General features: G+C 57.4%; 62 protein-coding genes and 4 tRNA genes (1 of these 66 cut by a window edge). 57 read left to right on the forward strand and 9 right to left on the reverse strand.

Features of this window, described 5'->3' with window-relative positions:
- Positions 1-235: 235 nt before the first annotated feature.
- The 49 genes from birA to bfr all read left to right on the forward strand — a co-directional run bounded on the left by birA (position 236) and on the right by bfr (position 35,656).
- Complete coding sequence (birA, locus tag AC07OV_RS19025) at positions 236-1,195, forward strand: bifunctional biotin--[acetyl-CoA-carboxylase] ligase/biotin operon repressor BirA (protein WP_494998088.1); 960 nt, start codon at positions 236-238, stop codon at positions 1,193-1,195.
- Positions 1,185-1,934 (forward strand): pantothenate kinase, encoded by a 750-nt coding sequence (locus AC07OV_RS19030; RefSeq protein ID WP_494998089.1) that lies wholly within the window; start codon positions 1,185-1,187, stop codon positions 1,932-1,934. The genes birA and AC07OV_RS19030 overlap by 11 nt, the downstream gene beginning before the upstream one ends.
- A 7-nt stretch (positions 1,935-1,941) precedes the next feature.
- Positions 1,942-2,385 (forward strand): hypothetical protein, encoded by a 444-nt coding sequence (locus tag AC07OV_RS19035; RefSeq protein WP_176999249.1) that lies wholly within the window; start codon positions 1,942-1,944, stop codon positions 2,383-2,385.
- Positions 2,386-2,528: 143 nt separating this feature from the next.
- A tRNA-Tyr gene (locus tag AC07OV_RS19040) sits at positions 2,529-2,613 on the forward strand.
- Between the two features lie 24 nt (positions 2,614-2,637).
- Positions 2,638-2,711, forward strand: a tRNA-Gly gene (locus AC07OV_RS19045).
- A gap of 26 nt (positions 2,712-2,737) precedes the next feature.
- Positions 2,738-2,813 (forward strand) — tRNA-Thr (locus AC07OV_RS19050).
- Between the two features lie 161 nt (positions 2,814-2,974).
- Positions 2,975-3,050 (forward strand) — tRNA-Trp (locus AC07OV_RS19055).
- Between the two features lie 45 nt (positions 3,051-3,095).
- Positions 3,096-3,464 carry a preprotein translocase subunit SecE gene (gene secE, locus AC07OV_RS19060; RefSeq protein WP_003194658.1) on the forward strand — a complete coding sequence of 123 codons (369 nt, stop codon included), beginning with the start codon at positions 3,096-3,098 and terminating at the stop codon, positions 3,462-3,464.
- A 9-nt stretch (positions 3,465-3,473) separates the two neighbouring features.
- A complete protein-coding gene (gene nusG / locus AC07OV_RS19065; RefSeq protein WP_003176436.1) occupies positions 3,474-4,007 on the forward strand; it encodes a transcription termination/antitermination protein NusG in 534 nt (177 codons plus the stop codon).
- 117 nt (positions 4,008-4,124) lie between these two features.
- Positions 4,125-4,556 carry a 50S ribosomal protein L11 gene (gene rplK / locus AC07OV_RS19070; RefSeq protein ID WP_003176435.1) on the forward strand — a complete coding sequence of 144 codons (432 nt, stop codon included), beginning with the start codon at positions 4,125-4,127 and terminating at the stop codon, positions 4,554-4,556.
- Positions 4,556-5,251, forward strand: coding sequence for a 50S ribosomal protein L1 (gene rplA, locus AC07OV_RS19075; protein WP_003176434.1), 696 nt, complete (start codon positions 4,556-4,558; stop codon positions 5,249-5,251). Before rplK ends, rplA begins: the two co-directional genes overlap by 1 nt.
- A gap of 199 nt (positions 5,252-5,450) precedes the next feature.
- Complete coding sequence (gene rplJ, locus AC07OV_RS19080; RefSeq protein WP_016969477.1) at positions 5,451-5,951, forward strand: 50S ribosomal protein L10; 501 nt, start codon at positions 5,451-5,453, stop codon at positions 5,949-5,951.
- Positions 5,952-6,029: 78 nt separating this feature from the next.
- Positions 6,030-6,395, forward strand: coding sequence for a 50S ribosomal protein L7/L12 (gene rplL / locus AC07OV_RS19085; RefSeq protein ID WP_176999250.1), 366 nt, complete (start codon positions 6,030-6,032; stop codon positions 6,393-6,395).
- Positions 6,396-6,614: 219 nt separating this feature from the next.
- Positions 6,615-10,688, forward strand: coding sequence for a DNA-directed RNA polymerase subunit beta (gene rpoB / locus AC07OV_RS19090; RefSeq protein ID WP_016969475.1), 4,074 nt, complete (start codon positions 6,615-6,617; stop codon positions 10,686-10,688).
- A gap of 64 nt (positions 10,689-10,752) precedes the next feature.
- Positions 10,753-14,952 (forward strand): DNA-directed RNA polymerase subunit beta', encoded by a 4,200-nt coding sequence (rpoC, locus tag AC07OV_RS19095; RefSeq protein WP_016969474.1) that lies wholly within the window; start codon positions 10,753-10,755, stop codon positions 14,950-14,952.
- A 216-nt stretch (positions 14,953-15,168) separates the two neighbouring features.
- Positions 15,169-15,540, forward strand: coding sequence for a 30S ribosomal protein S12 (gene rpsL / locus AC07OV_RS19100; RefSeq protein ID WP_002555494.1), 372 nt, complete (start codon positions 15,169-15,171; stop codon positions 15,538-15,540).
- A gap of 118 nt (positions 15,541-15,658) precedes the next feature.
- Positions 15,659-16,129, forward strand: a complete 471-nt coding sequence (gene rpsG / locus AC07OV_RS19105; protein ID WP_002555493.1) for a 30S ribosomal protein S7 — start codon at positions 15,659-15,661, stop codon at positions 16,127-16,129.
- Positions 16,130-16,159: 30 nt separating this feature from the next.
- Positions 16,160-18,265 carry an elongation factor G gene (gene fusA, locus AC07OV_RS19110; RefSeq protein WP_176999251.1) on the forward strand — a complete coding sequence of 702 codons (2,106 nt, stop codon included), beginning with the start codon at positions 16,160-16,162 and terminating at the stop codon, positions 18,263-18,265.
- Between the two features lie 30 nt (positions 18,266-18,295).
- Positions 18,296-19,489 (forward strand): elongation factor Tu, encoded by a 1,194-nt coding sequence (gene tuf, locus AC07OV_RS19115; RefSeq protein ID WP_005791980.1) that lies wholly within the window; start codon positions 18,296-18,298, stop codon positions 19,487-19,489.
- A gap of 158 nt (positions 19,490-19,647) precedes the next feature.
- On the forward strand, positions 19,648-19,959 hold the full coding sequence (rpsJ, locus tag AC07OV_RS19120) for a 30S ribosomal protein S10 (protein WP_003186070.1): 312 nt from the start codon (positions 19,648-19,650) through the stop codon (positions 19,957-19,959).
- 81 nt (positions 19,960-20,040) lie between these two features.
- On the forward strand, positions 20,041-20,676 hold the full coding sequence (rplC, locus tag AC07OV_RS19125; protein WP_003194649.1) for a 50S ribosomal protein L3: 636 nt from the start codon (positions 20,041-20,043) through the stop codon (positions 20,674-20,676).
- Positions 20,677-20,688: 12 nt separating this feature from the next.
- On the forward strand, positions 20,689-21,291 hold the full coding sequence (gene rplD, locus AC07OV_RS19130; RefSeq protein WP_003176424.1) for a 50S ribosomal protein L4: 603 nt from the start codon (positions 20,689-20,691) through the stop codon (positions 21,289-21,291).
- On the forward strand, positions 21,288-21,587 hold the full coding sequence (gene rplW / locus AC07OV_RS19135; protein WP_002555488.1) for a 50S ribosomal protein L23: 300 nt from the start codon (positions 21,288-21,290) through the stop codon (positions 21,585-21,587). Before rplD ends, rplW begins: the two co-directional genes overlap by 4 nt.
- 14 nt (positions 21,588-21,601) lie before the next feature.
- Positions 21,602-22,426, forward strand: coding sequence for a 50S ribosomal protein L2 (gene rplB, locus AC07OV_RS19140; RefSeq protein ID WP_003186055.1), 825 nt, complete (start codon positions 21,602-21,604; stop codon positions 22,424-22,426).
- A 16-nt stretch (positions 22,427-22,442) separates the two neighbouring features.
- Complete coding sequence (rpsS, locus tag AC07OV_RS19145) at positions 22,443-22,718, forward strand: 30S ribosomal protein S19 (protein WP_002555486.1); 276 nt, start codon at positions 22,443-22,445, stop codon at positions 22,716-22,718.
- A gap of 11 nt (positions 22,719-22,729) precedes the next feature.
- The gene (gene rplV / locus AC07OV_RS19150) at positions 22,730-23,062 is read left to right on the forward strand and encodes a 50S ribosomal protein L22 (RefSeq protein ID WP_003103908.1); all 333 of its coding nucleotides are present in this window, start codon (positions 22,730-22,732) and stop codon (positions 23,060-23,062) included.
- A 13-nt stretch (positions 23,063-23,075) separates the two neighbouring features.
- Complete coding sequence (gene rpsC, locus AC07OV_RS19155) at positions 23,076-23,762, forward strand: 30S ribosomal protein S3 (protein ID WP_003176422.1); 687 nt, start codon at positions 23,076-23,078, stop codon at positions 23,760-23,762.
- Between the two features lie 12 nt (positions 23,763-23,774).
- On the forward strand, positions 23,775-24,188 hold the full coding sequence (rplP, locus tag AC07OV_RS19160; RefSeq protein WP_003176421.1) for a 50S ribosomal protein L16: 414 nt from the start codon (positions 23,775-23,777) through the stop codon (positions 24,186-24,188).
- Entirely contained in the window at positions 24,188-24,379 is a 192-nt protein-coding gene (rpmC, locus tag AC07OV_RS19165) for a 50S ribosomal protein L29 (RefSeq protein ID WP_002555481.1), read from the forward strand. Before rplP ends, rpmC begins: the two co-directional genes overlap by 1 nt.
- 2 nt (positions 24,380-24,381) lie before the next feature.
- Positions 24,382-24,648, forward strand: a complete 267-nt coding sequence (rpsQ, locus tag AC07OV_RS19170; protein ID WP_003176419.1) for a 30S ribosomal protein S17 — start codon at positions 24,382-24,384, stop codon at positions 24,646-24,648.
- Positions 24,649-24,671: 23 nt separating this feature from the next.
- Positions 24,672-25,040, forward strand: coding sequence for a 50S ribosomal protein L14 (gene rplN, locus AC07OV_RS19175; RefSeq protein ID WP_002555479.1), 369 nt, complete (start codon positions 24,672-24,674; stop codon positions 25,038-25,040).
- A gap of 11 nt (positions 25,041-25,051) precedes the next feature.
- Positions 25,052-25,366 (forward strand): 50S ribosomal protein L24, encoded by a 315-nt coding sequence (gene rplX, locus AC07OV_RS19180; RefSeq protein WP_007896770.1) that lies wholly within the window; start codon positions 25,052-25,054, stop codon positions 25,364-25,366.
- A 22-nt stretch (positions 25,367-25,388) separates the two neighbouring features.
- Positions 25,389-25,928, forward strand: coding sequence for a 50S ribosomal protein L5 (gene rplE, locus AC07OV_RS19185; RefSeq protein WP_003194642.1), 540 nt, complete (start codon positions 25,389-25,391; stop codon positions 25,926-25,928).
- Positions 25,929-25,941: 13 nt separating this feature from the next.
- Positions 25,942-26,247, forward strand: a complete 306-nt coding sequence (gene rpsN, locus AC07OV_RS19190; RefSeq protein WP_003176414.1) for a 30S ribosomal protein S14 — start codon at positions 25,942-25,944, stop codon at positions 26,245-26,247.
- Positions 26,248-26,455: 208 nt separating this feature from the next.
- The gene (gene rpsH / locus AC07OV_RS19195) at positions 26,456-26,848 is read left to right on the forward strand and encodes a 30S ribosomal protein S8 (protein WP_010206883.1); all 393 of its coding nucleotides are present in this window, start codon (positions 26,456-26,458) and stop codon (positions 26,846-26,848) included.
- A 12-nt stretch (positions 26,849-26,860) separates the two neighbouring features.
- A complete protein-coding gene (rplF, locus tag AC07OV_RS19200) occupies positions 26,861-27,394 on the forward strand; it encodes a 50S ribosomal protein L6 (RefSeq protein WP_003176412.1) in 534 nt (177 codons plus the stop codon).
- Positions 27,395-27,404: 10 nt separating this feature from the next.
- Positions 27,405-27,755, forward strand: a complete 351-nt coding sequence (gene rplR / locus AC07OV_RS19205) for a 50S ribosomal protein L18 (RefSeq protein ID WP_003186037.1) — start codon at positions 27,405-27,407, stop codon at positions 27,753-27,755.
- Positions 27,756-27,758: 3 nt separating this feature from the next.
- On the forward strand, positions 27,759-28,259 hold the full coding sequence (gene rpsE, locus AC07OV_RS19210) for a 30S ribosomal protein S5 (protein ID WP_003176409.1): 501 nt from the start codon (positions 27,759-27,761) through the stop codon (positions 28,257-28,259).
- A gap of 2 nt (positions 28,260-28,261) precedes the next feature.
- Positions 28,262-28,438 (forward strand): 50S ribosomal protein L30, encoded by a 177-nt coding sequence (gene rpmD / locus AC07OV_RS19215; protein ID WP_003176408.1) that lies wholly within the window; start codon positions 28,262-28,264, stop codon positions 28,436-28,438.
- A 3-nt stretch (positions 28,439-28,441) separates the two neighbouring features.
- The gene (gene rplO / locus AC07OV_RS19220) at positions 28,442-28,879 is read left to right on the forward strand and encodes a 50S ribosomal protein L15 (RefSeq protein ID WP_176999252.1); all 438 of its coding nucleotides are present in this window, start codon (positions 28,442-28,444) and stop codon (positions 28,877-28,879) included.
- On the forward strand, positions 28,880-30,208 hold the full coding sequence (gene secY / locus AC07OV_RS19225) for a preprotein translocase subunit SecY (protein ID WP_495092770.1): 1,329 nt from the start codon (positions 28,880-28,882) through the stop codon (positions 30,206-30,208). It abuts the gene before it with no gap.
- Between the two features lie 27 nt (positions 30,209-30,235).
- A complete protein-coding gene (gene rpmJ / locus AC07OV_RS19230; protein ID WP_002555468.1) occupies positions 30,236-30,352 on the forward strand; it encodes a 50S ribosomal protein L36 in 117 nt (38 codons plus the stop codon).
- Between the two features lie 129 nt (positions 30,353-30,481).
- A complete protein-coding gene (gene rpsM / locus AC07OV_RS19235; RefSeq protein ID WP_003194635.1) occupies positions 30,482-30,838 on the forward strand; it encodes a 30S ribosomal protein S13 in 357 nt (118 codons plus the stop codon).
- 30 nt (positions 30,839-30,868) lie between these two features.
- Positions 30,869-31,258, forward strand: a complete 390-nt coding sequence (gene rpsK, locus AC07OV_RS19240; protein ID WP_002555466.1) for a 30S ribosomal protein S11 — start codon at positions 30,869-30,871, stop codon at positions 31,256-31,258.
- 18 nt (positions 31,259-31,276) lie between these two features.
- A complete protein-coding gene (rpsD, locus tag AC07OV_RS19245) occupies positions 31,277-31,897 on the forward strand; it encodes a 30S ribosomal protein S4 (protein WP_003176404.1) in 621 nt (206 codons plus the stop codon).
- 22 nt (positions 31,898-31,919) lie between these two features.
- The gene (locus AC07OV_RS19250; RefSeq protein WP_003176403.1) at positions 31,920-32,921 is read left to right on the forward strand and encodes a DNA-directed RNA polymerase subunit alpha; all 1,002 of its coding nucleotides are present in this window, start codon (positions 31,920-31,922) and stop codon (positions 32,919-32,921) included.
- Positions 32,922-32,962: 41 nt separating this feature from the next.
- Entirely contained in the window at positions 32,963-33,349 is a 387-nt protein-coding gene (rplQ, locus tag AC07OV_RS19255; RefSeq protein ID WP_003176402.1) for a 50S ribosomal protein L17, read from the forward strand.
- Between the two features lie 238 nt (positions 33,350-33,587).
- Entirely contained in the window at positions 33,588-35,036 is a 1,449-nt protein-coding gene (locus tag AC07OV_RS19260; protein WP_494998090.1) for a catalase, read from the forward strand.
- Positions 35,037-35,191: 155 nt separating this feature from the next.
- Positions 35,192-35,656 carry a bacterioferritin gene (gene bfr / locus AC07OV_RS19265; RefSeq protein WP_176999254.1) on the forward strand — a complete coding sequence of 155 codons (465 nt, stop codon included), beginning with the start codon at positions 35,192-35,194 and terminating at the stop codon, positions 35,654-35,656.
- A 64-nt stretch (positions 35,657-35,720) separates the two neighbouring features.
- Here bfr and uvrA read toward each other — a convergent pair whose 3' ends face one another.
- Positions 35,721-38,555 (reverse strand): excinuclease ABC subunit UvrA, encoded by a 2,835-nt coding sequence (gene uvrA / locus AC07OV_RS19270; RefSeq protein WP_176999255.1) that lies wholly within the window; start codon positions 38,553-38,555, stop codon positions 35,721-35,723.
- Positions 38,556-38,733: 178 nt separating this feature from the next.
- Here uvrA and AC07OV_RS19275 point away from each other — a divergent pair, with 178 nt between their 5' ends.
- Complete coding sequence (locus AC07OV_RS19275) at positions 38,734-40,128, forward strand: MFS transporter (RefSeq protein ID WP_176999256.1); 1,395 nt, start codon at positions 38,734-38,736, stop codon at positions 40,126-40,128.
- Positions 40,129-40,137: 9 nt separating this feature from the next.
- Complete coding sequence (locus AC07OV_RS19280; RefSeq protein ID WP_003232445.1) at positions 40,138-40,653, forward strand: single-stranded DNA-binding protein; 516 nt, start codon at positions 40,138-40,140, stop codon at positions 40,651-40,653.
- Between the two features lie 66 nt (positions 40,654-40,719).
- Here AC07OV_RS19280 and AC07OV_RS19285 read toward each other — a convergent pair whose 3' ends face one another.
- Positions 40,720-41,628 carry a LysR family transcriptional regulator gene (locus tag AC07OV_RS19285; RefSeq protein ID WP_495092771.1) on the reverse strand — a complete coding sequence of 303 codons (909 nt, stop codon included), beginning with the start codon at positions 41,626-41,628 and terminating at the stop codon, positions 40,720-40,722.
- Between the two features lie 101 nt (positions 41,629-41,729).
- On the opposite strand from AC07OV_RS19285, the gene tam reads away from it, so the two are divergent.
- Entirely contained in the window at positions 41,730-42,491 is a 762-nt protein-coding gene (gene tam, locus AC07OV_RS19290) for a trans-aconitate 2-methyltransferase (RefSeq protein WP_176999258.1), read from the forward strand.
- Between the two features lie 21 nt (positions 42,492-42,512).
- Here the strand turns inward: tam and AC07OV_RS19295 are convergent, their stop codons facing one another.
- Positions 42,513-43,076: a cysteine hydrolase family protein gene (locus AC07OV_RS19295; protein WP_495092772.1), complete on the reverse strand. Its 564-nt coding sequence runs from the start codon at positions 43,074-43,076 to the stop codon at positions 42,513-42,515.
- Positions 43,077-43,173: 97 nt separating this feature from the next.
- Here AC07OV_RS19295 and AC07OV_RS19300 point away from each other — a divergent pair, with 97 nt between their 5' ends.
- From AC07OV_RS19300 to AC07OV_RS19310, 3 genes are all read left to right on the forward strand, one after another.
- The gene (locus AC07OV_RS19300) at positions 43,174-44,133 is read left to right on the forward strand and encodes a GlxA family transcriptional regulator (RefSeq protein WP_495092773.1); all 960 of its coding nucleotides are present in this window, start codon (positions 43,174-43,176) and stop codon (positions 44,131-44,133) included.
- 171 nt (positions 44,134-44,304) lie between these two features.
- On the forward strand, positions 44,305-45,414 hold the full coding sequence (locus tag AC07OV_RS19305; RefSeq protein WP_495092774.1) for a DUF3182 family protein: 1,110 nt from the start codon (positions 44,305-44,307) through the stop codon (positions 45,412-45,414).
- The gene (locus AC07OV_RS19310; RefSeq protein WP_495092775.1) at positions 45,404-46,159 is read left to right on the forward strand and encodes an alpha/beta hydrolase family protein; all 756 of its coding nucleotides are present in this window, start codon (positions 45,404-45,406) and stop codon (positions 46,157-46,159) included. The genes AC07OV_RS19305 and AC07OV_RS19310 overlap by 11 nt, the downstream gene beginning before the upstream one ends.
- 135 nt (positions 46,160-46,294) lie before the next feature.
- On the opposite strand, the gene AC07OV_RS19315 is transcribed toward AC07OV_RS19310, so the two are convergent.
- The 3 genes from AC07OV_RS19315 to AC07OV_RS19325 are packed head-to-tail and all read right to left on the reverse strand — an operon-like array spanning position 46,295 to position 49,270.
- Complete coding sequence (locus AC07OV_RS19315; protein ID WP_495092776.1) at positions 46,295-47,242, reverse strand: lysylphosphatidylglycerol synthase domain-containing protein; 948 nt, start codon at positions 47,240-47,242, stop codon at positions 46,295-46,297.
- Entirely contained in the window at positions 47,232-48,494 is a 1,263-nt protein-coding gene (gene clsB, locus AC07OV_RS19320; protein WP_495092777.1) for a cardiolipin synthase ClsB, read from the reverse strand. The genes AC07OV_RS19315 and clsB overlap by 11 nt, the downstream gene beginning before the upstream one ends.
- Positions 48,491-49,270 carry an endonuclease/exonuclease/phosphatase family protein gene (locus AC07OV_RS19325; RefSeq protein ID WP_176999265.1) on the reverse strand — a complete coding sequence of 260 codons (780 nt, stop codon included), beginning with the start codon at positions 49,268-49,270 and terminating at the stop codon, positions 48,491-48,493. Before AC07OV_RS19325 ends, clsB begins: the two co-directional genes overlap by 4 nt.
- A gap of 312 nt (positions 49,271-49,582) precedes the next feature.
- Between AC07OV_RS19325 and AC07OV_RS19330 the strand changes: the two genes are divergently transcribed.
- Together AC07OV_RS19330 and AC07OV_RS19335 are read left to right on the forward strand one after the other, a co-directional pair.
- Entirely contained in the window at positions 49,583-51,688 is a 2,106-nt protein-coding gene (locus AC07OV_RS19330) for a mechanosensitive ion channel family protein (RefSeq protein ID WP_495092778.1), read from the forward strand.
- 270 nt (positions 51,689-51,958) lie between these two features.
- Positions 51,959-52,843: a sugar nucleotide-binding protein gene (locus AC07OV_RS19335; RefSeq protein ID WP_494998099.1), complete on the forward strand. Its 885-nt coding sequence runs from the start codon at positions 51,959-51,961 to the stop codon at positions 52,841-52,843.
- 114 nt (positions 52,844-52,957) lie between these two features.
- Here the strand turns inward: AC07OV_RS19335 and AC07OV_RS19340 are convergent, their stop codons facing one another.
- The 3 genes from AC07OV_RS19340 to AC07OV_RS19350 all read right to left on the reverse strand — a co-directional run.
- A complete protein-coding gene (locus tag AC07OV_RS19340; protein WP_176999268.1) occupies positions 52,958-53,656 on the reverse strand; it encodes an OmpW/AlkL family protein in 699 nt (232 codons plus the stop codon).
- A gap of 94 nt (positions 53,657-53,750) precedes the next feature.
- Positions 53,751-54,272 carry a DUF3299 domain-containing protein gene (locus AC07OV_RS19345; protein WP_178924265.1) on the reverse strand — a complete coding sequence of 174 codons (522 nt, stop codon included), beginning with the start codon at positions 54,270-54,272 and terminating at the stop codon, positions 53,751-53,753.
- Positions 54,273-54,283: 11 nt separating this feature from the next.
- Positions 54,284-54,631: the 3' end of an ABC transporter permease gene (locus AC07OV_RS19350; protein ID WP_495092779.1), read on the reverse strand. 918 nt of this gene lie beyond the right edge of the window; the window shows 348 of its 1,266 coding nt (coding positions 919-1,266); the start codon falls outside the window, past its right edge — the gene reads right to left on this strand; it ends in the stop codon at positions 54,284-54,286.

A 54,631-nucleotide genomic window follows, 5' to 3' on the forward strand; every position in this document is an offset into this window, starting at 1 on the left:
GCAGTGAAACGATGCATCGCCGATGGTAGTGTGGGGTTTCCCCATGTGAGAGTAGGTCATCGTCAAGATTAAATTCCGAAACCCCATTTGCGAGAGCAGATGGGGTTTTGTTTTGCGCGGTCGAAAAGTATTTGACGCTTTTGTTGCGCGCGCTTTTCGCGCCAAGCCCCTGCCTTTCTATGCAATGGCTCTACGCATGGCTATCATGCGTGCCTCATTGTGAGGCGATACTTGCATGCTGACGTTGTTGAAACTCTTGAAAGATGGCCGCTTCCATTCCGGAGAGGCATTGGGTGCTGCGCTCGGTGTCAGTCGCAGTGCTGTCTGGAAGCAGCTGCAGCATCTGGAGACTGAATTGAATCTCCCTATCCATAAGGTTCGAGGACGGGGATATCAGTTGGCATCCCCCCTGGTCTTCTTGGATGCCGAGGAGATCGCTTCAAATTCGGCTACTGCGGCCTGGCCCGTCCATATTTCAGACTCCATTGACTCCACCAATGCCGAAGCATTGCGCCTTGTCGAGGCCGGTTGTGCCGCGCCGTTCCTGGTGCTCGCAGAGCAGCAAACGGCAGGCCGGGGGAGGAGGGGGCGGGCGTGGGTCAGTCCATTTGCACAGAACGTGTATTACAGCCTTGTGTTACGCATTGAGGGCGGTCTGAGGCAGTTAGAGGGGTTGAGCCTCGTCGTCGGATTGGCTGTCATGCAGGCCCTGCGTGAGTCGGGGGTGCAAGGCGCGGCTTTGAAGTGGCCAAACGACGTTCTTGTCGGTCGGAAGAAAATTGCCGGAATTTTGCTTGAGTTGGTCGGGGACCCCGCTGATATCTGTCATGTTGTCCTGGGCATCGGGATCAACGTGAATATGCAGAATGCCGCAGAGGTTGATCAGCAGTGGTCTTCGGTGCAGCTGGAAACCGGTTTTCCTCTTGATCGCAACCTTCTTGTTGCAAGGCTTGGCCAGCAGCTGCAGCACTATCTGGACCTGCATAAGGCTTCCGGCTTTTCCGCGCTCCAGGAAGAGTGGGAGCGGAATCATTTGTGGCAGGGTAAAGCTGTTTCCCTCATAGCCGGAGTTAACCATATTGAAGGGGTGGTCTTGGGTGTCGATCGTCAGGGGGCATTGCGGTTGAGTGTCGAGGGTGTCGAAAAGACATACAGCGGTGGTGAATTAAGCCTGAGGTTGCGTGATGATTCTTGAGCTCGACTGTGGGAACAGCTTCATCAAGTGGCGTGTGCTTGATTTGCCAGCGGTAGGCGCTTTTGCGGAAGGCGTCGTCGGTTCGGATGTCGCGTTGATAGATAGCCTGTCAGCGATACCAGGCCTCTTGCTGACACGCTGTCGTTTGGTGAGTGTTCGGGCTTTGGAGGAAACGAGCAAGTTGGTGGCGGCCTTGGAGGCGGCTTTTGGGGTTGTCGTGTCTTGCGCTGCGCCCGCCCGCGACATGGCGGGCGTTCGCAATGGGTATGAGGAGTTCGAGCGCCTCGGGCTCGATCGCTGGTTGGCAATGCTCGGTGCCTTCAAATTAGCTTCGAGTGCCTGCCTGGTGCTTGATTTCGGTACAGCAGCAACGGCCGATTTTATTGCTGCGGATGGTGAGCACCTGGGAGGCTTCATCTGCCCTGGGATGCCGCTAATGCGTAACCAGTTGCGAACTCATACCCGCAAGATCCGTTACGACGATGCCGCCGCCGAGCAGGCATTGGCGCGCTTGTTGCCAGGTCGTACCACCGTAGAGGCAGTCGAGCGCGGCTGTACGCTCATGCTGAGAGGGTTCGTGCTGACTCAACTGGAGCTTGCTCGAAGTTACTGGGGGGATGAGTTCACGGTGTTTCTCACAGGCGGGGATGCCGAGCTCGTTTCGGAGGCTGTGCCTCAAGCTCGGCTTGTTCCGGATCTGGTCTTTGTTGGTCTGGCGATGGCGTGCCCTTTGTCCTGAGGTGTTTATGCGTTGGCTGTTTCTGCTTTTACTGGTCCTCAATGCGTTTTACTACATTTGGCATCAGCAAGAGGCGCCGTTACGGGCAAAGGATGTCACTCCTCTGAGTCTCTACAAGGGCTCTCAGCAGGATATCCGTCTGCTGAGTGAGTCCTCCGACGCGGTGCAAAAACGTGACAGGGGCAAGGCCTCTGAGGTGAATACCTGCTTGTACCTGGGTGGCTTTGCGGATCAGCGACAAGCATCAGTGCTTGAGCAGCGCCTCATCAGTCTGGATATAAAGGTCAAGATGCAATTGCTCAATACGTCGGAGGTCTCGGGTTATTGGCTTCGTGTTGCCCCTGAAAGCAGGCGCCTCGCTGACGATCTGCCCTTTGAAAACCTTGCTAAGGAATTCAATGAGTTAAAACATAAAATAATGTTGTGCGAAGGCGTTGCATCTCTCGAATAGTTTGCATAGAATGGCGCCCGCTTCGCAGTGAAGACCTTTACGGTCAACACGGTGAAGCAAAGGTCAACGCAGCTAACCTCATATTTTTAAATGAGAAAATGCTTGACAGAAGGTCGGCGTAATGTAAAATGCCGGCTCGCTTAGGAGGGGTTCCCGAGCGGCCAAAGGGATCAGACTGTAAATCTGACGTCTACGACTTCGAAGGTTCGAATCCTTCCCCCTCCACCATTTTTAGCGTGAGCTGCAAGCTCCGCGGGTATAGTTTAGTGGTAGAACCTCAGCCTTCCAAGCTGATGATGCGGGTTCGATTCCCGCTACCCGCTCCAAGTTTGCAGGTTGTGCAAGGTGTTTCGCTCTTGTAGCTCAGTTGGTAGAGCACACCCTTGGTAAGGGTGAGGTCAGCGGTTCAAATCCGCTCAAGAGCTCCATATAACAAGGCAGATATGAAAATATCTGCCTTTGTTTTAACAGCTGCCTCGGCTTGATGGTGTTGTGCTTGGCTTTGTTGCTGGGTGATTTCAAGTCTCTTGGGGTTGGTTGTTGTAAAGTCTTTTTCAGGCCTGCATAATGGTCGGCCTGATTTTGTTTTAGGTCAGTAGCTCAATTGGCAGAGCGACGGTCTCCAAAACCGTAGGTTGGGGGTTCGATTCCCTCCTGACCTGCCAGATTCACGTGGTGTGTCTGGCTTTCTTTTCACAGGATCTTCATAGATGACTCCTAAGGCTGAAGCTCAAAGCTCTCGTTTCGATCTGGTCAAGTGGCTCGCCGTAGTCGCGTTGGTGGTCGTAGGCGTTGTTGGCAATCAGTACTATTCTGCTTCGCCGATCCTGTACCGTGTGCTCGCATTGCTTGCTCTTGCTGCTGTAGCTGCCTTTGTAGGCCTGCAGACTGCTAAGGGTAAGTCTTTCGCAGTCCTGGTAAAGGAAGCTCGCACCGAAATTCGTAAAGTCGTTTGGCCGACTCGCCAAGAAACTACGCAGACCACCCTGATTGTGGTGGCTGTTGTTCTGGTTATGGCGTTGCTGTTGTGGGGGCTTGATTCCCTGCTCGGCTGGCTTGTTTCCTTGATTGTTGGCTAAGGGTGTCCCGTGGCTAAGCGTTGGTACGTTGTGCATGCTTACTCGGGTTACGAGAAGCATGTTATGCGCTCTTTGCTGGAGCGCGTAAAGCTGGCAGGCATGGAAGATGGCTTCGGCGAAATTCTGGTTCCCACTGAAGAAGTGGTCGAAATGCGGAATGGCCAGAAGCGCAAGAGCGAACGCAAGTTCTTTCCAGGCTACGTGCTGGTTCAAATGGACATGAACGAAGGTACTTGGCACTTAGTCAAAGATACCCCTCGTGTTATGGGTTTTATCGGCGGTACAGCTGATAAGCCTGCTCCAATCACTGACAAAGAGGCGGAAGCAATTCTGCGTCGTGTTGCTGATGGCAGCGACAAGCCCAAGCCGAAGACGTTGTTCGAACCGGGTGAGGTTGTTCGTGTTACAGATGGTCCGTTTGCTGATTTTAACGGCACTGTCGAAGAAGTTAACTACGAAAAGAGTCGGATCCAAGTGGCTGTGCTCATTTTCGGTCGCTCTACTCCGGTAGAGTTGGAGTTCAGTCAGGTCGAGAAGGTCTAGCTGAGCAAGCATCCCAACCCCGCAGCCTTAGGCTGTGGGGTTTTGTCGTCACTGGGATAAACGCGCAAGTAACCGGGGAGCCTTTCGAGGCGTTTGAACCCGTAATTGGAGTGCCTCATGGCCAAGAAGATTACCGCTTACATCAAGCTGCAAGTGAAGGCCGCTCAGGCCAACCCAAGCCCACCCGTCGGTCCAGCTCTGGGTCAGCACGGCGTGAATATCATGGAATTCTGCAAGGCCTTCAACGCCCGTACTCAGGGTCTTGAGCCAGGTCTGCCGACTCCAGTGATCATCACTGTCTACAGCGACCGTAGCTTCACTTTCGAAACCAAGTCGACCCCGGCTTCGGTTCTGCTGAAGAAAGCTGCTGGTCTGACTAGCGGTTCCGCTCGTCCTAACACCGTTAAGGTTGGCACCGTAACTCGTGCTCAGCTGGAAGAAATCGCGAAAACCAAAAACGCGGATCTGACTGCAGCTGATATGGATGCAGCCGTGCGTACCATCGCCGGTTCTGCTCGTAGCATGGGCCTTAACGTGGAGGGTGTGTAATGGCTAAGCTGACCAAGCGCCAAAAGGCTATCGCCGGCAAAATCGAAGCGGGCAAGTCCTACAACTTTGTAGACGCTGCTGCCCTGCTGACCGAGCTGTCGACTGTCAAGTTCAGCGAGTCCGTTGACGTTGCTGTAAACCTGGGTGTTGACCCACGTAAATCCGACCAGGTCGTTCGTAGCGCAACTGTGCTGCCACACGGTACTGGCAAGACTGTACGTGTTGCTGTCTTCACCCAAGGCCCGGCGGCTGAAGCTGCTCTGGCCGCTGGCGCAGACCGCGTTGGCATGGACGACCTGGCTGCCGAAATGAAAGGCGGCGACCTGAACTATGACGTAGTTATTGCCTCCCCGGATGCAATGCGCGTTGTAGGTCAGTTGGGTCAGATCCTGGGCCCACGTGGTCTGATGCCTAACCCTAAAGTCGGCACCGTAACCCCAGACGTAGCTACCGCGGTTAAAAACGCCAAGGCTGGTCAGGTTCGTTATCGCACTGACAAGAACGGCATTATTCACACCTCCGTTGGCAAGGTCGGTTTCGACGCCGTCAAGCTGAAGGAAAACGTTGAAGCCCTGATCGCTGACCTGAAGCGTATCAAGCCAGCTTCCTCGAAAGGTATCTACGTCAAGCGCGTTACCCTGAGCACCACTATGGGCCCAGGTCTGGTCATCGACCAAGGCTCGTTGGACGTATAAGACACAAGTTGGCGCGAGAGATTGCGCCAATTGAAAAAATTGGGGTCCCTGCCTGGCGGGGGCTATCCAAGACCGTAGGCGACGCAAGTCTTAAACCACAAGCCTACGCAGATGGTGCTCCCGGTTCCTTACCGAATCAGACACCAAAACGACATCCGGCTCCGGCCAGATGAAACGGTAACAAGCAGGAGTTAAACCCGTGGCAATTAATCTCGAAGACAAGAAGGCCATCGTCGCTGAAGTCAACGAGGCTGCCAAAGCTGCTCTGTCCGCTGTCGTGGCTGATGCCCGTGGTGTGACAGTAGGCGCTATGACCGGACTCCGTAAAGAGGCTCGTGAAGCTGGCGTATACGTACGTGTTGTACGTAACACCCTGCTCAAGCGCGCTGTTGCTGACACTGAATACAGTGTTCTCAACGACGTGTTCACTGGCCCGACTCTGATCGCGTTCTCCAAAGAACATCCAGGCGCTGCTGCCCGTTTGTTCAAAGAGTTTGCCAAGAGTCAGGATAAGTTCGAGATCAAGGCAGCTGCGTTCGAGGGCAAGTTCCTCGCAGCTAACCAAATCGACGTACTGGCAACACTGCCGACCCGCGACGAAGCCATTTCGCAGCTGATGAGCGTGATTCAAGGCGCTACCAGCAAGCTGGCTCGTACTCTGGCTGCAGTTCGCGAGCAAAAAGAAGCTGCCGCAGCCTAAGGCTGAGCAACTTCTCTCGCGTATTTTTGTTTATTTCGATGGCCTCGTAGGCCGTCCCCCAATTCAGGAAATACAGTAATGTCTATCTCCCAAGAAGATATCCTCAACGCCGTAGCTGAAATGTCGGTTCTGCAGGTTGTTGAGCTGATCAAAGCTTTCGAAGAAAAATTCGGCGTTTCCGCTGCCGCTGCTTCCGCTGGCCCAGCTGCTGCTGCTGCCGTTGTTGAAGAGCAAACCGAATTCAACGTCATGCTGACCGAAGCTGGCGAGAAGAAAGTAAACGTGATCAAGGCAGTACGTGAACTGACCGGTCTGGGCCTGAAAGAAGCCAAGGCTGTAGTTGACGGCGCTCCTGCCCTGGTTCTGGAAGCTGTTGCCAAAGACGCAGCTGACAAAGCCAAAGCAGCACTGGAAGAAGCAGGCGCTAAAGTCGAGCTGAAGTAAGCATCGACCTTGCGTCTCCAGCCCAAGCGTTAAGCTGAAGGCTGATGGCTGGTGGCTCTTGCCACCGGCCTTTTTCCGTTCTTGGCTGTCGACTCGGTCGCCGCCATTAACGCGCTGTAGCCACCCGATGCGGTGGTGCAAACCATGGGGTTTGCGAGATTTTCTGGCTGCTCCCGTCGGAGGGGCCAAACAAGCAGGTGACCAAGCTGGGGAACGCTGATGGCTTACTCATATACTGAGAAAAAACGTATCCGCAAGGACTTTAGCAAGTTGCCGGACGTCATGGATGTCCCGTACCTTCTGGCTATCCAGCTGGATTCGTATCGTGAATTCTTGCAGGCGGGAGCGACCAAAGATCAGTTCCGCGACGTGGGCCTGCATGCGGCCTTCAAATCCGTTTTCCCGATCATCAGCTACTCCGGCAATGCTGCGCTGGAGTACGTCGGTTATCGCCTGGGCGAACCGGCATTTGATGTCAAAGAATGCGTGTTGCGCGGTGTTACTTACGCCGTACCTTTGCGGGTAAAAGTGCGCCTGATCATTTTCGACAAAGAATCGTCGAACAAAGCGATCAAGGACATCAAAGAGCAAGAAGTCTACATGGGCGAAATCCCATTGATGACAGAGAACGGTACCTTCGTTATCAACGGTACCGAGCGTGTGATCGTTTCCCAGCTGCACCGTTCTCCGGGCGTGTTCTTCGACCACGACCGCGGCAAGACGCACAGCTCCGGCAAGCTCCTGTACTCCGCGCGGATCATTCCGTACCGTGGCTCGTGGTTGGACTTCGAGTTCGACCCGAAAGACTGCGTGTTCGTACGTATTGACCGTCGTCGCAAGCTGCCGGCCTCGGTACTGCTGCGCGCGCTTGGCTATACCACCGAGCAGGTACTGGACGCCTTCTACACCACCAACGTATTCAGCCTGAAGGATGAAACCCTCAAGCTGGAGCTGATCGCTTCGCGCCTGCGTGGTGAAATTGCCGTTCTGGACATCCAGGATGACAAGGGCAAGGTCATTGTTGAGGCTGGCCGTCGTATTACTGCGCGCCACATCAACCAGATCGAAAAAGCCGGTATCAAAGAGCTGGAAGTACCTCTGGACTACGTTCTGGGTCGTACTACCGCCAAGGTCATCGTTCACCCGGCAACAGGCGAAATCCTGGCCGAGTGCAACACCGAGCTGAACACCGAGATCCTGGCCAAGATCGCCAAGGCCCAGGTTGTTCGCATCGAGACCCTGTACACCAACGATATCGACTGTGGTCCGTTCATCTCCGACACACTGAAGATCGACTCCACCAGCAACCAATTGGAAGCGCTGGTCGAGATCTATCGCATGATGCGTCCTGGTGAGCCACCAACCAAAGACGCTGCCGAGACCCTGTTCAACAACCTGTTCTTCAGCCCTGAGCGCTATGACCTTTCTGCGGTCGGCCGGATGAAGTTCAACCGTCGTATCGGTCGTACCGAGATCGAAGGTTCGGGCGTGCTGTGCAAGGAAGACATCGTCGCGGTACTGAAGACCCTGGTCGACATCCGTAACGGTAAAGGCATCGTCGATGACATCGACCACCTGGGTAACCGTCGTGTTCGCTGCGTAGGCGAGATGGCCGAGAACCAGTTCCGCGTTGGCCTGGTACGTGTTGAGCGCGCGGTCAAAGAGCGTCTGTCGATGGCAGAAAGCGAAGGCCTGATGCCGCAAGACCTGATCAACGCCAAGCCGGTGGCTGCGGCGGTGAAAGAGTTCTTCGGTTCCAGCCAGCTTTCCCAGTTCATGGACCAGAACAACCCGCTCTCCGAGATCACCCACAAGCGCCGTGTATCCGCACTGGGCCCGGGCGGTCTGACCCGTGAGCGTGCAGGCTTTGAAGTTCGTGACGTACACCCGACGCACTATGGTCGTGTTTGCCCGATCGAAACGCCGGAAGGTCCGAACATCGGTCTGATCAACTCCCTGGCCGCCTATGCGCGCACCAACCAGTACGGCTTCCTCGAGAGCCCGTACCGCGTGGTGAAAGACGCACTGGTCACCGACGAGATCGTGTTCCTGTCCGCCATCGAAGAAGCTGATCACGTGATCGCTCAGGCCTCGGCCACGATGAACGACAAGAAAGTCCTGGTCGACGAGCTGGTAGCTGTTCGTCACTTGAACGAGTTCACCGTCAAGGCGCCGGAAGACGTCACCTTGATGGACGTTTCGCCGAAGCAGGTAGTTTCGGTTGCAGCGTCGCTGATCCCGTTCCTGGAGCACGATGACGCCAACCGTGCGTTGATGGGTTCCAACATGCAGCGTCAAGCTGTACCGACCCTGCGCGCTGACAAGCCGCTGGTAGGTACCGGCATGGAGCGTAACGTAGCCCGTGACTCCGGCGTTTGCGTCGTGGCTCGTCGTGGCGGCGTGATCGACTCCGTTGATGCCAGCCGTATCGTGGTTCGTGTTGCCGATGACGAAGTTGAAACTGGCGAAGCCGGTGTCGACATCTACAACCTGACCAAATACACCCGCTCGAACCAGAACACCTGCATCAACCAGCGTCCGCTGGTGAGCAAGGGTGATCGCGTTCAGCGTAGCGACATCATGGCCGACGGCCCGTCCACCGACATGGGTGAACTGGCTCTGGGTCAGAACATGCGCATCGCGTTCATGGCATGGAACGGCTTCAACTTCGAAGACTCCATCTGCCTGTCCGAGCGTGTTGTTCAAGAAGACCGCTTCACCACGATCCACATTCAGGAACTGACCTGTGTGGCGCGTGACACCAAGCTTGGCCCAGAGGAAATCACTGCAGACATCCCGAACGTGGGTGAAGCTGCACTGAACAAGCTGGATGAAGCCGGTATCGTTTACGTAGGTGCTGAAGTAGGCGCAGGCGACATCCTGGTCGGTAAGGTCACTCCGAAAGGCGAGACCCAACTGACTCCGGAAGAAAAACTGCTGCGTGCCATCTTCGGTGAAAAAGCCAGCGACGTTAAAGACACCTCCCTGCGCGTGCCGACTGGCACCAAGGGTACTGTCATCGACGTACAGGTCTTCACCCGTGACGGCGTTGAGCGTGATGCTCGTGCACTCTCCATCGAGAAGACCCAGCTCGACGAGATCCGCAAGGACCTGAACGAAGAGTTCCGTATCGTTGAAGGCGCGACCTTCGAACGTCTGCGTTCCGCTCTGGTAGGCCACAAGGCTGAAGGCGGCGCAGGTCTGAAGAAAGGTCAGGACATCACCGACGAAATCCTCGACGGTCTTGAGCACGGCCAGTGGTTCAAACTGCGCATGGCTGAAGATGCTCTGAACGAGCAGCTCGAGAAGGCCCAGGCCTACATCGTTGATCGCCGCCGTCTGCTGGACGACAAGTTCGAAGACAAGAAGCGCAAACTGCAGCAGGGCGATGACCTGGCTCCAGGCGTGCTGAAAATCGTCAAGGTTTACCTGGCAATCCGTCGCCGCATTCAGCCGGGCGACAAGATGGCCGGTCGTCACGGTAACAAGGGTGTGGTCTCCGTGATCATGCCGGTTGAAGACATGCCGCACGATGCCAATGGCACCCCGGTCGACGTCGTCCTCAACCCGTTGGGCGTACCTTCGCGTATGAACGTTGGCCAGATCCTTGAAACCCACCTGGGCCTCGCGGCCAAAGGTCTGGGCGAGAAGATCAACCGTATGATCGAAGAGCAGCGCAAGGTCGCAGACCTGCGCAAGTTCCTGCACGAGATCTACAACGAGATCGGCGGTCGCAACGAAGAGCTGGACACCTTCTCTGACCAGGAAATCCTGGATCTGGCGAAGAACCTGCGCGGCGGCGTTCCAATGGCTACCCCGGTGTTCGACGGTGCCAAGGAAAGCGAAATCAAGGCCATGCTGAAACTGGCAGACCTGCCAGAAAGCGGCCAGATGCAGCTGTTCGACGGCCGTACCGGCAACAAGTTCGAGCGCCCGGTTACTGTTGGCTACATGTACATGCTGAAGCTGAACCACTTGGTAGACGACAAGATGCACGCTCGTTCTACCGGTTCGTACAGCCTGGTTACCCAGCAGCCGCTGGGTGGTAAGGCTCAGTTCGGTGGTCAGCGTTTCGGGGAGATGGAGGTCTGGGCACTGGAAGCATACGGTGCTGCTTACACTCTGCAAGAAATGCTCACAGTGAAGTCGGACGATGTGAACGGTCGGACCAAGATGTACAAAAACATCGTGGACGGCGATCACCGTATGGAGCCGGGCATGCCCGAGTCCTTCAACGTGTTGATCAAAGAAATTCGTTCCCTCGGCATCGATATCGATCTGGAAACCGAATAACACGTGACGCGAATCGAGAGCGGGGCTGTTTAGCCCGCTCTCTGCTCCGCCAGGAGGAAAGGCCTTGAAAGACCTACTGAATTTGCTGAAAAACCAGGGTCAAGTCGAAGAGTTCGACGCCATCCGTATTGGGTTGGCATCGCCTGAGATGATCCGTTCGTGGTCGTTCGGTGAAGTTAAAAAGCCGGAAACCATCAACTACCGTACGTTCAAACCTGAGCGTGACGGCCTGTTCTGCGCCAAGATCTTTGGCCCGGTAAAGGATTACGAGTGCCTGTGCGGTAAGTACAAGCGCTTGAAACACCGTGGTGTGATCTGCGAGAAGTGCGGCGTTGAAGTTGCACTGGCCAAGGTTCGTCGTGAGCGCATGGCGCACATCGAACTGGCTTCGCCAGTAGCCCACATCTGGTTCCTGAAATCGCTGCCGTCCCGTATCGGCTTGCTGATGGACATGACCCTGCGTGATATCGAACGCGTTCTCTACTTCGAGAGCTATGTCGTTATCGATCCAGGCATGACCACCCTTGAAAAAGGTCAGCTGCTGAACGACGAGCAGTACTTCGAAGCGCTGGAAGAGTTCGGCGACGATTTCGATGCCCGCATGGGTGCCGAAGCTGTCCGCGAACTGCTGCACGCTATCGACCTGGAGCACGAGATTGGCCGTCTGCGCGAAGAAATTCCGCAAACCAACTCCGAAACCAAGATCAAGAAGCTGTCCAAGCGTCTGAAGTTGATGGAAGCCTTCCAGGGTTCCGGCAACTTGCCAGAGTGGATGGTGCTGACCGTTCTGCCGGTTCTGCCGCCAGACCTGCGTCCGCTGGTACCGTTGGACGGTGGTCGTTTCGCGACCTCTGACCTCAACGACCTGTACCGTCGCGTGATCAACCGTAACAACCGCTTGAAGCGCCTGCTTGATCTGTCCGCTCCGGACATCATCGTGCGCAACGAAAAGCGTATGTTGCAGGAAGCGGTCGATGCCTTGCTCGACAACGGTCGTCGTGGCCGCGCTATCACCGGTTCGAACAAGCGTCCTCTGAAGTCCTTGGCTGACATGATCAAGGGTAAGCAAGGTCGTTTCCGTCAGAACTTGCTCGGTAAGCGTGTTGACTACTCCGGTCGTTCGGTAATTACCGTAGGCCCGACCCTACGTCTGCACCAGTGCGGTCTGCCTAAGAAGATGGCGCTGGAGCTGTTCAAGCCGTTCATCTTTGGCAAGCTGGAAATGCGCGGTCTGGCGACCACCATCAAAGCGGCCAAGAAAATGGTCGAGCGCGAACTGCCAGAGGTTTGGGATGTTCTCGCTGAAGTGATTCGCGAACACCCGGTTCTCCTCAACCGTGCACCGACGCTTCACCGTCTGGGTATCCAGGCGTTTGAACCGGTACTGATCGAAGGTAAGGCTATCCAGCTGCACCCTCTGGTCTGTGCTGCGTACAACGCCGACTTCGACGGCGACCAAATGGCCGTGCACGTACCGCTGACACTGGAAGCCCAGTTGGAAGCGCGTGCGTTGATGATGTCGACCAACAACATTCTGTCGCCAGCCAACGGTGAGCCAATCATCGTTCCGTCGCAGGACGTTGTATTGGGTCTGTACTACATGACCCGTGAAGCGATCAACGCCAAGGGCGAAGGTCGTGTGTTTGCTGACCTGCAAGAAGTTGACCGTGTGTTCCGTGCCGGCGAAGCCGCACTGCACGCCAAGGTCAAAGTGCGGATCAACGAAACCGTCAATGACCGTGATGGTGGCAGCGTGACCAACACCCGTATCGTCGACACCACTGTCGGCCGTGCGCTGTTGTATCAAGTTGTGCCAAAAGGTCTGTCGTACGACGTCGTCAACCTGCCGATGAAGAAAAAGGCGATCTCCAAGCTGATCAACCAGTGCTACCGCGTGGTTGGTCTGAAAGAGACCGTGATCTTCGCTGACCAGTTGATGTACACCGGTTTTGCTTACTCGACCATTTCCGGCGTTTCCATCGGTGTTAACGACTTCGTTATCCCGGATGAAAAAGCCCGCATCATCGGTGCTGCCACCGACGAAGTGAAAGAGATCGAAAGCCAGTACGCCTCCGGCCTGGTAACCCAGGGCGAGAAGTACAACAAGGTAATCGACCTTTGGTCGAAGGCGAACGACGAAGTTTCCAAGGCGATGATGGCCAACCTCTCGAAAGAGAAAGTCATCGACCGTCACGGCGACGAAGTTGACCAAGAGTCCTTCAACTCGATGTACATGATGGCCGACTCGGGCGCACGGGGTTCTGCTGCGCAGATCCGTCAGCTCGCCGGTATGCGTGGTCTGATGGCCAAGCCGGACGGTTCCATCATTGAAACGCCGATTACTGCGAACTTCCGTGAAGGTTTGAGCGTACTTCAGTACTTCATCTCCACTCACGGTGCTCGTAAGGGTCTTGCGGATACCGCGTTGAAAACCGCTAACTCCGGTTACCTGACTCGTCGTCTGGTAGACGTTGCACAAGATCTGGTTGTAACCGAGATCGATTGCGGCACCGAGCATGGCCTGCTGATGACGCCGCACATTGAAGGCGGTGACGTTGTAGAGCCGCTGGGTGAGCGCGTATTGGGTCGTGTTATTGCCCGTGACGTATTCAAGCCGGGTACCGAGGAAGTTATCGTTCCTGCTGGCACCCTGGTAGACGAAAAGTGGGTCGAGTTCATCGAACTCAACAGCATCGACGAAGTGATCGTTCGCTCGCCGATCAGCTGCGAAACCCGCTACGGCATTTGCGCCAAGTGCTACGGCCGTGACTTGGCTCGTGGTCACCAGGTGAACATCGGTGAAGCGGTCGGCGTTATTGCTGCCCAGTCCATCGGTGAGCCGGGTACCCAGCTGACCATGCGTACGTTCCACATCGGTGGTGCGGCAAGCCGGACTTCTGCAGCCGACAGCGTTCAGGTGAAGAATGGCGGTACCGTCCGTCTGCACAACCTGAAGCACGTTGAGCGAGTGGATGGCCACCTGGTTGCTGTGTCCCGTTCCGGTGAGCTGGCAATCGCTGATGACTACGGTCGTGAGCGTGAGCGTTATAAGCTGCCGTACGGTGCTGTGATTTCGGTTAAAGAAGGTGACAAGGTCGACGCTGGCGCAATCGTGGCCAAGTGGGATCCGCACACTCACCCGATCGTTACCGAAATGAAAGGTACCGTGACCTACGTGGGCATGGAAGAAGGCATCACGATCAAGCGTCAGACTGACGAATTGACCGGTATGACCAACATTGAAGTACTCGACGCTAAAGATCGTCCAGCTGCCGGTAAAGACATCCGTCCAGCCGTGAAGATGGTTGATGACAACGGCAAGGATCTGTTGCTGCCAGGCACTGACGTTATCGCTCAGTACTTCCTGCCAGCCAACGCCCTGGTCGGTGTAGCGGATGGTGCGAAGATCGCGATCGGTGATGTTATCGCGCGTATCCCGCAAGAAACTTCGAAGACCCGTGACATCACCGGTGGTCTGCCGCGTGTTGCCGACTTGTTCGAAGCGCGCCGTCCGAAAGAAGCGTCGATTCTGGCTGAAGTCAGCGGCACCATCGCGTTCGGTAAAGAGACCAAGGGCAAGCGCCGTCTGGTCATTACCCCGAACGACGGTAGTGATCCGTATGAAGAGCTGATTCCGAAGTGGCGTCACCTGAACGTGTTCGAAGGCGAACAGGTAAACCGCGGCGAAGTTATCTCCGACGGTCCGAGCGATCCACACGACATCCTGCGTCTGCTGGGTGTGAGTGCGCTGGCCAAGTACATCGTTAACGAGATCCAGGACGTTTACCGCCTGCAAGGCGTGAAGATCAACGACAAGCACATCGAGACCATTCTGCGTCAGATGCTGCGTAAAGTTGAAATCGCTGAATCCGGCGATTCCAGTTTCATCAAGGGCGACCAGATGGAACTGACTCACGTACTGGTGGAAAACGAGCGCCTGACGAACGAAGACAAATTCGTGTCCAAGTTCACTCGCGTGCTGCTGGGTATCACCAAGGCGTCGTTGTCGACTGAGTCGTTCATCTCGGCGGCCTCCTTCCAGGAGACCACTCGCGTACTGACCGAAGCAGCGGTAACCGGCAAGCGCGATTACCTGCGCGGCCTGAAAGAGAACGTGGTTGTGGGTCGTCTGATCCCGGCCGGTACCGGTTTGGCTTACCACAGCGAGCGTAAGCGCCGCCGTGATGCTGACAAGCCGTTGCGCGTAAGCGCCAGTGAAGTGGAAGCTGCACTGACCGAAGCGCTGAACTCTAGCGGTAACTGAGTTCTGCGATAAATAAGTCCGGGCCCTGGCAGCCCCATTCGTCGGATCGAGGTAATTTTGCCCCAGTTCGATGAGAGGGGAGGTCGGGGCCTTGCCTTGACTGGGGGCAAGATCCTCTTTAGACTCTTGTACCCCTAAATTTGGCGGGAATTCGTTCCTGCCATTTTGCTTTTCTTGCAAGACAATAGCGTCGCAAGACAACAGTGGAGCTAGTAGATGGCAACTATCAACCAGCTGGTACGTCAGCCGCGTAAGCGTATCGTCGAGAAATCCGACGTACCTGCGCTGCAGAACTGCCCGCAACGTCGTGGCGTATGCACTCGCGTGTATACCACTACGCCGAAAAAACCTAACTCGGCACTGCGTAAAGTATGCCGTGTGCGCCTGACCAACGGTTTCGAGGTTTCCTCGTACATCGGTGGTGAAGGTCACAACCTGCAAGAGCACAGCGTGGTACTGATCCGCGGCGGTCGTGTAAAAGACTTGCCGGGTGTTCGTTACCACACCGTACGCGGCTCCTTGGATACTTCCGGCGTTAAAGGTCGTAACCAGGGTCGTTCGAAGTACGGTACCAAGAAGCCTAAGTAGTAGCGGCTTTTTGTAACACTGAATCATCTAATTTTCTGAGTCGATAAGAGTAAGGTCGGAGGCGTCCCGTAAGGGCACCGATTCCGAGCGAACCTGAAGACCGTTTGAGGGCTTATCCATGCCAAGAAGACGCGTAGCAGCCAAGCGCGAAGTGCTTGACGATCCAAAATACGGAAGCCAAATCCTGGCCAAGTTCATGAACCACGTGATGGAAAGCGGCAAGAAAGCCGTTGCCGAGCGTATCGTTTATGGCGCGCTGGAAAAGGTTAAAGAGCGCAAGAACAGCGACCCCCTGGAAATCTTCGAGAAAGCTCTCGACGCCATCGCTCCGCTGGTCGAAGTGAAGTCGCGCCGTGTAGGCGGTGCTACTTACCAGGTTCCGGTTGAAGTTCGCCCGTCCCGTCGTAACGCTCTGGCAATGCGCTGGTTGGTAGACTTCGCCCGTAAGCGCGGCGAGAAGTCTATGGCTCTGCGTTTGGCTGGCGAACTGTTGGACGCTGCTGAAGGTAAAGGTGCTGCTGTTAAGAAGCGTGAAGACGTGCACCGTATGGCTGAAGCTAACAAAGCTTTCTCGCACTACCGCTTCTAATTTTAGCTTCACTAATTTTGCGAGGGCTTTATGGCTCGTACTACTCCGATTAGCCGCTACCGTAACATCGGTATCGTTGCTCACGTGGATGCTGGTAAAACCACCACCACCGAGCGCGTACTGTTTTACACCGGCAAAAGTCACAAAATGGGCGAGGTGCATGACGGCGCCGCGACCACAGACTGGATGGTTCAGGAGCAGGAGCGTGGTATTACCATTACTTCTGCTGCTATTACCGCCTTCTGGAAAGGTTCCGAGAAGCAGTACAAAGACGAGCATCGCTTCAACGTAATCGATACCCCGGGCCACGTAGACTTCACCATTGAAGTAGAGCGTTCCCTGCGCGTACTCGACGGCGCTGTCGTTGTGTTCTGCGGTACCTCGGGTGTTGAGCCTCAGTCGGAAACCGTATGGCGTCAAGCCAACAAGTACGGCGTTCCACGTCTTGTTTACGTAAACAAGATGGACCGTGCTGGTGCCAACTTCCTGCGCGTGATCGGTCAGATCAAGCAGCGTCTGGGTCACACTCCGGTGCCAATCCAATTGGCAATCGGTTCCGAAGATAACTTCCAGGGTCAGATCGATCTGATCAACATGGAAGCGGTCTACTGGAATGACGCTGACAAAGGTATGGTTCCTGTTCGCAAGCCAATCCCTGCCGAGCTTCAAGAGCTGGCTGACGAGTGGCGCAACAACATGGTTGAGGCTGCTGCCGAAGCCAGCGAAGAGCTGATGAACAAGTACCTCGAAGGTGAAGAGCTCACCAACGTGGAAATCAAGGCCGCTCTGCGTCAGCGCACTATCGCTGGCGAAATCGTCCTGGCTGTTTGTGGTTCCTCGTTCAAGAACAAGGGTGTTCCCCTGGTTCTCGACGCCGTTATCGACTTCCTGCCTGCTCCAACCGACATTCCTGCTATCAAGGGTTCCAACCCTGATAACGAGGAAGAAGAGATGGAGCGTCACGCAAGTGATGACGAGCCGTTCTCGGCATTGGCGTTCAAAATTGCTACCGACCCATTCGTGGGTACTTTGACCTTCGTTCGCGTTTACTCGGGCGTGTTGGCATCCGGCGACGGCGTGATCAACTCGGTTAAAGGCAAGAAAGAGCGTGTGGGTCGTATGGTGCAAATGCACGCAAACGCCCGTGAAGAGATCAAGGAAGTACGCGCTGGTGACATCGCGGCCCTGATCGGCATGAAGGACGTCACCACTGGTGAAACCTTGTGCGACGCTGCCAAGCCAATCATCCTGGTTCGCATGGACTTCCCGGAGCCGGTTATTTCGGTAGCCGTAGAGCCTAAGACCAAGGATGACCAGGAAAAAATGGGTATCGCTCTGGGCAAGCTTGCTCAGGAAGATCCATCTTTCCGCGTTAAAACTGATGAAGAGACTGGTCAGACGATCATCTCCGGCATGGGCGAGTTGCACCTGGACATCCTGGTTGACCGGATGCGCCGTGAGTTCAACGTCGAAGCCAACATCGGTAAGCCTCAGGTTTCCTATCGTGAGCGCATCACGAAGAACTGTGAAATCGAAGGCAAGTTCGTTCGTCAGTCCGGCGGTCGTGGTCAGTTCGGTCACTGCTGGATCCGTTTTGCTCCTGCTGACGAAGGTCAGGAAGGTCTGCAATTCGTGAACGAAGTAGTTGGTGGTGTGGTTCCTAAGGAATACATCCCGGCTATCCAGAAGGGTATCGAAGAGCAGATGAAGAACGGTGTTGTTGCCGGCTATCCGCTGATCGGCCTGAAAGCAACCGTTTTTGACGGTTCTTACCACGACGTCGACTCCAACGAGATGGCGTTTAAGGTGGCTGCCTCCATGGCTACCAAGCAACTGGCCCAGAAGGGCGGTGGTGAGTTGCTTGAGCCGATCATGGCGGTAGAAGTTGTTACACCTGAAGACTATATGGGTGATGTCATGGGCGACCTTAACCGTCGTCGCGGCATGATCTTGGGTATGGAAGACACGGTTTCCGGCAAAGTGATTCGCGCCGAGGTTCCGTTGGGTGAGATGTTCGGTTATGCGACCGACGTTCGCTCCATGTCCCAGGGTCGCGCAAGCTACTCTATGGAATTCAAAAAATACAACACAGCTCCGGCGCACATCGCTGAAACTGTATCCAAAAAACAAGGCTGATTCAGTCCTTTAGGCAAGGAGTTAATTGTCGTGGCTAAAGAAAAATTTGATCGTTCCCTACCGCACGTAAACGTTGGCACCATCGGCCACGTTGACCACGGTAAAACCACTCTGACCGCTGCTCTGACTCGCGTCTGCTCCGAAGTTTTCGGTTCGGCTCGTGTTGACTTCGACAAGATCGACAGCGCACCAGAAGAAAAAGCTCGTGGTATCACCATCAACACCGCTCACGTTGAGTACAACTCGACTATTCGTCACTACGCTCACGTTGACTGCCCAGGTCACGCTGACTACGTGAAGAACATGATCACTGGTGCTGCCCAGATGGACGGCGCGATCCTGGTTTGCTCGGCCGCTGATGGTCCGATGCCACAAACCCGTGAGCACATCCTGCTGTCCCGTCAGGTAGGCGTTCCGTACATCGTGGTTTTCCTGAACAAGGCTGACCTGGTAGACGACGCTGAGCTGCTGGAGCTGGTTGAGATGGAAGTGCGCGATCTGCTGAGCACTTACGACTTCCCAGGTGACGACACTCCGATCATCATCGGTTCTGCTCGTATGGCTCTGGAAGGTAACGACGAAAACGAAATGGGCACCACTGCCGTTCGTAAACTGGTTGAAACCCTGGACAGCTACATCCCAGAACCAGTTCGTCTGACCGACAAGCCGTTCCTGATGCCAATCGAAGACGTATTCTCGATCTCCGGTCGCGGTACTGTTGTGACTGGTCGTATCGAGCGCGGTATCGTTCGCGTTCAGGATCCACTGGAAATCGTTGGTCTGCGTGACACTACCGTCACCACCTGCACCGGTGTTGAAATGTTCCGTAAGCTGCTCGACGAAGGTCGTGCTGGCGAGAACTGCGGCGTTCTGCTGCGTGGTACCAAGCGTGACGACGTTGAGCGTGGCCAGGTTCTGGTTAAGCCAGGTTCGGTTAAGCCGCACACCAAGTTCACCGCAGAAGTTTACGTTCTAAGCAAGGAAGAAGGCGGTCGTCACACTCCGTTCTTCAAAGGCTACCGTCCACAGTTCTACTTCCGTACTACTGACGTGACCGGTAACTGCGAGCTGCCAGAAGGCGTTGAAATGGTAATGCCAGGCGATAACATTCAAATGACTGTTACCCTGATCAAAACCATCGCAATGGAAGACGGTCTGCGCTTCGCTATCCGTGAAGGCGGCCGTACCGTTGGTGCTGGCGTTGTAGCTAAAATCATCGAGTAATTATCTCTTCTGAGATAGCTCCGATGTTTTGAGAAAGCCCCCGCTCAGCGGGGGCTTTTTTATTGGGTTGACACCTATCTGGGGCGTCTATAGAATTGCGCCTCCTTTTAACGGGCGCATTGCGCCCGGTGGGAATAGCAGCCGGAGTCTGAAATCCAATGCAAAATCAGCAAATCCGTATCAGGTTGAAGGCTTTTGACCATCGCCTGATCGACCAATCCACCCAGGAAATCGTGGAAACCGCGAAACGTACTGGTGCTCAAGTGCGTGGTCCAATTCCACTGCCTACCCGTAAAGAGCGGTTCACCGTTCTGGTCTCCCCGCACGTCAACAAAGACGCGCGTGACCAGTACGAGATCCGTACTCATAAGCGCGTACTGGACATCGTCCAGCCAACGGATAAAACCGTTGATGCACTTATGAAGCTCGATCTGGCGGCCGGTGTGGAAGTACAGATCAGCCTCGGCTAAGACTCGGGTCTTAGTCGTGTAACGCTCTGAAATGGGCGGCCATAGCGGGTGAAAGCCCCGTACACTCATGAGGTTTACAACATGACTATTGGTGTAGTCGGTCGTAAATGCGGTATGACCCGTATTTTCACCGAAGAAGGTGTCTCCATTCCGGTCACGGTCATTGAGATCGAGCCGAATCGCGTCACCCAGTTCAAAACTGAAGAAACCGATGGCTATCGTGCAGTGCAAGTCACTGTCGGCGAGCGTCGTGCTTCGCGCGTGACTGCTGCTCAAGCAGGTCACTTCGCTAAAGCAAACGTTGCAGCTGGTCGCACTGTCATGGAGTTCCGTCTCGAAGACGGCGACTACCAGGCTGGCGATCTGATCAACGCTGAAATCTTCGCTGCTGGTCAACTGGTTGATGTAACCGGTCAGTCCAAAGGTAAAGGCTTCCAGGGTACGATCAAGCGTTGGAATTTCCGTGGCCAAGACAACACTCACGGTAACTCCGTTTCCCACCGCGTCCCGGGCTCTATTGGCCAGTGCCAGACTCCTGGTCGTGTATTCAAGGGCAAGAAAATGTCCGGTCATATGGGCGCTGAGCGCGTGACCGTGCAGTCCCTCGAAGTAGTGCGCGTCGACGCTGAACGCAATCTGTTGTTGGTCAAGGGTGCTGTTCCTGGCGCTACTGGCGGCAACCTGGTTGTACGTCCAGCGGCCAAGGCTCGCGGTTAAGGGGAAGCTGACATGCAATTAAACGTAAATGACGCTCAAGCGATCGAAGTTTCCGAACTGACGTTTGGCGGCGAGTTCAACGAGACGCTGGTTCACCAAGCAGTCGTGGCCTACATGGCCGGCGGCCGTCAAGGTAGCAAGCAGCAAAAGACCCGTTCCGACGTTCGTGGTGGCGGTAAGCGCCCTTGGCGTCAGAAAGGTACTGGCCGTGCTCGTGCTGGTACTATCCGTAGCCCAATCTGGCGCGGCGGCGGTACCACTTTCGCAGCTCGTCCTCAGGATCACTCGCAGAAGCTCAACAAGAAGATGTACCGCGCAGCTCTGCGCTCCATCCTTGCTGAACTCGTGCGTACCGACCGTCTGGTCGTGGTTCAGGACTTCGCTGTTGAAAGCCCGAAAACCAAAGACCTGCTGGGCAAACTGAACAACATGAGCCTGACCGACGTTTTGATCGTGTCGGAAGCTGTTGATCAGAACCTGTACCTGGCTGCTCGCAACCTGCCACACGTTGATGTACGTGACGTGCAAGGTTCCGATCCAGTTAGTCTGATCGCATACGACAAGGTGTTGATCACCGTGTCGGCCGTGAAGAAATTCGAGGAGCTGCTGGGATGAACCAGGAACGCGTATTTAAAGTTCTGCTTGGCCCGCACGTTTCCGAAAAGGCTACGGTTCTGGCTGACAAGAAAGGCCAGTTCGTTTTCAAGGTTGCAACTGACGCAACCAAGCTGGAAATCAAGAAGGCCGTCGAAAGCCTGTTCAGCGTGAAAGTTGAGCGTGTTACTACCCTGAATGTTCTGGGTAAGAGCAAGCGCACTGCTCGCGGTCTGGGCAAGCGTAATGACTGGAAGAAGGCAGTTATCTCCCTTCAGCCAGGCCAAGATCTCGATTTCAGCAGCAGTGCTGAGTAAGGAAGGGGTGCATCATGGCAATCGTTAAATGCAAACCGACTTCCCCTGGCCGCCGTTTTGTGGTCAAGGTGGTCAACCAGGAGCTGCATAAAGGCGCTCCTCACGCACCGCTGCTCGAGAAGAAATCGAAGTCTGGTGGTCGTAACAACAATGGTCGTATTACCACTCGTCACATCGGTGGTGGCCATAAGCAGCATTATCGTCTGGTCGACTTCCGTCGCAACGACAAAGATGGCATCGCTGCCACTGTCGAGCGTATCGAATACGATCCAAACCGTACTGCTCACATCGCTCTGCTGCTGTACGCAGATGGCGAGCGTCGCTACATCATCGCCCCTAAAGGCGTGAGCGCTGGCGACCAGCTGATCGCAGGTGCTTTGGCACCGATCAAGCCGGGCAACGCTCTGCAACTGCGTAACATTCCAGTTGGTAGCACCGTACACGGCATCGAATTGAAGCCAGGTAAAGGCGCACAGATCGCTCGTTCCGCTGGTGCTTCGGCTCAGCTGATCGCTCGTGAAGGTGTCTACGTGACCCTGCGTCTGCGTTCTGGTGAGATGCGTAAAGTGCTGGCTGAGTGCCGCGCGACCCTGGGCGAAGTCTCGAACTCCGAGCACAGCCTGCGTTCGCTGGGTAAAGCTGGTGCCAAACGCTGGCGTGGCGTTCGCCCAACCGTTCGTGGTGTTGCCATGAACCCGGTTGACCACCCACACGGTGGTGGTGAAGGTCGTACCTCTGGTGGTCGTCATCCGGTATCGCCATGGGGCTTCCCGACTAAGGGCGCGAAGACTCGTGGTAATAAGCGTACCGACAAAATGATCGTCCGTCGTCGCAAGTAAATAGAGGGATACGACAGTGCCACGTTCTCTGAAAAAAGGTCCTTTTATTGATCTTCACCTACTGAAGAAGATCGAAGTGGCGGCGGAAAAGAACGATCGCAAACCAGTTAAGACCTGGTCGCGTCGTTCGATGATCCTGCCACAAATGGTCGGTCTGACCATCGCAGTACACAACGGTCGTCAACACGTCCCAGTTCTCGTTAACGAAGACATGGTCGGCCACAAACTGGGCGAGTTTGCCGGTACCCGCACTTATCGTGGGCACGTGGCAGACAAGAAAGCCAAGCGTTAAGGGGTAAGGAAATGGAAGTAGCCGCTAAGTTGTCGGGCGCTCGAATCTCCGCCCAGAAAGCCCGCTTGGTCGCCGACCAGATCCGCGGGAAGAAGGTGGGCGAAGCGCTCAACCTGTTGGCTTTCAGCAGTAAGAAAGCCGCCGAGATCATGAAGAAAGTGCTGGAGTCGGCCGTAGCCAACGCCGAGCATAACGAAGGCGCAGACGTTGATGACCTGAAGGTCAGCACCGTTTTCGTCAACGAAGGGCGTTCGCTGAAGCGCATCATGCCACGTGCCAAAGGCCGTGCTGATCGCATCGTCAAGCGGTCTTGCCATATCACTGTCAAGGTTGCTGACAAGTAACGGAGTCGAAGAGATGGGTCAGAAAGTACATCCCATTGGCATTCGCCTGGGAATCGTCAAGGAGCACACCTCCGTCTGGTACGCAGACGGTCGGACTTATGCGGACTACTTGTTCGCTGATCTGAAGGTGCGTGAGTATCTCCAAGACAAACTAAAAAGCGCGTCCGTAAGCCGTATCGATATCCATCGTCCGGCCCAAACTGCACGTATCACCATCCACACCGCTCGTCCAGGTATCGTTATCGGGAAGAAAGGTGAAGATGTTGAGAAACTGCGTCAGGACCTGACCAAGCAAATGGGTGTGCCTGTGCACATCAATATCGAAGAGATCCGCAAGCCGGAGCTCGACGGTATGCTGGTTGCGCAGAGCGTAGCTCAGCAGCTGGAGCGTCGCGTAATGTTCCGTCGCGCTATGAAGCGTGCCGTACAGAACGCCATGCGCATTGGTGCCAAAGGCATCAAAATCCAAGTGAGCGGTCGTCTCGGCGGTGCTGAAATCGCACGTACTGAATGGTATCGCGAAGGTCGTGTGCCACTGCACACCCTGCGTGCCGACATCGACTATGCCAACTACGAAGCTCACACCACTTACGGTGTGATCGGTGTAAAGGTTTGGATCTTCAAAGGCGAAGTAATTGGTGGTCGCCAAGAAGAACTGAAACCACAAGCACCAGCGCCTCGTAAAAAAGCTGCTAAGTAAGGGGTACGCCAAATGTTGCAACCTAAGCGTACGAAGTTCCGCAAGCAGATGACAGGCCACAACCGTGGTCTGGCTCAGCGCGGTAGCAAAGTCAGCTTCGGCGAGTTCGCGCTGAAGTCTGTAGCTCGTGGTCGTCTCACCGCTCGTCAGATCGAGTCAGCGCGTCGTGCTCTGACCCGTCACGTAAAACGTGGTGGCAAGATCTGGATCCGTGTATTCCCGGACAAGCCGATCTCCAAAAAGCCTCTTGAGGTTCGGATGGGTAAAGGTAAGGGTAACGTGGAATACTGGGTAGCCCAGATTCAGCCAGGCAAGGTCCTGTATGAAATCGAGGGTGTTTCTGAAGAGCTGGCGCGTGAGGCTTTCGCCCTGGCTGCTGCAAAGCTGCCGCTCGCCACCTCCTTTGTTAAACGGACGGTGATGTGATGAAAGCGAATGAACTTCGTGAAAAATCCGCACAGCAGCTGAACGAGCAACTGCTCGGCCTGCTGCGCGACCAGTTCAATCTGCGTATGCAGAAAGCAACTGGCCAGTTGGGGCAGTCTCATCTGCTCTCGCAAGTTAAGCGTGACATCGCTCGCGTGAAGACTGTGCTCAACCAGCAGGCAGGTAAGTGATCATGGCTGAAGCCGAAAAGACTGTCCGTACGCTGACTGGCCGTGTTGTCAGCGACAAGATGGACAAAACCATCACCGTTCTGATCGAGCGTCGCGTTAAGCACCCGATCTACGGTAAATATGTTAAGCGTTCGACTAAGCTGCACGCGCACGACGAAACCAATCAGTGCCACATCGGCGACAAAGTCACTATTCGTGAAACTCGTCCGCTGGCCAAGACCAAGTCTTGGGCACTGGTTGATGTTCTCGAACGCGCTGTGGAAGTCTAAGGACTAGGGGTCGGAGAAATTATATGATTCAGACTCAATCCATGCTCGATGTGGCCGATAACAGCGGCGCTCGCCGTGTTATGTGCATCAAGGTGCTGGGTGGCTCCCATCGTCGTTACGCTGGTATCGGTGACATCATCAAAGTTACCGTGAAGGAAGCAATTCCTCGCGGTAAAGTGAAAAAAGGCCAAGTGATGACTGCTGTTGTAGTCCGCACTCGTCACGGCGTACGCCGTGCTGATGGCTCCATTATCCGCTTTGATGGCAACGCTGCTGTTCTTCTGAACAACAAGCAAGAGCCGATCGGCACCCGTATCTTTGGGCCAGTGACCCGTGAACTTCGTACTGAGAAGTTCATGAAGATCGTCTCGCTCGCCCCAGAAGTGCTGTAAGGAGATCCGACATGCAAAAGATTCGTCGTGACGACGAGATCATCGTGATCGCCGGCAAAGACAAAGGTAAGCGCGGTAAGGTGCTGAAGGTTCTCGCTGACGACCGCCTGGTCGTTGGTGGTCTGAACCTGGTCAAGCGTCATACCAAGCCTAACCCGATGTCGGGCGTACAGGGCGGTATCGTCGAGAAAGAAGCGCCACTGCACGCTTCTAACGTCGCCATCTTCAACGGCGAAACCAACAAGGCTGACCGCGTTGGTTTCAAAGTAGAAGACGGTAAGAAAATTCGTGTCTTCAAGTCGACCCAAAAAGCGGTTGATGCTTGAACACTGCTAGGTAGATAAGACCATGGCACGACTACAAGAGATTTACCGGAAGGAAATCGCCCCCAAGCTTAAGGAAGAACTTAAGCTCGGGAACGTGATGGAAGTTCCGCGCGTCACCAAAATCACCCTGAACATGGGTCTGGGCGAAGCGATCGGCGACAAAAAAGTCATCGAGCACGCTGTTGCTGACCTGGAAAAGATCACCGGCCAGAAAGTCGTTGTGACCTACGCTCGGAAATCCATCGCTGGCTTTAAAGTCCGTGAAGGTTGGCCGATCGGCGTCAAAGTGACCCTGCGCCGTGAGCGTATGTACGAGTTCCTGGATCGTCTGCTTTCGATCTCCCTGCCTCGGGTTCGCGACTTCCGCGGCCTGAATGCCAAGTCCTTCGATGGTCGTGGTAACTACAGCATGGGTGTGAAAGAGCAGATCATCTTCCCGGAAATCGACTACGACAAGATCGATGCTCTCCGCGGTCTGGACATCACCCTGACCACCACTGCCAAGAACGATGATGAAGGTCGCGCCCTGTTGCGTGCTTTCAAATTCCCGTTCCGCAACTGATTGGAGTAGGACCATGGCCAAGATGAGCATGAAAAACCGCGAGCTGAAGCGTCAGCTCACGGTTGCCAAGTACGCCAAGAAGCGTGCAGCACTGAAAGCAATCATCGTTGATCTGAACGCAAGTCCAGAAGCGCGTTGGGAAGCTACAGTTGCTCTGCAGAAGCAGCCACGTGACGCAAGCGCTTCGCGCATGCGTAACCGCTGCCGCCTGACCGGTCGTCCACACGGCGTTTACCGCAAGTTCGGCCTCGGCCGTAACAAACTGCGTGAAGCGGCAATGCGTGGTGACGTACCAGGTCTGGTTAAAGCCAGCTGGTAAGTACTTTCGAAGTCCAGGTGGTTGGCGTCGCAAGATAGCGACCACCGGTGACCTTGAATCTGGAACAAGCCCCTTTTGGGGCTTGTTTCATTTCCGGAGTGTGTCTAGAATACCCGGCTCGCCTGAGCCCGTGTTTTCTATGCCCGGAGATTCTCGGCGACATATGTAGCCGCAAGGCTAATTTTTTTGTATTAGGAGCGTCTAGCCCATGAGTATGCAGGACCCGTTAGCGGACATGCTAACTCGTATCCGTAATGCCCAGATGGCTGAAAAGTCCGTCGTAAGCATGCCATCTTCCAAGTTGAAGGTAGCTGTTGCCAAAGTCCTGAAAGACGAAGGCTACATTGCGGGTTATCAGATCAGCAGCGATGTAAAAGCACTGCTGTCCATCGAGCTGAAGTACTTCGAAGGCCGTTCGGTCATCGAGGAAGTGAAGCGCGTTAGCCGTCCAGGCCTGCGTCAGTACAAGTCCGCTGAAGATCTGCCGAAAGTTCGTGGCGGTCTGGGCGTGTCTATCGTCTCCACCAACAAAGGTGTGATGACGGATCGTGCTGCGCGCGCTGCCGGTGTCGGCGGCGAAGTTCTTTGCACTGTGTTCTAAGGGGGGATAAGCATGTCTCGCGTCGCTAAGAACCCCGTTAAGCTGCCAGCCGGTGTCGAAGTCAAATTCGCAGGCCAACAGCTTTCGGTGAAGGGTGCCAAGGGTACTCTTGAACTGAACATCCATTCGTCCGTTGAGATCGTTGAAGAAGCTGGTGAGCTGCGTTTTGCTGCTCGCAATGGCGATCAACAAACTCGCGCAATGGCCGGTACCACGCGTGCGTTGGTAAACAACATGGTCCAAGGCGTAAGCCAAGGCTTCGAGCGTAAGCTCCAGCTGGTCGGTGTTGGTTACAAAGCGCAAGCAAAAGGCACGGTTTTGAACCTGGCCCTTGGCTTCTCGCACCCAGTGGATTACGAACTGCCGGAAGGCATCACCGCTGAGACTCCTAGCCAGACCGATATCCTGATCAAGGGCATCGACAAGCAACTGGTAGGTCAAGTGGCTGCTGAGATCCGCGACTTCCGTCCACCAGAGCCGTACAAAGGCAAAGGTGTGCGCTACGCGGACGAAGTCGTCCGTCGTAAAGAAGCCAAGAAGAAGTAGGGCATAGCAAATGACCGACAAAAAAGTTACTCGACTGCGTCGCGCTCGCAAAGCACGCCTGAAAATGCACGAACTCGAAGTCGTGCGTCTCTGCGTGTTCCGCTCGTCGCAGCACATCTACGCCCAGGTCATCTCGGCCGACGGCAACAAGGTCCTGGCAAGCGCCTCGACTTTGGATAAAGAACTGCGTGATGGTGCTACTGGCAACATCGACGCGGCCACAAAGGTTGGCCAGCTGGTCGCTACGCGTGCTAAGGCCGCTGGCGTCTCGCAAGTGGCTTTCGACCGCTCTGGCTTCAAGTACCACGGCCGCGTGAAAGCGCTGGCTGATGCTGCTCGTGAAGCTGGGCTGGAGTTCTAAGTTATGTCAAATAACGACCAAAAGCGCGACGAAGGCTACATTGAGAAGCTGGTTCAAGTTAACCGCGTAGCCAAAACCGTTAAAGGCGGCCGTATTTTCACTTTCACCGCGTTGACCGTGGTAGGTGATGGTAAAGGGCGTGTTGGCTTCGGCCGTGGCAAGTCGCGTGAAGTGCCTGCTGCGATCCAGAAGGCAATGGAAGCTGCTCGTCGCAACATGATCCAAGTTGATCTGAACGGCACCACTCTGCAGTACGCAATGAAGTCCGCCCATGGCGCTTCGAAGGTGTACATGCAGCCTGCTTCTGAAGGTACCGGTATCATCGCTGGCGGCGCTATGCGTGCTGTCCTCGAAGTTGCTGGCGTTCAGAACGTTCTGGCCAAGTGCTACGGCTCGACTAACCCGGTAAACGTGGTTCACGCCACTTTCAAAGGTTTGAAAGCTATGCAGTCTCCTGAGTCCATCGCTGCCAAGCGTGGCCTGACTGTCAAGGAGATCTTCTGATCATGGCTACCGTTAAAGTAACGCTGATCAAAAGCATGACCGGCCGCATCCCTAACCACAAACTGTGTGTTAAAGGTTTGGGTCTGCGTCGCATCGGTCACACTGTAGAAGTCCAGGATACTCCCGAGAATCGCGGGATGATCAACAAGGCTTACTACATGCTGCGTGTAGAGGGTTAATCGATGAAACTCAATGATCTGAGTCCAGCGCCGGGTTCCCGTCGCGAAAAGCATCGTCCGGGCCGTGGTATCGGTAGCGGTTTGGGTAAGACTGGTGGCCGTGGCCACAAAGGTCAAACCTCCCGTTCCGGTGGCACCATTGCTCCAGGCTTTGAAGGCGGTCAACAGCCGCTGCATCGTCGCCTGCCTAAGTTCGGTTTCGTATCCCTGAAAGCCATGGACCGCGCAGAAGTGCGTCTGTCCGAGCTGGCTAAAGTGGACGGCGACATCGTTACTCTGCAGACCCTGAAAGATGCCAACGTGATCAACGTCAACGTACAGCGTGTGAAAATCATGCTGTCCGGTGAAGTGACTCGCGCTGTCACTATCGGCAAGGGAATCGGCGCCACCAAAGGTGCGCGTTCGGCTATCGAAGCAGCTGGCGGCAAGTTCGAGGAATAAATGGCTAAGCAAGGTGCTCTCTCAGCGCTCGGCAAAGGCGGTATGTCTGAACTTTGGGCTCGTCTGCGTTTTCTGTTCCTGGCGATTATCGTCTACCGAATAGGCGCACACATCCCGGTTCCAGGTATCAACCCGGACCGACTCGCAGACCTGTTTCGACAGAATGAGGGGACCATTCTTAGCTTGTTCAACATGTTTTCCGGCGGCGCGCTGGAACGGATGAGCATTTTTGCACTGGGAATCATGCCGTACATTTCGGCATCGATCATCATGCAACTGATGACCGCCGTCAGCCCGCAGCTGGAGCAGTTGAAGAAGGAAGGTGAAGCTGGCCGTCGCAAGATTAGCCAGTACACCCGCTACGGCACTGTCATCCTCGCCCTGGTCCAAGCTATCGGCATGTCCGTTGGCCTGGCTGGGCAGGATGTTGCGTTCACTGGTGACTTTGGCTTCTATTTCGTCGCGGTATCCACATTTGTGGCTGGTGCGATGTTCATGATGTGGCTGGGTGAGCAGATTACTGAGCGTGGTGTTGGCAACGGTATCTCGATGTTGATTTTCGCAGGTATCGTCGCCGGTCTTCCGAGAGCAATTGGGCAGTCTTTCGAGTCTGCACGTCAGGGTGATATCAATATCTTCGCTCTGGTTGCCATCGGTTTGCTGGCAGTAGCGATTATCGGTTTTGTGGTGTTCATTGAGCGTGGCCAGCGTCGTATTGCTGTTCACTACGCCAAGCGTCAGCAGGGCCGTAAGGTCTTTGCTGCGCAGACCAGCCACTTGCCGCTGAAAGTGAATATGGCCGGTGTTATTCCGGCAATTTTCGCGAGCAGCATTTTGCTGTTTCCGGCTTCGTTGGGTACCTGGTTTGGTCAGTCTGAAAATATGGGCTGGCTGCAGGACCTCTCTCAGTCGATCGCTCCTGGTCAGCCGTTGAATATTCTGCTGTTTAGTGCAGGGATTATTTTCTTCTGCTTCTTCTATACGGCGTTGATGTTCAATCCGAAAGACGTAGCGGAAAACCTGAAGAAGTCCGGTGCCTTTATTCCGGGCATCCGTCCAGGTGAGCAGTCTGCGCGCTACATTGATGGCGTTCTGACTCGTTTGACCCTGTTCGGTGCTCTATATATGACGGCCGTGTGCCTGCTGCCCCAGTTCCTGGTGGTTGCAGCAAACGTTCCGTTCTACCTTGGCGGGACCTCGTTGCTGATCGTGGTCGTGGTTGTGATGGACTTCATGTCCCAAGTACAATCGCACCTCGTTTCGCACCAGTACGAATCCCTGATGAAGAAAGCCAACCTGAAGGGTTACGGCAGCGGCATGTTGCGCTGAGTACCCATAAGGTTCGAGGAGTTGGTGATGAAAGTTCGTGCATCGGTGAAAAAGCTGTGCCGTAACTGCAAGATTATTCGCCGCGAAGGTGTTGTTCGAGTAATTTGCAGCGCGGAACCGCGTCACAAACAGCGCCAAGGCTGAGTGTGATCCGCTTGAAGCCCGGCAGCTAGTGCGCTGCCGGGTTGATTATTTGTTATTACAGCGATATTATCTCGCGCCCTATTTCTTGGCTTCCGGGGCGTAGGTAGCTGTCAATTGGAGTCCCACTGAATGGCCCGTATTGCAGGCGTTAACATTCCAGATAACAAGCACACTGTTATCTCGCTGACCTACATCTATGGTGTTGGTCGCACTACTGCGCAGAAAATTTGCGCAGTTGCTGGGGTAAACCCAGCCGCTAAGATCAAGGATCTGAGCGACGAGCAGATTGAACAGCTGCGTGGCGAAGTGGCGAAGTTCACCACTGAAGGTGACCTGCGTCGCGAAATCAACATGAAAATCAAGCGTTTGATGGACCTCGGTTGCTATCGCGGTCTGCGTCATCGTCGTGGTCTTCCAGTGCGCGGTCAGCGTACCAAGACTAACGCGCGTACCCGTAAAGGTCCGCGTAAGCCGATCCGCAAGTAATCGCCCCAGCGAATCGACAGGAAAATTATCATGGCAAAACCTGCTGCTCGTCCTCGTAAAAAAGTTAAAAAGACAGTGGTTGATGGCATCGCCCACATCCATGCTTCTTTTAACAACACCATCGTGACCATCACCGACCGTCAAGGTAACGCGCTGTCTTGGGCTACCTCTGGTGGTTCGGGTTTCCGCGGTTCCCGCAAGTCCACCCCGTTCGCTGCTCAAGTAGCTGCTGAACGTGCTGGTCAAGCTGCGCTGGAATACGGCCTGAAAAACCTCGACGTTAACGTCAAGGGTCCAGGTCCAGGTCGTGAGTCCGCTGTCCGTGCTTTGAACGGCTGTGGCTATAAGATCGCCAGCATCACCGACGTGACGCCAATCCCGCACAACGGGTGCCGTCCGCCGAAGAAGCGCCGCGTGTAATCCAGGAGATTGTAAAGAATGGCTCGTTACATTGGTCCAAAATGCAAACTCGCTCGTCGCGAAGGCACCGATCTCTTCCTGAAGAGCGGCGTGCGCGCGATCGAATCGAAGTGCAACATTGAAGCAGCACCTGGTATCCACGGCCAACGCCGCGGTCGCCAGTCCGATTACGGCACCCAACTGCGTGAAAAGCAGAAGGTCCGTCGTATCTACGGCGTTCTCGAGCGTCAATTCAGCGGCTACTACAAAGAAGCTGCTGGCAAGAAAGGTGCAACCGGTGAAAACCTGCTGCAACTGCTCGAATGCCGTCTGGACAACGTTGTATACCGTATGGGCTTTGGTTCTACTCGTGCCGAATCCCGTCAGCTGGTATCGCACAAGTCGATCAGCGTTAACGGTCAGACCGTAAACGTTCCGTCCTACCAGGTTCGTGCTGGTGACGTGGTTGCGGTTCGCGAGAAAGCAAAAAACCAACTTCGCATTGTCCAAGCTCTCGATCTGTGTGCCCAACGTGGCCGCGTAGAATGGGTAGAAGTAGACACTGAGAAGAAGTCGGGCGTTTTCAAGAACGTTCCTGCTCGCAGTGATCTGTCCGCCGACATCAACGAAAGCCTGATTGTCGAGCTCTACTCCAAGTAAGGGCTAGAAAATAGGTGCATCCATGCAGATTTCGGTAAATGAGTTCCTGACACCCCGCCACATTGATGTGCAGGTTGTCAGTCCAACCCGCGCCAAGATCACTCTCGAGCCTCTCGAGCGTGGTTTTGGCCACACCCTGGGCAACGCGCTGCGCCGCATCCTGTTGTCCTCAATGCCCGGCTGTGCAGTAGTCGAGGCCGAGATTGACGGTGTGCTCCACGAGTACAGCGCCATCGAAGGTGTACAGGAAGACGTAATTGAAATCCTGTTGAACCTTAAAGGTCTGGCTATCAAGCTGCACGGCCGTGACGAAGTTACGCTGACCTTGTCGAAGAAGGGTTCGGGGGTGGTTACCGCTGCCGATATTCAGCTGGATCATGATGTCGAGATCGTTAACCCCGATCACGTAATCGCTAACCTGGCGTCTAACGGCGCCCTGAACATGAAGCTCACCGTAGCTCGTGGTCGTGGTTATGAACCGGCCGACTCGCGTCAGAGCGATGAAGACGAAAGCCGCAGCATTGGTCGCTTGCAGCTTGACTCTTCGTTCAGTCCGGTTCGCCGTATCGCATACGTGGTGGAAAACGCCCGTGTCGAACAGCGTACTAACCTGGACAAGCTGGTTATTGATCTGGAAACCAACGGTACTCTGGATCCTGAAGAGGCTATCCGCCGCGCTGCAACCATCCTGCAACAGCAGTTGGCTGCGTTCGTCGACCTCAAAGGTGACAGCGAACCAGTGGTAATCGAGCAGGAAGACGAGATCGATCCGATCCTGCTTCGCCCGGTTGACGATCTGGAACTGACTGTACGTTCGGCTAACTGCCTTAAGGCGGAAAACATTTACTACATCGGCGACCTGATTCAGCGTACCGAAGTAGAACTGTTGAAGACTCCGAACCTGGGCAAGAAATCCTTGACTGAAATCAAGGACGTTCTGGCCTCCCGCGGTCTGTCCCTCGGCATGCGCCTCGACAACTGGCCGCCTGCAAGTCTTAAGAAGGACGACAAGGCGACTGCCTGATCGTCGTAATCACCGAACGTGAGTTTGGTAAGGAATGAACCATGCGTCATCGTAAAAGTGGTCGTCACCTGAGCCGTACCAGCTCGCACCGCAAGGCCATGTTCCAAAACATGGCGGTGTCGCTGTTCGAGCACGAGCTGATCAAAACTACACTGCCGAAAGCTAAAGAACTGCGTCGCGTTGCTGAGCCGCTGATTACTTTGGCCAAGACAGACAGCCTGGCTAACCGCCGTCTGGCTTTCGACCGTACTCGTTCGAAAGCTATCGTTGGTAAGCTCTTCAACGACCTGGGCAAGCGTTACGCTACCCGTGAGGGTGGCTACCTGCGCATCCTCAAGTGCGGTTTCCGTGCTGGCGACAACGCGCCTATGGCGTACGTCGAGTTGGTTGATCGTGCTACTGCTGGCGAAGCTGTAAGCGCCGAGTAAGACGACAAGCTGTAACGAAGAACCGGGCCTAGTGCCCGGTTTTTTGTGCGCGTAAGAAAAGTGCAGTGTGTTCAAAATTCCACGGTGAGTGCTTAACGCTATGGGTCAGCGAGAGTTTGGTAGAAATTTTCTATTGATGCCTACAATTTAATGAATTTGTAGACGTCATGTTGATGATCAATACTCCCTCCAAGCCGATTAGCCGGCAGTTCCAAGTCCGACCTGAGGGAAATTGAGCATGAGCCAGAATAAAATCCTTACTACCGCCAGCGGCGCCCCCGTTGCGGACAACCAGAATTCCCGTTCCGCCGGCCCACGCGGCCCGCTGCTGCTCGACGATTTTCACCTGATCGAGAAGCTCGCTCACTTCAACCGCGAGAACATTCCTGAGCGCCGTGTGCACGCCAAAGGTTCAGGTGCCTACGGTACTTTCACTGTCACCCAGGACATCACGAAATACACCAGTGCCAAGCTGTTCGAATCCGTTGGCAAGCAAACGCCGACCTTCCTGCGTTTCTCCACTGTAGGGGGCGAACGCGGTTCGGCTGATACAGAGCGCGATCCACGCGGTTTTGCCTTGAAGTTCTACACCGAAGAAGGCAACTGGGACATCGTGGGTAATAATACTCCGGTGTTTTTCATCCGTGACCCGCTGAAGTTCCCTGACTTCATCCACACTCAGAAACGCCTGCCGCAAAGCAACCTGAAAAGCGCCCAAATGATGTGGGACTTCTGGTCGCACTCCCCGGAGGCGCTGCACCAGGTCACCATCCTGTTTTCCGACCGTGGCATCCCTGATGGCTACCGTCACATGCACGGCTTCGGCAGCCACACCTACAGCCTGATTAACGCCAATGGCGAGCGTCACTGGGTGAAGTGGCACTACAAGACCAAGCAAGGCATCAAGAACCTGGCGCCTGCAGAAGCTGCACGCCTGGCCGGTACCGACCCTGATTACGCCCAGCGCGATCTGTTTGGTGCGATCGAGCGTGGTGATTTCCCGAAATGGCGCGTCTGCATTCAGATCATGACTGAGGCCCAGGCCAACGCTCACTACGAGAACCCGTTCGACGTGACCAAGACCTGGTCGCAGAAGGAGTTCCCGCTGATTGAAGTTGGCGAGTTGGAACTCAACCGCAATCCGCAGAACTACTTCGCTGAAGTGGAACAAGCTGCGTTCGGTCCAAGCAACATGGTTCCAGGTGTCGGCCTGTCGCCGGACCGCATGCTGCAAGGTCGTGTATTCGCTTACGCAGATGCGCACCGCTACCGTGTTGGCACCAACCACCAGCAATTGCCGGTGAACGCCCCACGCAGCCCGGTGAACAGCTATCAGCGTGACGGTTCGATGGCTTTCGGCAGCAACGGCGGCGCAGCGCCAAACTATGAGCCGAACAGCTACAGCGACGCACCGAAGCAGGCTCCTCAGTACGCAGAGCCAGCGCTGGCCCTCAGTGGCGCCGCGGACCGTTACGATCACCGCGAAGACACCGATTACTACAGCCACGCCGGTGCGCTGTTCCGCCTGATGAATGACGAGCAGAAAGCATTGCTCGTCAACAACATCGCCGGCGCCATGGGCGGCGTCTCCAGTGATGTGGTCCAGCGCCAGTTGGGGCACTTCTACAAGGCAGACCCGGCTTATGGAGAAGCAATCGCAAAGGCATTGGGTGTATCGCTTAACTGACTCTAAACGATAAGCAGAACCGCCCTCATTTGGGCGGTTTTTGCGTTAAATCAGCTACTTTTCTCTGAAAATCTTCACTTTTCTGCCGTTGGTCTCGTGACCTCCGAGTCATCATGGTTCAAACTACAGACTTTCAAGCAGGGAGATGTAGGGCGATGCAAGGTCACCCCGACGTAATCGATTACCTCAACACGTTGCTGACGGGCGAACTGGCAGCGCGTGACCAATATTTCATCCATTCGCGCATGTACGAAGACTGGGGCTTTACCGAGCTCTACGAGCGTATCAATCACGAGATGGAAGAAGAGGCACAGCACGCCGACGCACTGATGCGCCGTATCCTCATGCTCGAGGGCACGCCGCGTATGCGTCCTGATGATCTGGATGTGGGCACCACGGTGCCTGACATGCTCGCTGCCGACCTGCGTCTTGAGTACAAGGTGCGAGCCGCACTCTGCAAGGGCATTGAGCTCTGCGAGAAGCACAGCGACTTCGTCACTCGTGAGATCCTGCGCGTGCAGTTGAACGACACCGAAGAAGATCACACCTACTGGCTGGAAAAGCAGCTGGGTCTGATCAAGCTGGTGGGCCTGGAGAATTACCTGCAATCGCAGTTCTGATTCCCGGCTACGAAAAAGCCCCTGTCACCGCAAAGTGACAGGGGCTTTTTATTGGGCCCGATAATCAGGCCCGGTCGCGCTCTAGCAGCGGCTTCAAGTAGTAACCAGTATGGGATTGCGGCATTTCGGAGACCTGCTCCGGCGTACCCACCGCGATGATCTGGCCACCCTTGGAGCCGCCTTCCGGCCCCAGGTCGACCAGCCAGTCGGCCGTCTTGATCACATCCAGGTTGTGCTCGATCACGACCACCGTGTTGCCGTGATCGCGCAGACGGTGCAGCACGTCCAGCAGTTGCTGGATGTCCGCGAAGTGCAGGCCGGTGGTCGGTTCATCGAGGATGTACAGGGTCTTGCCGGTATCGCGCTTGGACAGCTCACGGGACAGTTTCACCCGTTGTGCCTCACCACCAGACAACGTGGTCGCCGATTGCCCCAGCTTGATATACGACAAGCCTACGTCCATCAGCGTCTGCAGCTTGCGCGCCAACGCTGGAACGGCATCAAAGAACTCCCGGGCTTCCTCAATAGTCATCTCAAGGGTCTCGTGGATGCTCTTGCCCTTGTATTTGATCTCCAGGGTTTCGCGGTTGTAGCGCTTGCTCTTGCATACGTCGCACGGCACGTAGATGTCCGGCAGGAAGTGCATCTCCACCTTGATCAAGCCATCGCCCTGGCAGGCTTCGCAGCGGCCGCCCTTGACGTTGAACGAGAAACGACCTGGCCCGTAGCCCCGTGAGCGGGATTCCGGCACGCCCGCGAACAACTCGCGAATCGGCGTAAACAAGCCGGTGTAGGTCGCCGGGTTGGAGCGCGGTGTGCGGCCAATCGGGCTCTGGTCGATATCGACCACTTTGTCCAGGTGCTCCAGGCCCTTGATGCTGTCGTGTGCAGCCGCTTCCAGGGTGGTCGCGCCGTTCAAGGCAGTGGCACTCAACGGGAACAGCGTGTTGTTGATCAGCGTCGACTTGCCCGAGCCGGAAACCCCGGTCACACACGTCAGCAGGCCCAGCGGAATCTCCAGGTCGACATTGCGCAGGTTATTGCCTCGCGCGCCCTTGAGGTGCAGCGCCAGCTTCTTGTTGCGCGGTGTACGCTTGGCCGGCACTTCAATTTTCACTCGGCCCGACAGGTATTTGCCGGTCAGCGAGTCGGGATGGGCCATGACCTCGGCCGGCGTGCCCTCGGCCACAATGTGCCCGCCGTGCACGCCCGCACCCGGGCCGATGTCGACCACGTAATCGGCCAGGCGAATCGCGTCTTCGTCGTGCTCGACCACAATCACGGTGTTGCCGATATCGCGCAGGTGTTTCAACGTGCCCAGCAGGCGGTCGTTGTCTCGCTGGTGCAAGCCAATCGATGGCTCGTCGAGGATGTACAGCACGCCGACAAGGCCGGCACCAATTTGGCTGGCCAGGCGAATACGCTGGGCTTCACCGCCCGACAAGGTATCGGCACTGCGATCCAGCGACAGGTAGTCTAGGCCAACATTGACCAGGAACTGCAGCCGCTCGCGAATCTCCTTGAGGATCTTGTCGGCAATCTCGCCACGGCGTCCCGTTAGCTTGAGCACACCAAAGTACTCGCAGGCATCGCCGATCGGCAGGCTGGTGACAGCCGGCAACGTCTTCTCACCGACCCACACATGGCGAGCCTCGCGACGCAGGCGCGTACCGCGGCAATCCGGGCAGGGCTGGGTGCTGAGGAACTTTGCCAATTCTTCACGCACGCTCGCCGATTCGGTCTCGCGGTAGCGACGTTCCAGGTTCGGCACGATGCCCTCGAACGGGTGGGAGCGCTTGACGATGTCGCCACGGTCGTTCAGGTATTTGAAATCGACGTTCTGCGAACCGCTGCCATGCAGGATGACTTTCTGCTGTTCGGCAGGCAGTTGGTTGAACGGCACTTCCAGGCTGAACTTGTAGTGGGCCGCCAACGACCCGAGCATCTGGAAGTAGTAGACGTTACGCCTGTCCCAGCCGCGTATAGCCCCCTCCGCCAAGGTCAGTTCGCCATTGACCAGGCGCTTGATGTCGAAGAACTGCTTGACCCCCAGGCCATCGCAAGTCGGGCAGGCGCCGGCCGGGTTATTGAAGGAAAACAACTTGGGTTCCAGCTCGCTGATGGCGTGACCGCAGATCGGGCAGGCAAAACGAGCGGAGAAGATGATTTCTTCGCCCGGCTCGTCATCCATCGGCGCCACGAGGGCGATGCCGTCCGCCAGCTTCAACGCGGTCTCAAACGATTCCGCCAGGCGCTGCTGCAAGTCAGCCCGCACCTTGAAGCGGTCCACCACCACGTCGATCGAATGCTTCTTCTGTTTGTCGAGCTTCGGCGCTTCATCCAGCTCATACAGCTTGCCGTTGATGCGTGCGCGTACAAAGCCCTGGGCGCGCAGTTCTTCGAAGACGGAAAGGTGTTCACCCTTGCGCTCACGGATCACCGGTGCCAGCAACATCAGCTTGGCGCCTTCCGGCTGGGCCAGCACCAGGTCCACCATCTGGCTGACGGTCTGGGCTTCCAGGGGAATGTCGTGGTCGGGGCAGCGCGGAATACCGACTCGCGCATACAGCAGACGCAGGTAGTCGTAGATTTCGGTGATGGTGCCCACGGTGGAGCGCGGGTTGTGGGAGGTCGATTTCTGCTCGATGGAGATCGCCGGCGACAGGCCTTCGATGGTATCGACGTCGGGTTTTTCCATCATCGACAGGAACTGGCGGGCATAGGCCGACAGCGATTCCACATAACGACGCTGGCCTTCGGCATACAGCGTGTCGAACGCCAGGGACGATTTGCCGGACCCGGACAAGCCGGTGATGACGATCAGTTTGTCCCGGGGCAGGGTCAGGTCGATGTTCTTCAGGTTGTGGGTTCTAGCCCCACGAATCAGGATCTTGTCCAAGATGGCCTCGCACGGCGGGCGTAAATAATGCTGGAGTATACGGCTAAAGACTGGATGAATATACACTGTCAAAACGCCGCTTGCAGCCTTACATGAAAGCTGCGCGGCAAAGCGCCGCATATACCCTCTCAATCGATGGGACTGGTAGAATCGCCGCCGGTTCACACGAGGTTTTTCCATGCACGATCCCCACAGCGAACGCATGAGTAGCGGCGAGACCCGAGCGGCAAGCGGTCTGGCCCTGGTGTTCGCCTTCCGTATGCTTGGCATGTTCATGGTGTTGCCGGTGCTGGCGACCTATGGGATGGACCTCGCAGGCGCGACCCCCGCATTGATCGGCTTGGCGATTGGCGCCTATGGCCTGACCCAGGCTATTTTCCAGATCCCGTTCGGGATCATTTCCGACCGTATCGGCCGCCGCCCGGTGATCTATCTGGGATTGATCGTCTTTGCCCTCGGCAGCGTGCTCGCCGCTCAGTCAGATTCTATTTGGGGCGTGATTGCCGGTCGCGTCCTGCAAGGTGCCGGCGCGATTTCCGCAGCGGTCATGGCGCTGTTGTCGGACCTCACCCGTGAACAACACCGCACCAAGGCCATGGCCATGATTGGCATGACCATCGGCCTGTCGTTTGCCGTGGCCATGGTGGTCGGCCCCTTGCTGACTCGCGCGTTCGGCTTGCACGGTCTGTTCCTCGCAACGGGTGGCATGGCGTTGTTCGGGATCGTGATCGTGGCCTTGATGGTGCCGCGTTCTACCGGCACCTTGCAGCACCGCGAGTCCGGTGTGGCGCGCAAGGCGTTGCTGCCGACGCTCAAGCATCCGGACCTGCTGCGCCTGGATTTAGGTATCTTCGTGTTGCACGCGATGCTGATGTGCAGCTTTGTCGCGCTGCCTCTGGCGCTGGTCGAAAAAGCCGGCCTGCCCAAGGAACAGCACTGGTGGGTCTACCTCACCGCGCTGCTGATTTCGTTCTTCGCCATGATCCCGTTCATCATCTATGGCGAGAAAAAACGCAAGATGAAACAAGTGCTGCTGGGCGCCGTCGCGACGCTGATGCTCACTGAGCTATTCTTCTGGCAGTTCGGCGACAGCCTGCGGGCGCTGGTGATCGGCACGGTGGTGTTCTTTACCGCGTTCAACTTGCTGGAGGCCTCGTTGCCTTCGCTGATCAGTAAAGTTTCACCGGCCGGTGGCAAGGGCACGGCGATGGGAGTGTATTCCACCAGCCAGTTCCTCGGTTCTGCATTGGGCGGCATCATGGGTGGCTGGATGTTCCAGCATGGCGGTTTGTCGGTTGTCTTCCTGGGATGCGCCGGGCTGGCTGCACTTTGGTTAGCCTTTGCTGTTACCATGCGCGAACCGCCATACGTCACAAGCCTGCGCCTGCCTTTGTCGCCCGAAGCAATTCGTGAAGCCGGCCTAGTAGAGCGCCTTAAGGCCGTTGTTGGGGTAACAGATGCGGTAGTGATCGCCGAAGAAGCCGCCATCTACATCAAATTGGACACCGAATTATTGGATCGCGCGACGCTCGAGCAACTGGTCAACCCAGTGCCGACAGCGCGCCCAGCCTAGGAGAACGTTATGGCCCGTGGGGTTAACAAAGTCATATTGGTCGGTACTTGCGGCCAGGATCCCGAAGTTCGCTACTTGCCTAACGGTAACGCCGTGACCAACCTGAGTCTGGCGACCAGCGAACAGTGGACCGACAAGCAGACCGGCCAGAAGGTCGAGAAAACCGAATGGCACCGTGTGTCGATGTTCGGCAAGGTCGCCGAGATCGCCGGTGAATACCTGCGCAAAGGTTCGCAGGTCTACATCGAAGGCAAGCTGCAGACCCGCGAGTGGGAAAAAGACGGTATCAAGCGTTACACCACTGAAATCGTGGTCGACATGCAAGGCACCATGCAACTGCTGGGCGGCCGTCCACAGGGCGACCAACAGGGCCAGGGCGGCATGTCCAACTCGGCTCCGCGTCCACAGCAGTCGCGTCCACAGCCAAGCCAGCAGCCACAGCGTGAGTCGCGTCCAGCGCCACAGCAGGCTGCTCCGCAACCGGCTCCGGATTTCGACAGCTTTGATGACGATATCCCGTTCTAAGGTCTGAGACCCGGAACACCAAAACCCCCGACCGCGAAAGCGTCGGGGGTTTTTTATGGCCCGTGATCAGGCATCTGTCGACGCGGCCGTTACCACCATCTCCTTGAACCGTTGCAACACCGCCGAGCCATCCCCGATCCGTGTTGCCAAATGCAGCGGCGCCACCAGGCTCTGGCATTCCGTCAGCGCTCGATAAACGATGCCGTCGCCACGCAACCGCTGCATGGAGGCCGGCACGATGGACACGCCCAGGCCCGCCGCCACCAGGCTCAACGTGGCGGTCATGCGTGGTGCTTCCTGGACCACTTGGGGGCTGAACCCGGCCTCACGGCAGGCCACCAGGATCGCGTCGTACAACCCCAATCCCACTCGACGGCGGTAGAGCACAAAGGATTCGGTCGCCAAGGCCTTCAACGGCAGGGGAGAGCCGGCATCGATTGCCAGCGGATGATCGGTGGGCAGCGCCAGCAACATCGGCTCCACCAGGATAGGTTCATCCTGTAACGATTGAGTGCCGCTCAGTGGCGAGCGAATAAACGCCGCATCGAGCTTCTCATGCACCAGCGCGTCCAGCAGTTCGCCAGTACCGGCTTCCTCCAGCACCACCGAGACGCCGACAAAGGTTTCGCGAAACAACCGCAACACACTCGGCACAAAAGGATGCAAGGCCGCCGAACTCGTAAAGCCGATCGCCAGGCGCCCGCGCTCACCCCGTGCGGCACGGCGCACCACTTCGGCGATGCCCTCAGCCCGGGAGAGAATTTCCCGCGCTTCATCCAGCAAGGCCAGCCCGGCAGTGGTGGGGCGCACGCCTCTGGGCAGGCGCTCCATCAAGACCACCCCCAACTCCGCCTCAAGGCTTTGCAACAGGCGCGTCAACGGCGGCTGTTGCATGCCCAGGCGTTCGGCGGCGCGGGTGATATAACCTTCTTCGGCAATCGCGACAAAGGCCTTGAGCTGGCGAAGCTCCAACATAAGCATACTTTCCGGGTATGGGAGTGCTCCAATCCTGGCATTTGTTCTCATGGCTCACAAGATTTAGGCTGTAGCCAACCTCATAAAGAAGGAAAGCCGTGATGACCTGGTCTGCCAAGCAGTACACGATGTTCGAACAACAGCGCACCCGTCCTGTCCGCGACCTGGTGGCGGCTATCCCGAATACCGAAGTTCGCAGCGCCGTCGACCTGGGCTGCGGGCCGGGCAATTCCACCGAGGTGTTGGCCGAGCGTTATCCACAGGCCCACGTCACCGGCATGGACAGTTCAGATGACATGCTGGTCGATGCACGCAAGCGTCTGCCAGCGCTGGCCTTTGAACTGGCGGATATTGGTGCCTGGAACCCTGCGCAACACTACGACGTGATACTGGCGAACGCCTCGCTGCAATGGCTGCCGGACCACGCCACGCTTTATCCACACTTGGTCCACCAGCTCACCCCCGGTGGCACGCTGGCGGTACAAACCCCGGACAACCTCGACGAACCTGCGCACCGCCTGGCCCGTGAAGTGGCAGCCGATGGCCCGTGGTCTGCGAAGATCGGCGCGGTCAAGCACAACGAACGGCATGCGGCGAGCTACTACTACGAGCTGCTGAGTAAACACTGCAGCACCGTCGATGTGTGGCGCACCACCTACCAGCATCCGTTGGCCGATCACGGGGCGGTCGTGGAATGGTTCAAGGCCTCGGCCCTGAGGCCCTTCCTCGCACCGTTAAGCGATAGCGAAAAGGCCGCCTTCCTACAGGAATACAAGGCGCGGATTACCCAAGCTTATCCAGCCCTGAGCGACGGCACCGTATTGCTGCCATTTCCGCGCCTGTTCATCATTGCGACCCGCTGATACCTGGCCGGCAAGTGGCGGTCATGCCGCCGCCGCTTGCGCTTTCAAGTACTCATCCGCCGACAGCACGTCTGCATACGCAAACCCCAGCGACGCCATATAAGCCGCATGAGCCTGCGCCGCTGGAATCACCTGCCCGTTGAATTCCAGGTCACGCGTGGCACACGCGTCATGAATCACCGTGACCTTGTAGCCAAGATCCGCCGCCGCTCGCACCACGGCGTCGATGCACATGTGGCTCATGCTGCCGACGACGACCACGTCGGTGATGCTGCGCTGTTCCAGCAAGGTGCGCAGGTTGGTTTCACGAAACGCATTCACGAAATGTTTAAGCACCACCGGCTCGCTGCCTTCGTTCAGCACCTTGAGGTGCAAGTGCGCACCTTCGGAGCCCGGGGCAAAAAAGGGCGCGTCATCGGAGGTGAACTCATGGCGCACATGAATCACCGCATCCCCCGCTTGGCGAAAAGCCTGGAGCACCTGCGCAGCCTTGTCGGCCGCGGCTTCAACGCCGTCGAGCGGCCACTTGCCCTGAGGGAAGTAGTCGTTCTGGATATCGATTAGGATGAGCGCTTGCTTGGCCATGTGTGTTGCCTCGTGATGGGTTGATGGGGCTTAGTATCTTAGCTGGCGCCCGCACCCGGGATTGGCCGCACCGACAATAACAGGGGGAAAACTGACAATGGCGGTTGTTGAGCTGGGCGTGTTGATCTACAGAGGTGCGCAATTGGCGGCCGTGCATGGCTTGACCGACCTGTTCGGCGTCGCCAATCGGATCGCTGCCGAGCATCAATCCTCGCAACTGCCATTGTTGCGCGTTAGCCATTGGCAGGTAGACGCCACCGGCACGCCCGCCCGCGTGTTCGATAGCCACCCAGGGCCAGACCAACCCATGATGGCCGTGCTGGTGCCGCCCTCCATCGGTGAATTCACTGAAGAACAAGCGCCACCCGCTCTGCTGGAATGGCTTCGTCAAAGGCATGCTGCAGGCACCGTGCTCGGTGGCGTGTGCATCGGTTCGATCATGCTGGCGCGCAGCGGCCTGCTGGATGGGCGCAGTGCCACTACCCATTGGTCCTCGGCCAAATCCTTTGCCCTGCGTTACCCGGCCGTGCGCCTGGAAGCCGACAAGCCAATCGTTGATGACGGGGATTTGATCACCACGGCCGGGCTGATGGCCTGGTCTGAACTCGGCCTGCGTCTGGTTGATCGCCTGATGGGACCGAGCATTGCCGCCAGTACGGCGCGATTCCTGGTGATCGAGCACAGCGACAGCGCCAGCCAGTGCGGCAGCAACTTCGCGCCGATTCTCGGCCATGGCGATACCGCGATTCTCAAGGTGCAGCACTGGCTGCAAGCCAGCGGCGCGGTGGACGTGTCGGTCACCGCAATGGCGCAAGAGGCGGGGCTGGAAGAGCGCACCTTCCTGCGGCGCTTTCGCAACGCGACGGGGCTCAAACCCACCGAATATTGCCAGCACCTACGGGTGGGCAAGGCGCGACAGATGCTCGAATTCACCAACGGCACCATTGACCACATCGCCTGGACCGTGGGCTATCAGGACCCCAGTGCGTTCCGCGCCACGTTCAAGAAAATCACCGGCTTGGCACCCAGCGATTACCGCAGCCGCTTCGGCGTCTGAATCGTGCAGAACGCCGCGCCATTCACGGGCCGTCGTGCAGAATAAAACAGGCCTACTGCCATCGCTTTCCCCGCAACTGCTTGATTTGCAAACCGTCGCGTCATAACAGGCGTTGGCCTGATCCCTGCAACTTTCCCCTCACACACAGGGCGGGATAGCCAAGGGGGACGCATGACCCCGAGTCAACGCAAAAAGCTCGTCGTTTCTCACTTCACGCGCGAAGGCGCGCCGTTGCACGAGGTTCAAACCAACCTCGCGCTGGCGCGCTGGCTGGCGCAGATTCTCGGGCTCAAATTCGGCGGCAGTTATGATCCCGATCGGCATGCCGGCCGGGAGTTGTACCTGCTGCCCACGCAAACCCTGGTGGGTGCCGAGCAAGCGCGGCAGCTCAATATCAAAGGGCCGCAAGACCTGTGGGGCGGGTATGTCGAGCATGACTTCATCTGCACCAAGGCCATCAGTCACGGCCTGCTCGGCCCCGGCGCCAAGGCGCCCGAAGGCTGGTCGCCGCTGTTCTGCGAGCGAGTACGGGCCGTCGTGCTCGATGGCCTCAGCGTCTTTGCCCTCGAAGATGCGCGCCCTGCGGCCACGCGCCTGCTCTACAGCGGCCCCATCCGCCTGAAGCCCGTGCATGCGTGCGCCGGGCGCGGTCAGGAAGTTATCCACAGCCTCGACGAATTCGAAGCCTTACTGGCGCGACCAGACAGCGCGCGCCTGTTCGACGACGGCGTGGTGCTGGAGCAAGACCTGAGCGATGTGATCACCCACAGTGTCGGCCAGAGCTTCATCGGCGATCATGTCATCAGCTACTGCGGCGAGCAGTACCTCACAAAAGACGGGCAGGGCGAGGACGTCTACGGCGGTTCCAACCTGCTGGTGGTGCCTGGCTATTACGAAGACCTGTTGCGCCTCCCACTGCCCGATGATGTGTGCGAAGCCATCGAACAAGCCCGGGTGTTCGACAACGCTGCCGACGAGGCCTACCCCGGTTTCTATGCGTCGCGGCGCAACTACGACATCGCCCAGGGCCTGGACAGCGACGGCCAACGCCGCAGCGGCGTGCTCGAACAATCCTGGCGCATGGGCGGCGCGAGCAGCGCGGAAGTCGCCGCGTTGCAGAGTTTTATCAATCACCCAGGCCTGCGCGCCATTCAAGTGGCCTCGGTCGAGACCTACGTGGATCAGCCTCTGCCGGCTGACGCTATCGAGGTGTACCGCGGGCCTGCGCAAAACAGCGACTTTCTTCTCAAATACGTGACGGTTAAGGCTTATGACGGCTAGAAGCGAAAGCATTGCGATCGATATCGACGACGAACAGATGAGTGGTACCTTCCTGAGCCCCAAATCCAAAGTGCCTGGCGTGCTATTCGTGCACGGTTGGGGCGGCAGCCAAGAGCGCGACCTGGAGCGCGCCAAAGGCATTGCAGGCCTGGGCTGCGTGTGCCTCACGTTCGACTTGCGCGGCCATGCGGGCACCGGTATTCCGCTGTCTCGCGTTACCCGTGAAGACAACCTGCGCGATCTGCTGGCGGCCTACGACCGGTTGCTGTCGCACCCGGCCATCGACACCTCGGCGGTCGCGGTAGTGGGCACCAGTTATGGCGGCTACCTGGCGGCGATCCTCACGTCATTGCGCCCGGTACGCTGGCTGGCGTTGCGTGTGCCGGCGCTGTACCGCGATCAGGAGTGGCTCAAGCCCAAGCGGGACCTGGATAAGGTGGACTTGATGGATTACCGCAGCACGCTGGTGCATGCCGAAACCAATCGTGCGTTGCACGCGTGTTCGGCGTTTACCGGGGATGTGTTGATCGTGGAGTCTGAGTCCGACGACCACGTGCCCCACGCCACCATCATGAGCTACCGCGCAGCGTGCCAGCAGACCCACTCGCTGACCCACCGCATCATCGATGGCGCCGACCATGCGCTCAGCGATCCAGTGTCGCAGCAGGCTTATACGTCGATTCTGGTGGATTGGATTACCGAGATGGTGGTGGGGGAGCGGTTGAGCATTATCCAATCCCGATAATTGGGTGTTCTTGAGATTGCCATCGCAGGCAAGCCAGCTCCCACATTTGATTGGGTTCACACCTTTTGAATTGTGAATACCTTCAACTGTGGGAGCTGGCTTGCCTGCGATGGCGATTAACCCGTCAACACCCTTTCAAGCCGGTGCCTTTTTAACCCGCAACGCCTTGGCCTTGGCCTCCACCACGAGGTACATCACCAACGTGATCAGCAACGGCAAAATGAAGTAGATCGCCCGGTAGGCAATCAGCCCCGCCAGCAAACTCCCCCGCGAAGCCTCATGCTGCAACAGCGCAATAAACACCGCCTCCAGCACGCCCAGCCCGGCCGGAATATGCGTGACCACCCCGGCAATCGCGCTGATCAACAACACCCCCAGCACCAACGGATAATCCAGCTTGGCCGGCAAAAGCGTGAAAATCACCGCCGCCATCAACGACCAGTTCAGCGCGCCCAGCGCCAGTTGCAGGCAGGCCATGCGCACCGACGGCAGGTTGATCTCCATGCCGCGAATCGACCATGCGCGCTTCTTTGAAAACTGACACGCCGCCAGATAACCCAAGCTGGCCAGCACCAACAATGCACCAATGCCCTGCAACGCAACGGTACTGACCTTCCAGCCCGGTGGCATCGTCACCAACCCGCTACTGAATACCACCCCGGCCAACGCCATGTAGCCAAACCAGTTGGTCGCCAGGCTCAAGCCAAGGATCTTGGCGATATTGCCGGTGCTCACCCCCAGCCGTGAATACAGCCGGTAGCGCATGGCGATGCCGCCCACCCACGCACTCAGGTTGAGGTTGAACGCATAGCTTATGACCCCCACCGGCAGGATCTGCTTCCAACCCAACGGCTGGCGGATGTAGGTGCGGCCGATCAAATCAAAGCTGGCGTACACAAGGAAACTGCACAGCGTCAGGGCGCCTGCGATCAGCAACGTGCGCAGCTTGAAGTCGCCCAGGGTCTGCACCACGTCGCTCCAGTCGATGCGCCGGGCGAGCAGGGTGAACAGCACGATCAGCAGCAGGAAGAACACAACGGTCAGGGGTTTCTTCCAGCGCTTGAACCCGGATTCAGTGCTCATGGGCCTGGCTCCCGACGGGTTTCAAGCGTGGCTTGTGCGCCGGCAGCCAACCGGTCAGCGCAGGGAAGTGACGCATCACATGAAACACCAGGAAGCCCACGGTCAACCGCCAGAGCCACAGGCGCGGCGTGCGGTTTTCCGGCATGGTCTGGCAGTGATTGTTGGCGAGTGTTTCCAGGCGTTCATACAGGTGTTGATTGAACGCACGGTCGCGAATCAGCACATTGGCTTCCAGGTTCAGCGACAGGCTCAGCGGGTCCAGGTTGCTGGAACCCACGGTGCTCCATTCGTCGTCCACCAGCGCAACTTTGCCGTGCAGCGGGCGCTGGCAATATTCGTGAATCACCACGCCGTCCTTGAGCAAATAGTCGTAGAGCATGCGCGCCGCGAGCTTGGCCAACAGCACATCCGGCTGACCCTGCATGATCAGTTGCACCTGCACGCCACGGCGCGCTGCGTTGCGAATTTCCCGCAGCAGGCGGTAACCGGGAAAGAAGTAGGCGTTGGCGATCACCACGCGCTGTTGCGCCTTGCTCAAGGCGTGGATGTAGGCCTCTTCGATGTCGTCGCGGTGCTGCACGTTGTCGCGGTAGATCAGGCGTACCAGGCCGTCGCTGTTGTCGGTGGCCCACGGCGATGGCCGTTGCTGGCGCCGTCGCCAACCGCGTCGCGTGCGCACCTGGCGACCACTTTGCGCCAGGGCAAAATGGTGCAGGTCGGCCACGGCCGGGCCGGTCACTTGCACGGCGTAATCCTGCTTGGCCTCGGGGCCGAAATCGCCCAGATGGTCGGCCGAAAAATTGATCCCGCCGATAAACGCCACGCTGGCGTCCACCACCACGATCTTGCGGTGCAGGCGCCGGAACCAGTTGGTGCGAACCCCCAGGGTCTTGGACGCCGGGTCGAACATCTGCACCGTTACCCCGGCTTCCGCCAGTTCGCCCAAAAAGCTCGGGCTCAGCTCGCCGCAACCAAAGCCGTCCAGGCTCATCACGACTTTCACCCCACGCTGCGCCGCATCGATCAGGATGCCTTGCAGCTCCAGGCCAACCTTGTCTTCAAACAGAATGAAGGTCTCCAGCACGATCTCGCGCTGGGCCCCGCGCAAGGCGTCGAACACCTTGGGGAAGTACGCCTCGCCGTTCTCCAGCAACTCGACGCGGTTGCCGCTCTGCCAGCCGTAATCCAGATCACGCGCCTTGGCTTCGTCCGGTGGTTGGTCGGTGGCGATGTGTTCGACGGCGACGTTCATAGCTCGATCTCCACCGACAACGGCACATGGTCGGATAAGTGGGACCAAGGCCGAGTGGTCAACACTCGGGGGTTATGCACCTTCACGTTGCGCACATAAATACGGTCCAGGGGCAACAGCGGCAGGCGCGCCGGGAAGGTGCGCGGCAATTTTCCGTGGGTCTCGATAAACACTTCCCGCAGGCCGCTCTGGCTGAGGTCGGCCCGCTGGCGCCAGTCGTTGAAGTCCCCAGCGACAACCAGCGGCGCGTCGGCCGGTATCTCGCTGATGCGCTGTTCGAGCAAACGCAGTTGTTGCTGGCGATGCACTTCGCGCAGGCCCAGATGAATGCAGATCGCATGCACCTCCTGGCCGGTGCCCGGCAGGCGCAATACGCAATGCAGCAGGCCACGGTTTTCGTGGCCGCTTTGGGAAATATCCAGGTTGTCATAGCGCACGATCTGGAACTTCGACAGCAGCGCATTCCCGTGGTCGCCATGGGGGTAGACCGCGTTGCGTCCATAGGCAAACTGCGGCCAGATGCTGTCGGCGAGGAACTCGTATTGCGGCATATTCGGCCAGTCGCTGTAGCGCTGGGGGTGACGCTCGTGGGTGCCGTGGATTTCCTGCAGGAACACCATGTCGGCGCCCACACTGCGCACTGCTTCACGCAGCTCGGGCAGGATGAAGCGCCGATTCAGGGCGGTGAAGCCCTTGTGGATATTGACCGTCAGCACTGTGAAGCGCGTGATGGCGATGCTGGGCGTGGTGGGCATCCAGTCGGGATTCGCAGCCATGGTTGCTCCTGAAAAAACCATGGGGGCCTGGCCCCCGTTTATGGCTGACTGCGATTTTTGACGGAAAGTTTCCACCGTCCTACAGACGGCACGCATTCCAAAATGTGTGAGTGGGCTTGCCCGCGATAGCGGTGGGTCAGTCGTTAATTGATTGGCTGATGTACCGCATTCGCGGGCAAGCCCGCTCCCACAGGGGATCTGTGCTGTGACGGATTCAGTGGTCTACCCTCCGCCAAAGATGACGAAAGAGGGGAACGATCAAGGCTCAATCCCGTCAGTTCCTTACAGACCCTCTTGAAGGAGCCCGGTGTTTTGCTGAATCTCAGAGCTGCATTACTCCTCGGCGCGCTGCTGCTGTGTGGCAACGGCGCACTGCAAGCCGCAACCCCTGCACCTGCGGCGACCGCACCGGCCAAACCGGAGCTGTTGGTCGAAGGCGGTTTGCTCGGCGCCATCAGTTCCAGCATCGATGACGTGCAGGACAAACTCGACCTCAACCAGAACCTGGTGGACGCCTGGCGCCTGCGTGCCGACCGTGCGGCGGACGAAGTGGGGCGCCTGGTCGACCAGACCGCCGAGCGTTCGCCCTGGAGTGTGGCCGGGGACTTCTTGTTGCTCTCCGGTGTGTGGATCGGTGCCTTTGCCGTGCTGGCGCTGCTCGGGCGTTTTATCGTGCAGCGCTTGAGCCGGCGGCCGTTTGTCGAACGGCGTGGGCGCTTGCAAGCAGTGCTCGGGTATGTGGTGCCTTACACGATTCCTGCGCTGATTTGCCTGCCGCTGACGCTCTACGTCAGTCACTTTTTACCCACGTCCGTGGGCCGCGCGCTGGCGCTGTGTTTTGCCTACGCCACCAGCAGCGGCATTTTTTCCACGTCGATGCTGCTATGCGTCATTGTCATGTTCAACGTCGGCCATAAACGCCCGGCCGTGCAGATCATCCGTAGCTACTGCCCCAAGCCGCTGTTCCTGATCGGCTTTCTCGCCGCGCTCAGCGACGCCCTGACCAGCCCGCAGATCGCCCGCCAGCTCGGCGGCAATATCACCAGCAGCATTGCAGTGTTCACCGGCCTATTCGCGGCGGTGATCTTCGGTGTGCTGGTGGTGCGCCTGCGCCGTCCGGTGGCACACCTGATCCGCAACCGGCCCTTGGCCCAACGCCTCAAGCATCCGGCGCTGCAACAGTCGTTGCGGGTGTTTTCCGGGCTCTGGTACTGGCCGATCCTGTTGATGGTGCTGGTGTCGGCGATCAACCTGATCGGGGCCGGCGACGATAACCAGAAGGCCCTGCGCTGCGCGCTGTTCACCACGATCCTGCTGATCGGCACGGTGTTTTTGAGCACCGTGCTGCAACACCTGTTCAAGTCCCGCAGCCAGGTGGCGATCCAGCGCAGCAGTGCCTACAAGGAGCGTTTTCTCAGCCTGTTGCACGCGATCCTGCGCATTGTCATGGCCATCGCCTTTATCGAAATCCTCGGGCGGATCTGGGGCGTATCGCTGTTTGAATTCGCCCAGCGCAATTCGGTGGGCCGGGCGATCAGCGACTCGCTGAGCAGTATCGGCCTGATCCTGCTGATGACCTGGCTGTTCTGGGTGGTGCTCGACACGGCGATCCAGGAAGCGCTGAAACCACCGGTGAATAAACGCTCCAATCGCCAGCCGAGCACGCGGGTGAAAACCATCCTGCCGCTGGTGCGCAATGCGGTGAAGATCATCCTGGTAGTGATCTGCGCGATCACCACCATGGCCAACCTGGGCATCAACGTCGCGCCGTTGCTGGCCGGTGCCGGGGTGGTGGGCCTGGCCATCGGTTTCGGTTCGCAGCAACTGGTGCAGGATGTGATCACCGGCCTGTTCATCATCATCGAAGACACGCTGTCCATCGGCGACTGGGTGGTGCTCGACTCCGGGCATGCCGGCACTGTCGAAGGCCTGACCATCCGTACCTTGCGCTTGCGCGATGGCAAGGGGTTTGTGCACTCGGTGCCTTTTGGTCAGATCAAGGCGGTCACCAACCAGTCCCGGCAGTTTGCCTATGCGTTCTTCTCGGTGCAGTTCACCTACGACACCGACGTGGACAAGGCGGTGGAGCTGATCCGCGAGGCCGGGCAATCGATCCGCGACGATGTGTTCCTCAAGTACAACCTGCAAGGGCCACTGGAAGTGTTTGGCGTGGACAAGATGGACCTCAACGGCGTGGTGCTCACGGCGCAGTTCCGTACGGTGTCGGGCGGGCAATATGCGGTGAGCCGCGCGTTTAACCAGCGCTTGAAAAAGCTTGTGGATAACTGCGCCGAGGTGCATTTCGCGCAAACTTATCCACAGCAGGTTTTTTTACCCAAGCGCGGGCCGCAGGTGGATGAGCCGGATGAAGAGGTACCGGCGTCGGTGGTGCTGACCGAGCAGCCGCGTACCCAGTGACCTCATCGCGGGCAAGCCCGGCTCCCACAGTTTCGGCTGTGTGAACCCGTTCACCTGTGGGAGCTGGCTTGCCTACGATGAGGCTGGAGATAGCAACACCAGGCTCAATGCCTGATCCACCTCTCCAAGACCACCTGCTACCCCGCCCGATACAACAAGTTGCAACCCCACACTTTATCCGTGACGGTTGCGCGACAAACCCGCAAAATGCAACGATTCTTACAAATACCTAGACAACCATCGTTCCAACAGACCGGGCCTGCTCAATCTATGCGAATGCGCCTTATGTTACTGGGCGGCGGGAATGCCCTCGGGCAGGCGCTGATTCGCCTCGGTGCAGAGGAAGACATCGGTTTCCTCGCTCCTAAACCGCCCCAAGACGGCTGGGATGCCGCGAGTCTCACCCAACTGCTCGACGACACCCGTCCCGATGCGTTGATCAACCTCGCCTACTACTTCGACTGGTTCCAGGCCGAAGCGGTCAGCGAAACCCGCTTGGCTGCCCAGGAATTCGCCATCGAGCGCCTGGCCGAGCTGTGCCAGCACCACAACATCACCCTGGTGCAACCGTCCAGCTACCGCGTGTTCGATGGCTCCCGCGCCACCGCCTACAGCGAAAAAGACGAGCCGGTGCCCCTGGGCCTGCGTGGCCAGGCGCTGTGGCGCATCGAGCAGAGCGTGCGCGCCACCTGCCCGCAGCATGTGCTGCTGCGGTTTGGCTGGTTACTCGATGACAGCGTCGACGGCACCCTCGGGCGCTTCCTTGCCCGGGCCGAGAAGCCGGATGAGTTGTTGATGGCGGATGACCGTCGCGGCAACCCGACGCCGGTGGACGATGCCGCGCGGGTGATCATCTCGGTGCTCAAGCAGCTCGATTGTGCGGCGCCGTTGTGGGGCACTTACCACTACGCCGGCCATGAAGCGACTACACCGCTGGCGCTGGGCCAGGCGATCCTCACCGAAGCGCGCAGCTATCACCCGCTGGCCATCGAGTCACCCACCGCCCAGGCCCACGCGGCTCGGCCGGATGCAGCCGATGAGCCACAACACGCGGTGCTGGCGTGCAAGAAAATCCTGCACACCTTCGGCATCAAGCCACGGGCGTGGCGGGCGGGGTTGCCGGCGTTGCTGGATCGCTACTACCGCCACAGCTGACCCCAAACACGTAGGAGCCGGCTTGCCGGCGATAGCATCTCCTCGGTCTGGCTGAAAGACCGAGGTGTTTGCATCGCCGGCAAGCCGGCTCCTACAGGGGTATTGCGGTGGGGGTTAGAACTTGTAGCCGATACCCACCATGTAAACCATCGGGTCGACGTCCACGTTCACTTTGGCGCGAGTGCCTTGGCCCAGTGCGTTGTTGTCCACCGTCGCTTTGGTGCTGATGTCGATGTAGCGCGCCTGGGCGTTGATCATCCACTTGTCGTTGATCATGTAGTCGGCGCCGATCTGCGCGGCCCAGCCCCAGGAGTTCTCAGCCTTGAAGTTGCTGAAGCCGGCGCTCTGCGCACGGCTGCCGACGTGTTCGTCGTAGATCCAGGTGTAGTTGATACCAGCGCCCACGTACGGCTGGAAGGCCGACTTGTTGTCCAGTGGGTAGTACACGACGCTCAGGGTCGGCGGCAGGTGTTTCAGGGTGCCGAGCTTGCCGTTGGCGGCGCCGAGGGCGGTGTTCTTGATCTTCACGTCATGCTCGAACGGGGTGGCGGCCAGCAGTTCGATACCCACGTGGTTGGTCAGCATGTAGGCGAAGTTCAAGCCCAGCTGAGTGTCGCTGCTCATGGTCGCCTTGCCGCCCAGGTTGGCGCCCGCCAATGGACCCTGGTCAACCTTCACGTGGCCGCTGTCGGCCTTCGGATTCACGGTGATTGCACCGGCACGAATCAGAATGTCGCCCGCTTCGTGAGCGTGTGCGGCAGGGGCGATGAGGGCGAGCGCGAAGAGGGACGCGCCGAGCAGGGACTTGTTCATGGGAGCTCCAAAAGGACGTTAAAAGTTGTACGTCCAATGGTAAAGATCGTTCCACTCGATCCTTTGACTCAGCTCAATGAAAGGGCGATCAACGCTATTCCGGCAGTTCGTAGATATAAATCTTCTCGGCATCCATCTGGTAACCGGCGTCGGCCAGCTCACTGGTGGACGGCTTGACCTGCATCGAACCCTCGATCCAATACGGCTGGTACAGCTCATCGAGTTTCACCCCGACTTCGCTTTTGACATGCACGATCTGGTTCGACGGCGGTGGCGGCACATGGATGCACGCGCCGAAATACGGCACCAGCAGGAACTCGGTGGTGCGGCCTTCTTCGCTGACTTCCAGCGGCACGATATAGCCCGGCAGACGGATGTGCTGGCCGTCGAGACTTTGCACCACCGGCGCGTTGGGCAAGTCCTGCTTGGCCGCTGGCGCCGACTCGACCGACAACGCATCGGCCATGTTCGACAGGTCGTGCAGCGGTTTCATGTTGGGGATTTCCGGCGGCGCGTCCGGCGGGATCATCTCCTGCCACGACAGGTCCTTGGGCTGCTCATCAGCCCAGGCGGGCACGCCCACCAGCAACAGCAACGCAAACAACGCACGACGAATCGAAGCCTTCCTCATAAACGTATGGACAGGCCGTCGGCCAGGGATTGTCGGTAGGCGCGCCACGCGGGCACGGCGCCCATCAACAGCGCGGCGGCCAGGATACCGGCGAGCAGCGTCCATTCATATTCGCTGGGCCACGACATCGGCAGGTCCAGGCCGTAGTTGGCCTGCAAGTAGCCACGTGAGGCGGCGATGCACACATACAAAAGCCCCACGCCTGCAACCACGCCGGACAGAGCCAGCGCGAACGCTTCGAAGATCAGCAACGTCGCAATGTGCCACGGGCGGGCGCCCACCGAACGCAGGATCGCCATTTCGCGGCGGCGCTCGTTGAGGCTGGTGAGGATCGCCGTGAGCAT

It is taken from the genome of Pseudomonas sp. GW821-FHT09A09 (assembly GCF_059418405.1).

Excerpts from the sequence above, each read along its gene's own strand:
- rplW (WP_002555488.1), top strand. The coding sequence starts at position 21,288 with ATGAACCAGGAACGCGTATTTAAAGTTCTGCTTGGCCCGCACGTTTCC.
- rpmD (WP_003176408.1), top strand. The coding sequence starts at position 28,262 with ATGGCTACCGTTAAAGTAACGCTGATCAAAAGCATGACCGGCCGCATC.
- rplA (WP_003176434.1), top strand. The coding sequence starts at position 4,556 with ATGGCTAAGCTGACCAAGCGCCAAAAGGCTATCGCCGGCAAAATCGAA.
- rplC (WP_003194649.1), top strand. The coding sequence starts at position 20,041 with ATGACTATTGGTGTAGTCGGTCGTAAATGCGGTATGACCCGTATTTTC.
- AC07OV_RS19315 (WP_495092776.1), bottom strand. The coding sequence starts at position 47,242 with ATGAGCACTGAATCCGGGTTCAAGCGCTGGAAGAAACCCCTGACCGTT.
- rpmC (WP_002555481.1), top strand. The coding sequence starts at position 24,188 with ATGAAAGCGAATGAACTTCGTGAAAAATCCGCACAGCAGCTGAACGAG.
- rpsC (WP_003176422.1), top strand. The coding sequence starts at position 23,076 with ATGGGTCAGAAAGTACATCCCATTGGCATTCGCCTGGGAATCGTCAAG.
- rplX (WP_007896770.1), top strand. The coding sequence starts at position 25,052 with ATGCAAAAGATTCGTCGTGACGACGAGATCATCGTGATCGCCGGCAAA.
- AC07OV_RS19030 (WP_494998089.1), top strand. The coding sequence starts at position 1,185 with ATGATTCTTGAGCTCGACTGTGGGAACAGCTTCATCAAGTGGCGTGTG.
- AC07OV_RS19295 (WP_495092772.1), bottom strand. The coding sequence starts at position 43,076 with ATGGCCAAGCAAGCGCTCATCCTAATCGATATCCAGAACGACTACTTC.
- rpmJ (WP_002555468.1), top strand. The coding sequence starts at position 30,236 with ATGAAAGTTCGTGCATCGGTGAAAAAGCTGTGCCGTAACTGCAAGATT.
- rpsL (WP_002555494.1), top strand. The coding sequence starts at position 15,169 with ATGGCAACTATCAACCAGCTGGTACGTCAGCCGCGTAAGCGTATCGTC.
- bfr (WP_176999254.1), top strand. The coding sequence starts at position 35,192 with ATGCAAGGTCACCCCGACGTAATCGATTACCTCAACACGTTGCTGACG.
- AC07OV_RS19335 (WP_494998099.1), top strand. The coding sequence starts at position 51,959 with ATGCGAATGCGCCTTATGTTACTGGGCGGCGGGAATGCCCTCGGGCAG.
- rpsG (WP_002555493.1), top strand. The coding sequence starts at position 15,659 with ATGCCAAGAAGACGCGTAGCAGCCAAGCGCGAAGTGCTTGACGATCCA.
- rpsN (WP_003176414.1), top strand. The coding sequence starts at position 25,942 with ATGGCCAAGATGAGCATGAAAAACCGCGAGCTGAAGCGTCAGCTCACG.
- rplB (WP_003186055.1), top strand. The coding sequence starts at position 21,602 with ATGGCAATCGTTAAATGCAAACCGACTTCCCCTGGCCGCCGTTTTGTG.
- AC07OV_RS19250 (WP_003176403.1), top strand. The coding sequence starts at position 31,920 with ATGCAGATTTCGGTAAATGAGTTCCTGACACCCCGCCACATTGATGTG.
- rplO (WP_176999252.1), top strand. The coding sequence starts at position 28,442 with ATGAAACTCAATGATCTGAGTCCAGCGCCGGGTTCCCGTCGCGAAAAG.
- rpsD (WP_003176404.1), top strand. The coding sequence starts at position 31,277 with ATGGCTCGTTACATTGGTCCAAAATGCAAACTCGCTCGTCGCGAAGGC.
- rplF (WP_003176412.1), top strand. The coding sequence starts at position 26,861 with ATGTCTCGCGTCGCTAAGAACCCCGTTAAGCTGCCAGCCGGTGTCGAA.
- rpsE (WP_003176409.1), top strand. The coding sequence starts at position 27,759 with ATGTCAAATAACGACCAAAAGCGCGACGAAGGCTACATTGAGAAGCTG.
- rplQ (WP_003176402.1), top strand. The coding sequence starts at position 32,963 with ATGCGTCATCGTAAAAGTGGTCGTCACCTGAGCCGTACCAGCTCGCAC.
- AC07OV_RS19285 (WP_495092771.1), bottom strand. The coding sequence starts at position 41,628 with ATGTTGGAGCTTCGCCAGCTCAAGGCCTTTGTCGCGATTGCCGAAGAA.
- AC07OV_RS19305 (WP_495092774.1), top strand. The coding sequence starts at position 44,305 with ATGACCCCGAGTCAACGCAAAAAGCTCGTCGTTTCTCACTTCACGCGC.
- birA (WP_494998088.1), top strand. The coding sequence starts at position 236 with ATGCTGACGTTGTTGAAACTCTTGAAAGATGGCCGCTTCCATTCCGGA.
- clsB (WP_495092777.1), bottom strand. The coding sequence starts at position 48,494 with ATGAACGTCGCCGTCGAACACATCGCCACCGACCAACCACCGGACGAA.
- AC07OV_RS19260 (WP_494998090.1), top strand. The coding sequence starts at position 33,588 with ATGAGCCAGAATAAAATCCTTACTACCGCCAGCGGCGCCCCCGTTGCG.
- fusA (WP_176999251.1), top strand. The coding sequence starts at position 16,160 with ATGGCTCGTACTACTCCGATTAGCCGCTACCGTAACATCGGTATCGTT.
- rpsK (WP_002555466.1), top strand. The coding sequence starts at position 30,869 with ATGGCAAAACCTGCTGCTCGTCCTCGTAAAAAAGTTAAAAAGACAGTG.
- AC07OV_RS19310 (WP_495092775.1), top strand. The coding sequence starts at position 45,404 with ATGACGGCTAGAAGCGAAAGCATTGCGATCGATATCGACGACGAACAG.
- rpsJ (WP_003186070.1), top strand. The coding sequence starts at position 19,648 with ATGCAAAATCAGCAAATCCGTATCAGGTTGAAGGCTTTTGACCATCGC.
- AC07OV_RS19325 (WP_176999265.1), bottom strand. The coding sequence starts at position 49,270 with ATGGCTGCGAATCCCGACTGGATGCCCACCACGCCCAGCATCGCCATC.
- AC07OV_RS19300 (WP_495092773.1), top strand. The coding sequence starts at position 43,174 with ATGGCGGTTGTTGAGCTGGGCGTGTTGATCTACAGAGGTGCGCAATTG.
- secE (WP_003194658.1), top strand. The coding sequence starts at position 3,096 with ATGACTCCTAAGGCTGAAGCTCAAAGCTCTCGTTTCGATCTGGTCAAG.
- rpoB (WP_016969475.1), top strand. The coding sequence starts at position 6,615 with ATGGCTTACTCATATACTGAGAAAAAACGTATCCGCAAGGACTTTAGC.
- AC07OV_RS19280 (WP_003232445.1), top strand. The coding sequence starts at position 40,138 with ATGGCCCGTGGGGTTAACAAAGTCATATTGGTCGGTACTTGCGGCCAG.
- rpsH (WP_010206883.1), top strand. The coding sequence starts at position 26,456 with ATGAGTATGCAGGACCCGTTAGCGGACATGCTAACTCGTATCCGTAAT.
- rplE (WP_003194642.1), top strand. The coding sequence starts at position 25,389 with ATGGCACGACTACAAGAGATTTACCGGAAGGAAATCGCCCCCAAGCTT.
- secY (WP_495092770.1), top strand. The coding sequence starts at position 28,880 with ATGGCTAAGCAAGGTGCTCTCTCAGCGCTCGGCAAAGGCGGTATGTCT.
- rplR (WP_003186037.1), top strand. The coding sequence starts at position 27,405 with ATGACCGACAAAAAAGTTACTCGACTGCGTCGCGCTCGCAAAGCACGC.
- AC07OV_RS19035 (WP_176999249.1), top strand. The coding sequence starts at position 1,942 with ATGCGTTGGCTGTTTCTGCTTTTACTGGTCCTCAATGCGTTTTACTAC.
- AC07OV_RS19340 (WP_176999268.1), bottom strand. The coding sequence starts at position 53,656 with ATGAACAAGTCCCTGCTCGGCGCGTCCCTCTTCGCGCTCGCCCTCATC.
- rplP (WP_003176421.1), top strand. The coding sequence starts at position 23,775 with ATGTTGCAACCTAAGCGTACGAAGTTCCGCAAGCAGATGACAGGCCAC.
- rplV (WP_003103908.1), top strand. The coding sequence starts at position 22,730 with ATGGAAGTAGCCGCTAAGTTGTCGGGCGCTCGAATCTCCGCCCAGAAA.
- rplL (WP_176999250.1), top strand. The coding sequence starts at position 6,030 with ATGTCTATCTCCCAAGAAGATATCCTCAACGCCGTAGCTGAAATGTCG.
- rplK (WP_003176435.1), top strand. The coding sequence starts at position 4,125 with ATGGCCAAGAAGATTACCGCTTACATCAAGCTGCAAGTGAAGGCCGCT.
- AC07OV_RS19275 (WP_176999256.1), top strand. The coding sequence starts at position 38,734 with ATGCACGATCCCCACAGCGAACGCATGAGTAGCGGCGAGACCCGAGCG.
- rplN (WP_002555479.1), top strand. The coding sequence starts at position 24,672 with ATGATTCAGACTCAATCCATGCTCGATGTGGCCGATAACAGCGGCGCT.
- rpsQ (WP_003176419.1), top strand. The coding sequence starts at position 24,382 with ATGGCTGAAGCCGAAAAGACTGTCCGTACGCTGACTGGCCGTGTTGTC.
- rplD (WP_003176424.1), top strand. The coding sequence starts at position 20,689 with ATGCAATTAAACGTAAATGACGCTCAAGCGATCGAAGTTTCCGAACTG.
- rpsM (WP_003194635.1), top strand. The coding sequence starts at position 30,482 with ATGGCCCGTATTGCAGGCGTTAACATTCCAGATAACAAGCACACTGTT.
- tam (WP_176999258.1), top strand. The coding sequence starts at position 41,730 with ATGACCTGGTCTGCCAAGCAGTACACGATGTTCGAACAACAGCGCACC.